The organism is Cryobacterium sp. AP23 (assembly GCF_054075385.1).
Genome location: NZ_CM133415.1, coordinates 854724 through 911579, shown reverse-complemented (window position 1 = coordinate 911579; position 56856 = coordinate 854724). Strand labels below are relative to the sequence as shown.

At 68.4% G+C, this 56856-nt stretch carries 52 protein-coding genes and 2 tRNA genes (1 of these 54 cut by a window edge); 36 read left to right on the top strand and 18 right to left on the bottom strand.

Translation table 11 applies throughout. The features are described 5' to 3' along the window. Positions 1-537: the 5' end (the start) of an aminopeptidase N gene (pepN, locus tag ACU5E9_RS04215; RefSeq protein ID WP_456812370.1), read on the bottom strand. It extends 2007 nt beyond the left edge of the window; only the first 537 of its 2544 coding nucleotides appear in the window; its start codon is at positions 535-537; the stop codon falls past the left edge of the window. Between the two features lie 150 nt (positions 538-687). Here pepN and ACU5E9_RS04210 point away from each other — a divergent pair, with 150 nt between their 5' ends. After that, positions 688-1092: a DUF2332 family protein gene (locus tag ACU5E9_RS04210; protein WP_456812369.1), complete on the top strand. Its 405-nt coding sequence runs from the start codon at positions 688-690 to the stop codon at positions 1090-1092. Between the two features lie 22 nt (positions 1093-1114). On the opposite strand, the gene ACU5E9_RS04205 is transcribed toward ACU5E9_RS04210, so the two are convergent. The 3 genes from ACU5E9_RS04205 to ACU5E9_RS04195 all read right to left on the bottom strand — a co-directional run bounded on the left by ACU5E9_RS04205 (position 1115) and on the right by ACU5E9_RS04195 (position 5243). Continuing rightward, on the bottom strand, positions 1115-1882 hold the full coding sequence (locus tag ACU5E9_RS04205; RefSeq protein ID WP_456812368.1) for an exonuclease domain-containing protein: 768 nt from the start codon (positions 1880-1882) through the stop codon (positions 1115-1117). A gap of 117 nt (positions 1883-1999) precedes the next feature. Further along, a complete protein-coding gene (locus ACU5E9_RS04200) occupies positions 2000-3478 on the bottom strand; it encodes an SDR family NAD(P)-dependent oxidoreductase (protein WP_456813497.1) in 1479 nt (492 codons plus the stop codon). A 190-nt stretch (positions 3479-3668) separates the two neighbouring features. Then, positions 3669-5243, bottom strand: a complete 1575-nt coding sequence (locus ACU5E9_RS04195; protein ID WP_456812367.1) for an MFS transporter — start codon at positions 5241-5243, stop codon at positions 3669-3671. Positions 5244-5526: 283 nt separating this feature from the next. Between ACU5E9_RS04195 and ACU5E9_RS04190 the strand changes: the two genes are divergently transcribed. The 7 genes from ACU5E9_RS04190 (at position 5527) to ACU5E9_RS04160 (ending at position 12252) form a co-directional block, all read left to right on the top strand. Continuing rightward, complete coding sequence (locus ACU5E9_RS04190; RefSeq protein WP_456812366.1) at positions 5527-6153, top strand: mycothiol-dependent nitroreductase Rv2466c family protein; 627 nt, start codon at positions 5527-5529, stop codon at positions 6151-6153. Between the two features lie 78 nt (positions 6154-6231). Beyond that, on the top strand, positions 6232-6720 hold the full coding sequence (locus tag ACU5E9_RS04185) for a ribose-5-phosphate isomerase (protein ID WP_456812365.1): 489 nt from the start codon (positions 6232-6234) through the stop codon (positions 6718-6720). 11 nt (positions 6721-6731) lie between these two features. Continuing rightward, a complete protein-coding gene (locus tag ACU5E9_RS04180) occupies positions 6732-7718 on the top strand; it encodes an Fpg/Nei family DNA glycosylase (protein WP_456812364.1) in 987 nt (328 codons plus the stop codon). 91 nt (positions 7719-7809) lie between these two features. Next, positions 7810-8451 carry an FMN-binding negative transcriptional regulator gene (locus tag ACU5E9_RS04175; protein ID WP_456812363.1) on the top strand — a complete coding sequence of 214 codons (642 nt, stop codon included), beginning with the start codon at positions 7810-7812 and terminating at the stop codon, positions 8449-8451. Beyond that, complete coding sequence (locus ACU5E9_RS04170; protein WP_456812362.1) at positions 8448-9935, top strand: amidohydrolase; 1488 nt, start codon at positions 8448-8450, stop codon at positions 9933-9935. Before ACU5E9_RS04175 ends, ACU5E9_RS04170 begins: the two co-directional genes overlap by 4 nt. Before the next feature lie 86 nt (positions 9936-10021). After that, a complete protein-coding gene (locus ACU5E9_RS04165; protein WP_456812361.1) occupies positions 10022-11557 on the top strand; it encodes a sensor histidine kinase in 1536 nt (511 codons plus the stop codon). 20 nt (positions 11558-11577) lie between these two features. Further along, entirely contained in the window at positions 11578-12252 is a 675-nt protein-coding gene (locus tag ACU5E9_RS04160; protein ID WP_456812360.1) for a response regulator, read from the top strand. Here ACU5E9_RS04160 and ACU5E9_RS04155 read toward each other — a convergent pair. Further along, positions 12249-12959 carry a hypothetical protein gene (locus ACU5E9_RS04155; protein WP_456812359.1) on the bottom strand — a complete coding sequence of 237 codons (711 nt, stop codon included), beginning with the start codon at positions 12957-12959 and terminating at the stop codon, positions 12249-12251. The two genes, ACU5E9_RS04160 and ACU5E9_RS04155, sit on opposite strands and share 4 nt — an antisense overlap. 73 nt (positions 12960-13032) lie before the next feature. On the opposite strand from ACU5E9_RS04155, the gene ACU5E9_RS04150 reads away from it, so the two are divergent. The 3 genes from ACU5E9_RS04150 to ACU5E9_RS04140 all read left to right on the top strand — a co-directional run bounded on the left by ACU5E9_RS04150 (position 13033) and on the right by ACU5E9_RS04140 (position 15781). After that, complete coding sequence (locus ACU5E9_RS04150) at positions 13033-14019, top strand: L-lactate dehydrogenase (RefSeq protein WP_456812358.1); 987 nt, start codon at positions 13033-13035, stop codon at positions 14017-14019. A gap of 2 nt (positions 14020-14021) precedes the next feature. Continuing rightward, complete coding sequence (locus ACU5E9_RS04145; protein ID WP_456812357.1) at positions 14022-14975, top strand: oxidoreductase; 954 nt, start codon at positions 14022-14024, stop codon at positions 14973-14975. Positions 14976-15349: 374 nt separating this feature from the next. Beyond that, entirely contained in the window at positions 15350-15781 is a 432-nt protein-coding gene (locus ACU5E9_RS04140; protein ID WP_456813496.1) for a tyrosine-type recombinase/integrase, read from the top strand. 3 nt (positions 15782-15784) lie between these two features. Here the strand turns inward: ACU5E9_RS04140 and ACU5E9_RS04135 are convergent, their stop codons facing one another. Then, positions 15785-16579 (bottom strand): hypothetical protein, encoded by a 795-nt coding sequence (locus ACU5E9_RS04135; protein WP_456812356.1) that lies wholly within the window; start codon positions 16577-16579, stop codon positions 15785-15787. 205 nt (positions 16580-16784) lie between these two features. Here ACU5E9_RS04135 and ACU5E9_RS04130 point away from each other — a divergent pair, with 205 nt between their 5' ends. Further along, entirely contained in the window at positions 16785-17555 is a 771-nt protein-coding gene (locus ACU5E9_RS04130; protein WP_456812355.1) for a hypothetical protein, read from the top strand. A gap of 73 nt (positions 17556-17628) precedes the next feature. On the opposite strand, the gene ACU5E9_RS04125 is transcribed toward ACU5E9_RS04130, so the two are convergent. Beyond that, positions 17629-17699, bottom strand: a tRNA-Gly gene (locus ACU5E9_RS04125). A gap of 217 nt (positions 17700-17916) precedes the next feature. Here ACU5E9_RS04125 and ACU5E9_RS04120 point away from each other — a divergent pair. The 7 genes from ACU5E9_RS04120 to ACU5E9_RS04090 all read left to right on the top strand — a co-directional run bounded on the left by ACU5E9_RS04120 (position 17917) and on the right by ACU5E9_RS04090 (position 24367). Further along, positions 17917-17993 (top strand) — tRNA-Pro (locus ACU5E9_RS04120). Positions 17994-18047: 54 nt separating this feature from the next. Beyond that, entirely contained in the window at positions 18048-19448 is a 1401-nt protein-coding gene (tig, locus tag ACU5E9_RS04115; RefSeq protein WP_456812354.1) for a trigger factor, read from the top strand. Between the two features lie 182 nt (positions 19449-19630). Beyond that, entirely contained in the window at positions 19631-20230 is a 600-nt protein-coding gene (locus ACU5E9_RS04110) for an ATP-dependent Clp protease proteolytic subunit (RefSeq protein ID WP_297367333.1), read from the top strand. A gap of 12 nt (positions 20231-20242) precedes the next feature. Next, a complete protein-coding gene (locus tag ACU5E9_RS04105) occupies positions 20243-20929 on the top strand; it encodes an ATP-dependent Clp protease proteolytic subunit (protein ID WP_456812353.1) in 687 nt (228 codons plus the stop codon). 155 nt (positions 20930-21084) lie between these two features. After that, complete coding sequence (clpX, locus tag ACU5E9_RS04100; protein WP_456812352.1) at positions 21085-22365, top strand: ATP-dependent Clp protease ATP-binding subunit ClpX; 1281 nt, start codon at positions 21085-21087, stop codon at positions 22363-22365. A 181-nt stretch (positions 22366-22546) separates the two neighbouring features. After that, complete coding sequence (locus tag ACU5E9_RS04095; RefSeq protein ID WP_456812351.1) at positions 22547-23269, top strand: GntR family transcriptional regulator; 723 nt, start codon at positions 22547-22549, stop codon at positions 23267-23269. A gap of 75 nt (positions 23270-23344) precedes the next feature. Then, positions 23345-24367: a 1-aminocyclopropane-1-carboxylate deaminase gene (locus ACU5E9_RS04090; protein ID WP_456812350.1), complete on the top strand. Its 1023-nt coding sequence runs from the start codon at positions 23345-23347 to the stop codon at positions 24365-24367. A 106-nt stretch (positions 24368-24473) separates the two neighbouring features. Here the strand turns inward: ACU5E9_RS04090 and ACU5E9_RS04085 are convergent, their stop codons facing one another. Further along, positions 24474-26519: a M3 family metallopeptidase gene (locus ACU5E9_RS04085; protein ID WP_456812349.1), complete on the bottom strand. Its 2046-nt coding sequence runs from the start codon at positions 26517-26519 to the stop codon at positions 24474-24476. A 72-nt stretch (positions 26520-26591) separates the two neighbouring features. Here ACU5E9_RS04085 and ACU5E9_RS04080 point away from each other — a divergent pair, with 72 nt between their 5' ends. Further along, the gene (locus ACU5E9_RS04080; RefSeq protein WP_456812348.1) at positions 26592-27422 is read left to right on the top strand and encodes a methyltransferase domain-containing protein; all 831 of its coding nucleotides are present in this window, start codon (positions 26592-26594) and stop codon (positions 27420-27422) included. 53 nt (positions 27423-27475) lie between these two features. Here ACU5E9_RS04080 and ACU5E9_RS04075 read toward each other — a convergent pair whose 3' ends face one another. Genes ACU5E9_RS04075 through valS form a run of 3 tightly spaced genes read right to left on the bottom strand, consistent with a single transcriptional unit; the run spans position 27476 to position 30784 of the window. After that, positions 27476-27742 (bottom strand): hypothetical protein, encoded by a 267-nt coding sequence (locus ACU5E9_RS04075; RefSeq protein WP_456812347.1) that lies wholly within the window; start codon positions 27740-27742, stop codon positions 27476-27478. Between the two features lie 2 nt (positions 27743-27744). After that, positions 27745-28191, bottom strand: coding sequence for an N-acetyltransferase family protein (locus tag ACU5E9_RS04070; RefSeq protein WP_456812346.1), 447 nt, complete (start codon positions 28189-28191; stop codon positions 27745-27747). 10 nt (positions 28192-28201) lie between these two features. Then, positions 28202-30784 (bottom strand): valine--tRNA ligase, encoded by a 2583-nt coding sequence (gene valS, locus ACU5E9_RS04065; RefSeq protein ID WP_456812345.1) that lies wholly within the window; start codon positions 30782-30784, stop codon positions 28202-28204. Positions 30785-31069: 285 nt separating this feature from the next. Here valS and ACU5E9_RS04060 point away from each other — a divergent pair, with 285 nt between their 5' ends. Genes ACU5E9_RS04060 through ACU5E9_RS04050 form a run of 3 tightly spaced genes read left to right on the top strand, consistent with a single transcriptional unit; the run spans position 31070 to position 32918 of the window. Then, on the top strand, positions 31070-31747 hold the full coding sequence (locus ACU5E9_RS04060; protein ID WP_456812344.1) for a hypothetical protein: 678 nt from the start codon (positions 31070-31072) through the stop codon (positions 31745-31747). Continuing rightward, complete coding sequence (locus ACU5E9_RS04055) at positions 31744-32337, top strand: hypothetical protein (RefSeq protein ID WP_456812343.1); 594 nt, start codon at positions 31744-31746, stop codon at positions 32335-32337. Before ACU5E9_RS04060 ends, ACU5E9_RS04055 begins: the two co-directional genes overlap by 4 nt. Continuing rightward, complete coding sequence (locus ACU5E9_RS04050; RefSeq protein WP_456812342.1) at positions 32334-32918, top strand: hypothetical protein; 585 nt, start codon at positions 32334-32336, stop codon at positions 32916-32918. The genes ACU5E9_RS04055 and ACU5E9_RS04050 overlap by 4 nt, the downstream gene beginning before the upstream one ends. 15 nt (positions 32919-32933) lie before the next feature. Here the strand turns inward: ACU5E9_RS04050 and ACU5E9_RS04045 are convergent, their stop codons facing one another. The 5 genes from ACU5E9_RS04045 to ACU5E9_RS04025 all read right to left on the bottom strand — a co-directional run bounded on the left by ACU5E9_RS04045 (position 32934) and on the right by ACU5E9_RS04025 (position 39557). After that, the gene (locus tag ACU5E9_RS04045; protein WP_456812341.1) at positions 32934-34211 is read right to left on the bottom strand and encodes a hypothetical protein; all 1278 of its coding nucleotides are present in this window, start codon (positions 34209-34211) and stop codon (positions 32934-32936) included. Positions 34212-34286: 75 nt separating this feature from the next. Further along, on the bottom strand, positions 34287-36074 hold the full coding sequence (locus ACU5E9_RS04040; RefSeq protein ID WP_456812340.1) for a dipeptide ABC transporter ATP-binding protein: 1788 nt from the start codon (positions 36072-36074) through the stop codon (positions 34287-34289). Beyond that, positions 36071-36940, bottom strand: a complete 870-nt coding sequence (locus tag ACU5E9_RS04035; protein WP_456812339.1) for an ABC transporter permease — start codon at positions 36938-36940, stop codon at positions 36071-36073. The genes ACU5E9_RS04040 and ACU5E9_RS04035 overlap by 4 nt, the downstream gene beginning before the upstream one ends. Next, a complete protein-coding gene (locus ACU5E9_RS04030; RefSeq protein WP_456812338.1) occupies positions 36937-37905 on the bottom strand; it encodes an ABC transporter permease in 969 nt (322 codons plus the stop codon). The genes ACU5E9_RS04035 and ACU5E9_RS04030 overlap by 4 nt, the downstream gene beginning before the upstream one ends. Further along, a complete protein-coding gene (locus ACU5E9_RS04025) occupies positions 37890-39557 on the bottom strand; it encodes an ABC transporter substrate-binding protein (protein WP_456812337.1) in 1668 nt (555 codons plus the stop codon). Before ACU5E9_RS04025 ends, ACU5E9_RS04030 begins: the two co-directional genes overlap by 16 nt. 154 nt (positions 39558-39711) lie before the next feature. On the opposite strand from ACU5E9_RS04025, the gene ACU5E9_RS04020 reads away from it, so the two are divergent. The 5 genes from ACU5E9_RS04020 to ndk all read left to right on the top strand — a co-directional run bounded on the left by ACU5E9_RS04020 (position 39712) and on the right by ndk (position 46193). After that, entirely contained in the window at positions 39712-40326 is a 615-nt protein-coding gene (locus ACU5E9_RS04020; protein ID WP_456812336.1) for a TetR/AcrR family transcriptional regulator, read from the top strand. A 300-nt stretch (positions 40327-40626) separates the two neighbouring features. After that, on the top strand, positions 40627-44058 hold the full coding sequence (gene ileS, locus ACU5E9_RS04015; protein ID WP_456812335.1) for an isoleucine--tRNA ligase: 3432 nt from the start codon (positions 40627-40629) through the stop codon (positions 44056-44058). After that, positions 44051-45421, top strand: a complete 1371-nt coding sequence (locus tag ACU5E9_RS04010; RefSeq protein WP_456812334.1) for a bifunctional folylpolyglutamate synthase/dihydrofolate synthase — start codon at positions 44051-44053, stop codon at positions 45419-45421. The genes ileS and ACU5E9_RS04010 overlap by 8 nt, the downstream gene beginning before the upstream one ends. Further along, entirely contained in the window at positions 45418-45756 is a 339-nt protein-coding gene (locus ACU5E9_RS04005) for a DUF4233 domain-containing protein (protein ID WP_456812333.1), read from the top strand. Before ACU5E9_RS04010 ends, ACU5E9_RS04005 begins: the two co-directional genes overlap by 4 nt. Positions 45757-45770: 14 nt before the next feature. Next, a complete protein-coding gene (gene ndk, locus ACU5E9_RS04000; protein ID WP_456812332.1) occupies positions 45771-46193 on the top strand; it encodes a nucleoside-diphosphate kinase in 423 nt (140 codons plus the stop codon). A 92-nt stretch (positions 46194-46285) separates the two neighbouring features. Here ndk and ACU5E9_RS03995 read toward each other — a convergent pair whose 3' ends face one another. After that, positions 46286-46885, bottom strand: coding sequence for a vitamin K epoxide reductase family protein (locus ACU5E9_RS03995; RefSeq protein WP_456812331.1), 600 nt, complete (start codon positions 46883-46885; stop codon positions 46286-46288). A 278-nt stretch (positions 46886-47163) separates the two neighbouring features. Here ACU5E9_RS03995 and ACU5E9_RS03990 point away from each other — a divergent pair, with 278 nt between their 5' ends. The 4 genes from ACU5E9_RS03990 (at position 47164) to ACU5E9_RS03975 (ending at position 53264) form a co-directional block, all read left to right on the top strand. Next, positions 47164-49875: an Rne/Rng family ribonuclease gene (locus ACU5E9_RS03990; RefSeq protein WP_456813495.1), complete on the top strand. Its 2712-nt coding sequence runs from the start codon at positions 47164-47166 to the stop codon at positions 49873-49875. A gap of 132 nt (positions 49876-50007) precedes the next feature. Beyond that, the gene (locus ACU5E9_RS03985; protein WP_456812330.1) at positions 50008-51057 is read left to right on the top strand and encodes a permease; all 1050 of its coding nucleotides are present in this window, start codon (positions 50008-50010) and stop codon (positions 51055-51057) included. Between the two features lie 34 nt (positions 51058-51091). Beyond that, a complete protein-coding gene (locus tag ACU5E9_RS03980) occupies positions 51092-51832 on the top strand; it encodes a TIGR03943 family putative permease subunit (RefSeq protein ID WP_456812329.1) in 741 nt (246 codons plus the stop codon). A gap of 7 nt (positions 51833-51839) precedes the next feature. Further along, the gene (locus ACU5E9_RS03975) at positions 51840-53264 is read left to right on the top strand and encodes a hypothetical protein (protein ID WP_456812328.1); all 1425 of its coding nucleotides are present in this window, start codon (positions 51840-51842) and stop codon (positions 53262-53264) included. A 9-nt stretch (positions 53265-53273) separates the two neighbouring features. On the opposite strand, the gene ACU5E9_RS03970 is transcribed toward ACU5E9_RS03975, so the two are convergent. Beyond that, positions 53274-53561, bottom strand: coding sequence for a DUF4031 domain-containing protein (locus ACU5E9_RS03970; RefSeq protein WP_456812327.1), 288 nt, complete (start codon positions 53559-53561; stop codon positions 53274-53276). Between the two features lie 220 nt (positions 53562-53781). Between ACU5E9_RS03970 and rplU the strand changes: the two genes are divergently transcribed. The 4 genes from rplU (at position 53782) to proB (ending at position 56837) form a co-directional block, all read left to right on the top strand. Next, positions 53782-54090, top strand: a complete 309-nt coding sequence (rplU, locus tag ACU5E9_RS03965; protein WP_110127466.1) for a 50S ribosomal protein L21 — start codon at positions 53782-53784, stop codon at positions 54088-54090. Positions 54091-54108: 18 nt separating this feature from the next. Continuing rightward, entirely contained in the window at positions 54109-54366 is a 258-nt protein-coding gene (rpmA, locus tag ACU5E9_RS03960) for a 50S ribosomal protein L27 (protein ID WP_066595878.1), read from the top strand. An 84-nt stretch (positions 54367-54450) separates the two neighbouring features. Further along, the gene (gene obgE, locus ACU5E9_RS03955) at positions 54451-56034 is read left to right on the top strand and encodes a GTPase ObgE (RefSeq protein WP_456812326.1); all 1584 of its coding nucleotides are present in this window, start codon (positions 54451-54453) and stop codon (positions 56032-56034) included. Continuing rightward, complete coding sequence (proB, locus tag ACU5E9_RS03950) at positions 56031-56837, top strand: glutamate 5-kinase (protein ID WP_456812325.1); 807 nt, start codon at positions 56031-56033, stop codon at positions 56835-56837. The genes obgE and proB overlap by 4 nt, the downstream gene beginning before the upstream one ends. Positions 56838-56856: the final 19 nt, after the last annotated feature.

Below are 56856 nucleotides of genomic sequence, written 5' to 3'. Positions count from 1 at the left end.
GAACGCCCAGGTCTTGGTGCCGTTGCCGGCGTCGGTGGGCTCGGGCGTGGCCGAGTTGGAAATGACCTCCCAGGCGCCGGGCGCGGTGACCGTGAAACGGAAGGTGGCCTTGAGGTCGGGCTGCTCGAACACGGCGAAGACGCGGCGCGAGTCGGGCACCTCGAACTGGCTGTAGAGGTAGACCTCGTTGTCGACGGGGTCGACGAAGCGGTGCAGGCCCTCGCCCGTGTTGGTGTACGCGGCGTCGGCGACGACGGTGAGTACGTTCTCCGCGGCGAGGTCGGCCAGCTGGATGCGGACACCGTCGCTGACGGCGGCGGGGTCGAGCTCGGTGCCGTTGAGGGTGACGCTGTGTACGTTTTCGGTGATCGCGTCGATGAAGGTCGAGCTGCCGGCCACGGCGCTGAACGCGACGGTGGTGGTGCTGCCGAAGGTCGTGGGACCGGTCGAAAGGTCAAGGGTGACGTCGTAACTGGTCACGGTGACGAGCGCTGCACGCTCCTGGGCTTCGATCCTGGTGAGGTTTTCTCCGGGCAACGGTCATCTCCATCTGATTTCGTGGGCGCTTCTGGCGCCTCCGCACGAAGAACAAGCCTAACCAAGATTCCGCTGGTGGCGGCGGCGAGCCTGATTAGGCTGTTGGCATGAGAACGAGCGCGGATGCCGGCGCCGAGACGAGCCTGCGTCATGCCCGAGGTGGTGTGGCGGGCCGGTGTCGACCTCAACCCGTTGGGCGTGGCCGATGATGGCGATGTCGCCTGGCTGGTGCGCGGTGACCTCAACGACGAGATCGAGGCGGTCGTGGCGGCGGCTCCAGGCGACGCGACGGTGGTGGTGTTCCACACCGCGGTGCTCGCCTACCTGGAGGAGGCCGGGCGGGCACGATTCGCCGCGACCATGGGCCGGTTGACGACCGGACACGGGGTGCGCTGGCTGGGCAGCGAGGGCCGCACTGTGCTGCCTGGCGTGGCGACCACGCTGCCGGCGACACTGCCGGCCGCCTCGGGCTCAGCGGACTTCGCGCTGGCGCTGGACAGTCAGGCGATCGCGCTGGCGCATCCGCACGGGCGGGCCCTGCACTGGCTCGGCTGAAAGCTTCCCCGGGTGATGCTGGCTACGCCGGCGGATAGGCGAGGACCGGGGCGACCCGAGCGGGCATCGCGGCGCGGTCGGCTCCGGCGCGGATCGGCCAAGCTCCGTCGATGACGATCAGGTCGTCACCCTTGGACTTGCGCAGGTAGGACTGGAAGCTCTCCGCCTGTTCCAGCGCCCAACTGACCTGGCGGTCGTGCAGGGCGTGCAGGTGGGTCTCCTCGGTCTTGGCCAGCAGCGCCCAGGCCACCCGGCCGGTCGCGACCGCGTCCGCCTCGGCGTCGTGGGCGCCCTCGAGCACCACGCCGTAGTATTCGGCGGTGACCACCAGGGTGCGCTTGCCCTTGCGGTATTTGTCGATGGCCTTGTCGATGACGTAGGGGTCGAGCACCGGGCCGAAGTCCTCGATCGGTTCGAGGCCGTAGCGGCGGGCCTCGGCGTTGAGCATCGAGAGGTCAAAGCTGGCGTTGTAGGCCACGATCGGGCGGCCGCCGGCGATGCTGCGCCGCAGCACGGTGAGCATTTCGGCGATGGCTGTGGCCGGGTCGACGCCGTCGCGCTGGGCGACCTCGTCGGTGATGCCGTGGATGGCGGAGGCGCCCTCCGGGATGGGAATGCCCGGGTTCACGAGCCAGCTGTACGACCCGTTGACCTGGCCGTCGCGCATGACGCGGCCGATGAAGCACGTCACGATGCGGTCCTCGTCGGTGTTGACCCCGGTGGTCTCCAGGTCGAAAACACAGAGCGACGGAATGTCAGCGATGGCGATGTGCACGGTTGATGTCTCCACGCTCAAAACCCTAACCGCGACCACCGACACCGCCCGGTAGGCGCCCGGAGCGCCGCGCATCCCGCACCCAAACATCTCGCCGGAGCGGGTTGAGCGTTTGAGTGACCTGGGGGATCGCTACCAGGTGCCGGGCTTGTAGTCCTTGAGGAAGACGCCGTGGAGGTCTTCGCCCAGCTCGCCACGCACGATCGGATCGTAGACGCGGGCGGCGCCGTCGACGAGGTCGAGCGGGGCGTGGAAGCCCTCCTCGGCGAGGCGGATCTTGGTGGGGTGCGGGCGCTCGTCGGTGATCCAGCCGGTGTCGACGCTGGTCATCAGGATGCCGTCGGAGAGCATCTCCTTGGCGCTGGTGCGGGTGAGCATGTTCAGTGCGGCCTTGGCCATATTGGTGTGCGGGTGGCCGGGGCCCTTGTAGCCGCGACCGAAGACACCCTCCATCGCCGAGACGTTCACAATGTAGGTACGGCGGGCCGAGGAGCTGGCCATCGAGGCGCGCAGTCGGCTCACCAGCAGGAACGGGGCCGTGGTGTTGCAGAGCTGCACCTCGAGCATCTCCAGGGGGTCCACGTCTTCGACGTTGGCGGTCCAGCTGTTCTCCTCGTGCAGGTCGGGCACCAGGCCGCCGGCATCGATCGCGGTGCCCGCGGCGAGGCGGGCGAGCGAGGAGGACCCGGGGGCCAGGGCCAGCGCGGTGAGGTCCTGTGCGGTGAGCGCGGCGCCGGTGGCCGCGGCGGCGAGGATCGGGTGGCTGGCCACGGAGGCGGCCAGCGCGGTGGGGTGGGCGTCGTTGGTGTGCCCGAACGAGACGATCTCGGGCAGGTCGCCGTCCGGTAACGGGGAAGACTCGGCCTCCACCAACGGCGAGTACGAGCCGGGGGAGCGGCGCACGGTCTGGGCCGCGTTGTTGATCAGGATGTCGAGCGGCCCCTGCGCGGCGACGGAGTCGGCCAGGCCGATCACCTGGGCCGGGTCGCGCAGGTCGATGCCGACCACGCGCAGGCGGTGCAGCCAGTCCGTGGAGTCGGGCATGGCGCTGAACCGGCGCACGGCGTCGCGGGGGAACCGGGTGGTGATGGTGGTGTGCGCGCCATCGCGCAGCAGCCGCAGCGCGATGTACATGCCGATCTTGGCGCGGCCGCCGGTGAGGAGGGCGCGTTTGCCGGTGAGGTCAGTGCGGGCATCGCGCTTGGCGTGGCTCATCATCGCGCAACTCGGACAGAGCTGGTGGTAGAACGCGTCGACCAGGGTGTACTTCTGCTTGCAGATGTAGCAGGCGCGGGGCACGAGCAGTTCACCGGCACTGGGCCGATCGGTCCCGAGCCGCAGCTGGGCGCCGATGGTCTCGTCGTCGATGCGGGTGGGGGCGCCGGTGGCGGTGGCCGCGATGACGTCACGGTCGGCATCCGCGATGAGCTGGCGTTTCTCGTGCCGGCGGACGGTCTTCACCGACTTGAACATCTTGGCGGTGGCCTGGCGCACGGTGACGAAGTCGGGGTCGTCCGGGTCGATCGTGGCGAGCGACGCAAGCACACGCAGGGCCACCTCGAGGTCGTGCGGGTCGATCGCGGGTGCGGCCGAGTGGGTCGCTGAGGGCATAGCGGTGTCGGCGGGCACGTCGTGCGGGTGTTGCTCGGTGGTCATCAGAGAATTCTACGACGACCCATCCGCCCTCGTTCTCAGAAACGAGCCACTCGTAGGTCGAGCCTGTCGAGACCTCGCGACATGCCGTGCGGCGTGCGGGGTCTCGACAGGCTCGGCCAGCGGTTCTGGGTCGTTGCCGAGAGGGCTAGACCTTGGCCGGCTCGGCGTCGTCAGCGGCCTTCAGCTCGGTGAGGTCCATCGACGAGGTCGGCGGTTCGAACGTGGCGTCGAACGGCATCTCGTCGTGGTCCAGCAGCGGGTTCTCGAACTGGCCGGCGACGAGCTCGTGGGCCTCTTCGACCGATTCCACGCTCGGCATGGAGCCGGGCAGCGGGCGGTTAGCGGATTCCTTGAGCCAGAAGATGCTGATTCCACCGATGAAGGAGGTGGCCATCAGGTAGTAGGCCGGCATCATGTCGTTGCCGGTGCCCGCAATCAGCGCCGCGATGATGAACGGCGTGGTGCCACCGAAGATGGCGACGGCGAAGTTGTAGGCGATGCCCATCGCACCGTAACGGCTGGCCGTGGGGAACAGGGCCGGCAGTGCCGAGGCGAGGTTGGCGACGTAGAACGTGACCGGGAGGGCGATCAGGGCCAGGCCGGCGAGGGTGGTGAAGACCGAGCCCATACCGATGAGCAGGAAGGCCGGGATCGCGAAGACGACGGCGCTGATGGAACCCATCCAGAGCACCGGGCGACGGCCGATCTTGTCGCTCAGGCGGCCGGTGAGCGGGATGCAGCAGGCCATGATCACGAGGACCGGGATGGTCAGCAGCGTGCCGTGCAGCTCGTCATACCCCATGGTGCTGGTGAGGTAGGTGGGCATGTATGAGGTGAGGGCGTAGCCGACGGTGTTGGCTGCGGCGACGAGGATCATCGCGAGCAGGATGCCGCGCCAATAGTTCTTGAAGATGGCGAGCGGTCCCTTGGGGATGCTGTCGTCCTCGACGAAGCTGGGGTCCTTCAGTGCGGCTTCCTGGGCGTCCAGGCTGGCCTGGAAGGCGGGGGACTCTTCGATCTTCATCCGGAAGTAGATGGCGATCAGGCCCAGCGGACCGGCGAGCAGGAACGGCAGACGCCAGCCCCACTCTTCCATGGCCGCCTGGCCGAGGGTGACCTGCAGGATCGACACGAGTGCGGCACCCATGGCGAAGCCCAGGTAGCTGCCCATGTCGAGGAAGCTGGCGAGGAAGCCGCGGTTCTTGTCCGGGGCGTGCTCACTGACGAAGGTGGTGGCGCCGGCGTACTCGCCACCGGTGGAGAAGCCCTGCACGAGCTTGGTCAGCACGAGCAGCACCGCTGCCCAGATGCCGAGCTGCGCGTAGCCGGGCAGGATGCCGACCACGAAGGTGGAGGCGGCCATGAGCATCAGCGTCATGGCGAGCACCTTCTGGCGGCCGACCTTGTCGCCGAGCCAGCCGAAGAACACGCCGCCGAGCGGGCGGGCGATGAAGGTGGCGGCGAAGGTGCCCAGGAGGAACAGCGTCTGCACGGTCGGGTCGGCCTCGGGAAGGAAGACCGGACCCATGGTGGTGATGAGGTATCCGAAGACACCGACGTCGTACCATTCCATGGTGTTACCGACGATGGTGCCGCCGAGGGCCTTGCGCAGCATGGGGCGGTCGACGACGTTCACGTCGGACACCTTCAGCCGGCGCCGCAGCAGCGGCTTCTTGATCTTCTTCACGGTGCGATCCGCACCGTTCGTAACGTTGGACATGTGTAACTTCCTGAAAATAGAGATGCCTCTTGTGGAGGTCATGACATGACTCTTGCGCAGGCATGCCAGGCCCCGATTGGAGGTCATGAGATGCCTCAGATGGAGGTCATGTGCCCCGGATGCGGGGCCGCCCCTCAGTGGGCATAAGAAGCAATTTTAGCGCAATTTGCCGCAGAATCAGGCATTTCTCTTTCGATAGTTGCTCTGGACAGGGTTTTAGCCGGATTTTTGGAACCTCAGATTGTGTACATTTTGGGACCTTCGACTCGCTTAGGCTGGACCGATGAGCGACTCTGTGACCTTCTGGTTCGACCCCTCCTGCCCCTGGGCCTGGATGACTTCCCGCTGGGTGGACGAGGTGAGTGACCTGCGCGGCTTTGAGGTGAGCTGGCAGGTGATGAGCCTGGCCGTGCTGAACGAGAACACGGACGTCTCCGACGAGTACCGCGCGTTCTTCCCCCGGGCACTCAAGTACACCCGCCTGGTGCAGGCCGCGCAGGAGCTGCACGGCCAGGAGACCGTGAAGGCGTTGTATGACGCCCTCGGCACCCGCATCCACCACGACGGCAATTCGGATGCCGATTCCGTCATCCCCGCGGCGCTGGCCGAGGTGGGCCTGCCGGCCGACTTCGCCCGCTACGCCGTCAGCGAGGAGTTCGATGTGCAGATGCGCGCGAGCCACTTCGAGGGCATCAACCGGGTTGGCCAGGATGTCGGCACCCCCGTCATCGCCGTGAACGACGTGGCCTTCTTCGGCCCGGTCATCTCACCGGCGCCGACCGGTGATGAGGCCCTGGCCCTCTGGGACGGCGTGGTGGCAGTGGCCAGCTACGACGGCTTCTTCGAGATCAAGCGCAGCCGCACCCGCGACCCGATCTTCGCGCCGGCCCTCGTCGCCGCCGCGGAGTAGCCCGGCAGGCGGGCTGCCCCGACCGCGTCGCAGGCCCACCTGACGCAGCATCGCGCCGGACTAAATAGACTGCTCCTCATGCGCATTCACATCGCCACCGACCACGCCGGCCTCGATTTCAGTCAGCACCTGATCAGCCACCTGGGCGCGGCCGGCCACGACGTCATCGACCATGGACCGACCAGCTACGAGCCCCTCGACGACTACCCGGCGTTCTGCATCAGCGCGGCCGCCGCGGTCGTCGCCGACCAGGCGGCCGGCGTCGAGGCGCTCGGTGTGGTGTTCGGCGGCTCCGGCAACGGTGAGCAGATCGCGGCCAACAAGGTCACCGGCGCCCGTGCCGCACTGGTCTGGAACCCGGCGACGGCCACGCTCGCCCGCGAGCACAACAACGCCAACCTGATCGCGATCGGTGCCCGCCAGCACCCGATCGAGGACGTCATCTCGTTCATCGACACCTTCATCGCGACCCCGTTTCCCGGCGAGGAGCGCCACCAGCGCCGCATCCAGCAGCTGGCCGAATACGAGGCCACCGGCACCATCGCCGGCACCGTCCTCGGCGTCTGACGCAGGCGACCATGCCAGAGGGTCATTCCGTCCATCGCATCACCCGGCAGTTCGCGCGGAACTTCGTGGGCCGCACGGTCGCGCTGTCGAGCCCGCAGGGCCGCTTCGCGGCCGGCGCCGCCCAGCTCGACGGTCATGTGATGACGGATGCCCGCGCCGTCGGCAAGCAGATGTTCCTCGAGTTCGACAACGGGCTCTGGTTGCGGGTGCACCTGGGCATGTACGGCGCCTGGGACTTCGCCGGCGACATCATCATGGACGCCACCATCGCGGCCAGCAACGGGCGGATGGGCCAGACCAACCAACGCGGCACCGACCTCGACGCCGTGCTCGACTCGGCCGGCGAGAACTCGATGCACAGCATCGGGGCGCCGCGGCGCACACGGGTGCGGATGGCCGAGCAGGAGAAGGAGATCGACCAGCAGGGCACCTTCCCGCCCGAGCCCGTCGGCCAGGTGCGGGTGCGCCTGCTCACCGACACGGTCTCGGCCGACCTGCGCGGCCCCACCGCCTGCGAGGTGCTCGATCCGGCCCAGGTGGACGCCGTGATGCAGCGGCTCGGCCCCGACCCGCAGCTCGACGACACCCCGGAGGCCGAGCAGCGCTTCGTCGACGCCGTGCGGAAGAAACCGACCCGGATCGGACTGCTCCTGATGGACCAGTCCGTGGTCAGCGGCATCGGTAACGTCTACCGCGCCGAGCTGCTCTTCCGGGCGAAGATCAACCCGCACGCCCCGGGCAAGTCCCTCAGCGAGGAGAGCCTGCGCGCCCTCTGGCACGACTGGGCCCACCTGCTGGACATCGGCGTGAACACCGGGCAGATGATGACGATGGATGACCTGGGCGATGACGCGTACCGGCTCGCCATGAAGAACCGGGCCGACCGGCACTGGGTCTACAAACGCGAGGGGCTGCCCTGCCGGGTCTGCGGCACGCACATCACCCTCGAGGAGATGGGCGCCCGCAAGCTCTACTGGTGCCCGTCCTGCCAGGCCTGACCGGCCGCATCCACACCCGGCTGTCCCGAACCCTGCCGTCCCACACCCCGCCGTCCCACACCCCGCCGTCCCACACCCTGGAGCCAGCCCGATGAGAGACAACCCCAGCTTTGCGCTCGACGAGGTCGACGAGGTGCGCCGCCTTGTGCGGGAGCACCCGTGGGTCACCCTGGTCAGCCACACCACTGCCGGCGACCTGGTCGCCTCGCACTACCCGGTGATCCTCGACCCGACTGCCGCGGCGGGCGAGATCGTGCTGCTCAGCCACGTGGGTCGGCCCGACGAACAACTGCACGAACTCGGCGCCCATGAGCTCCTCGTCATCGTGCAGGGTCCGCACGGCTACATCTCGCCCGGCTGGTACGACGCGAAACCGGCCGTGCCCACCTGGAACTTCGTCACCGCACACCTCCACGGCACCCCGGAGCTGCTCGGCGACGCCGAGAACCTGCGCGTCCTGGCCGACCTCGTCGACCACTTCGAGGACCGGATGGAGCAGCCGCGCCGGATGAACGGCACCCTGGAGAACGCCGCCTACGCGGAACGCATCGTGGCCGGCACCGTCGGCTTCCGGCTGCGGGTGACCCGGTTCACGGCCAAGAACAAGATGAGCCAGAACAAGCCGGCGGAAACCGTCGAGCGCATCATCGCCGAGCTGGAGGGCGACGGCCCGTACGCCAGCGTGCCGCTCGCCGCGGAGATGCGGCGCAACCGGGACGGACGCGGCGAGTGAACCTCGTGCTGCGGAACGGCCGGCTGCCCGGCAGCGACGACCTGGTCGACGTCCGGGTGGTCGACGGCCGGATCGAGTCGATCGGCTACCTGTCCGCGGACGCCGCCGGGAACGCGCCGAGCGTGGATCTCGGCGAGCGCTGGATCATCCCCGGGCTCTGGGACAACCACGTGCACTTCAGCCAGTGGGCCCAAACGGCCCGCCGCCTGGACGTTTCGGCCGCCGGCAGCGCCGCCGAGGCCGCCGCGCTCGTGGCCGCCCGGATCGATGCGGCCCGGCTCACCGCGGTGCCGGCCCAGCCGGCGGTGCGACTCGTCGGGTTCGGCTTCCGGGACGGGCTGTGGCCGGACACCCCCACCAGCGCCCTGCTCGACGCGGCATCCGGCGCCGTGCCCGTGGTCCTGGTCAGCGGTGACCTGCACAGCTGCTGGCTGAACTCGGCCGCGCTGGCCGTCTACGGCTTCGCCGGCCACCAGACCGGGCTGCTGCGCGAGGATGACGCCTTCGCGGTGGAGCACGCCATCGACAACGTCCCCGACGCCGACCTCGACGCCTGGGCCGACGAGGCCGCCCGGGCCGCCGCTGCCCGCGGGGTGGTGGGCATCGTCGACCTGGAGATGAACTGGAACCTCGACGTCTGGCGGCGCCGGATCGCCGCGGGAAGCACCCACCTGCGGGTGGACGTCGGCCTGTACCCGCAGCACCTCGACGAGGCTATCGCCCTGGGCCTCTCCAGCGGCCAGGTCATCGAGCACACCCAGGGGCTGCTCACCGTCGGGCCGTTCAAGGTGATCACCGACGGCTCGCTGAACACCCGCACCGCCTACTGCTTCGACGACTACCCCGGCCTCACCGGTGAGCACGCCCGCGGCATGCTCACGGTGCCCGTCGACGAGCTGGTGGCGCAGATGCGCCGGGCGCACGCCGCCGGCATCCGCCCGGCCGTGCACGCGATCGGCGACAACGCGAACAGCCTTGCCCTGGACGCCTTCGAGGCGGTGGGCTGCACGGGCAGCATCGAGCACGCCCAACTGCTCACCGCCGCCGACGTGGCCCGGTTCGCCCGGCTGGGCGTCACGGCCAGCGTGCAACCCGAGCACGCCCTCGACGACCGCGACGTGGCCGACCGGTACTGGACCGGTCGCACCGACCGGGCCTTCCGCCTGGCCGACCTGCTCGCGGCGGGCGTGCCGCTCGCCCTGGGCTCCGACGCGCCGGTGGCCCCGCTGGACCCCTGGGTGTCCCTCTCGGCCGCGGTCGGCCGCACCCGCGGCGATCGGGCCGCGTGGCACCCCGGCCAGGCGATCTCCCGCCAGGCGGCGCTGGCGGCATCCGCCCGCGGCCGCCACGCCATCGCCGTCGGCCAGGTCGCCGACCTCGCCGTCTGCGAGACCGACCCGTTCGTCGCCTCCGTCGCCGACCTCCGGCGGATGCCCATTGCCGCGACCGTGCTGGGCGGCCGGTTCACCCACAACACGCTCTAACCGCAGTGGGTGCGGGGGATAACCCCCGGGCGGATCCGGCGGCTGGGGGGATGGGCCGGTCGGGCGGCTCGGAGGACGCTGGAAGCATGACGAACGACACCCTCGACCCCATCGCGGCCGGCACCGGCGACACTCCTGGCGGCAACACCCCTGGCCGCAACATCGACGACCCGAACTCTGCCACGCTGGGCTTCGTGCAGCCCGCCGACACCTCTCCCGAGAATCCCGGCGCCAGTCCGTCTGGCGAGGGGCCCGCCGAGGCCCCACCGCGCGGCGGGTACCTCGGCCTGTGGGCGCGAACGCCCCGGGAACTCGGCTTCCTGCTGCCCACCCTTCCCGTCGTCCTCGCGGCGTTCGTCGTGCTGGTGACGTTGTTCTCCACCGGGGTGAGCCTGGTCGCCCTGTTCGTCGGCCTGTTCATCGTCGTGGCGGCCCTGTACGCGGCCCGCGGGTTCGGCGTCGTCGAACTCACCCGGCTGCGCTGGGCCGGCCAGCCGGCGATCGCGGCCCCGCAGTGGATCCCGCGGGGCGAAGCCGCGACCCCGCTGCGCACCATCCTCGGGCCGCTGGTGTCGGTGCGGTATTGGCTCTACCTGCTGCACGGCATGGTCGTGAACTTCATCGTCGGCGTGGTGACCTGGTCGATCACCATCGTCTGGGTCTCCGGGGCGCTCGGCGGGCTCACCTACTGGCTGTGGAGCTGGTCGCTACCGGTCGACAACGATTCGGTGGGGCTGTACGGCCTGCTGTCCGGCGCATACGGGTCGGGGGTCAGTCAGAACCTGGCCGCCGAGAACGCGGTGAACGCCGCCCTGGGCCTGGCCTTCCTGGCCACCCTGCCGTTCGTCACCCGCGGCCTCGTGCTCGCGCACCAGGGCATCGCCCGCGGCATGCTCGGCGCCTGGTCGTCCGAGGCCCTGCAGCGCGAGGTCGCCGATCTCAGCGCCTCCCGGGGCGCGGCGGTGTCCGCTGAGGACCAGTCGCTTCGGCGACTGGAGCGCGACATCCACGACGGCCCGCAGCAGCGCCTCGTGCGCCTGCAGATGGACCTGGCCAGCGCCGAACGTCGGCTCGACGACGATCCCGCCGCCGCCCGCCGCCTGCTGACCGAAGCCAGGGCGCAGGCCCACGACACCCTGGAGGAGCTGCGGGCGCTGTCCCGCGGGCTCGTTCCACCCATCCTGCAGGACCGCGGCCTCATCGTGGCCCTTGAGTCGCTGGCGGCCCGCAGCACGGTGCCCGTGCAGCTGGAACTCATGGTCGACCGGGAGCTGCGGCTGCCCTCCGAGATCGAGCGGAGCACCTACTTCACCGCGGCCGAACTGGTCACGAACGTGGCCAAGCACGCCGGGGCCACCGGCATCCGCCTGCACCTGGAACTACGCCGGGTACCGGAAGACGACTCCACCTGGCTGGACCTGTGGGTGATCGACAACGGCCGCGGCGGTGCCGTGCTGCGGGACGGCCACGGTCTGGCCGGCCTCGACGAACGCCTCAGGGGCCTCCGCGGCATCCTCTCGGTGCGGAGCCCGGCCGGCGGCCCCACCGCCATCGGCGCCCACATCCCGCTGGTCACCGTGCTGGGCAGCTCGGTCACGGGCAGCTCCGTCGCGCCGGTGTGATCGGGACCTATCCTGAACGGGTGAGCACACTTCCCGCGCCCGTCCCGACCCGCCCGCTCCGGCTGGTGCTCGCCGAGGACTCCGTGCTGCTGCGCGAAGGCCTCGTGCGGCTCTTCGCCGAGGCGGGCTTCGACACCGTCGCCGCATACGGCGACGCGGATGCGCTGCTGGCCGAAGTCGACACCGTGCGCCCGGACCTTGCGGTGCTCGACGTGCGGATGCCGCCGAGCTTCCGCGACGAAGGGGTGCGGGCGGCCATCGAGCTGCGCCGCCGGCTGCCGGGCATCGGCATCCTGCTGCTCAGCCAATACGTCGAGGGCACCTACGTGCAGGAACTGCTGGCGTCGGGCGAGGGCGGCCTCGGCTACCTGCTCAAGGACCGGGTCGCGTCGCTCGACGAGCTGCAGGATGCCGTGGCCCGGGTCAGTGCCGGCGGCACAGTGCTCGACCCCCAGGTGGTGCGGGAGCTGCTCGCCCGGCGCACCAACCCGCTCGCCGCCCTCACCCCGCGGGAGCGCGACGTGCTCGGCCTCATGGCCGAGGGCCGCACCAACGTGGGCATCGCCGAACGCCTCGTGATCGGGGTGGGCGCGGTGGAGAAGAACGTCACGTCGATCTTCGTCAAGCTCGGCCTGGACGACACCGGCTCCGACCACCGCCGGGTGCTCGCGGTCCTTGCATTCCTGCAGGCCTAACCGGCCGGCCGGTCGGAGCCGCCACCCGGGACCGGGGGAGACGGGAACCGGGGCGTGTGCTGGTGCCAGAGGTTGAGGTAGCGGGCGTATCCCAGGCGCAGCGAGCCGACCAGGAAACCCAGCCCGCCGAGGACGGCCACGGTGACGGAGAGCCAGGCCGGCCAGGCGACGGTCAGGGCGATGCCGGCCAGGAGGAGCCCGAGCAGCGCCGAGTTGACGACGATGATGAATACCATGCTGCTGCCGAGCACCTGGCTGCGGTTGCGCGCGCCGAGGAAGTAGTACGTCGTCTGCGACCCCGGCATGTCGTCGAACCGGGACGCCATGAAGTACTCGCCTATTCCGGGATCCAATTCTGCGTACGCCCCGCGCAGCCGGTTCATTGCCAGCACGTAGGCGAGGTCCTCCAGGCTCACGTTGATCACCCGCACCTGGGTCAGCACTCCCACCAGGAGGATGATACCGAGCAGCGTCAGGGCGATGCCGGGGAAGCCCTCGTCGAAGTCGGTGGCCTGCCCGGCCAACGCCAGGCTCACCAGGCCGGCCGAGACCAGGTAGAGGAACATGCTGATCCGGGTGAGCACCTCACCCTGGGTGGTGCTGCGGGAGGCGAGCAGGCTCCAGTGCTCCGTGGCGAGCAGTTGCGCGCGCACCGCGGGGGAAACGTCGGGTTGCGGCTCCGTTCCGGCCGGCTCCTCGTCGGGCATGCAGCCATAGTGGACCGCATCCGCCTGCTCGCCCAGTGCCGGGGGTCAGGGCCGGATAGAGGACACTGGGACCATGAGCGTGATTGAGAACTCCAAACTGGCCATCGTCGGCGCAGGCGCCGTCGGCACCTCGCTGGCCTACGCGGCACTGATCCGCGAGTCCGCCCGTGAGGTGGCCCTGTACGACATCAACTCCGCGAAGGTCGCCGCGGAAGTGCTCGACCTCGCCCATGGAACCCAGTTCACCGGCGCCTCCCGGGTGACCGGCGGGGACGACCTCGACGTGGTCAGCGGTGCCAACGTCGTGGTGATCACCGCCGGCGCCCGCCAGCATCCCGGCCAGTCCCGCCTGGAGATGGCCGGTGTGAACGTGGAAATCCTCCGCGACCTGATGCCCAAGCTGGTGCAGCGCGCGCCGGACGCGATCTTCGTGCTCGTCACCAACCCCGTCGACGTGCTCGCGGTGGCCGCCCAGCAGTTCAGCGGCCTACCGCCGGCGCGGGTGTTCGGCTCCGGCACCGTGCTCGACTCGTCCCGGCTGCGCTGGATGCTCTCCGAACGGGTCGGCGTCGCGATCTCCAACGTGCACGCGCTCATCGTCGGCGAGCACGGCGACTCCGAGTTCCCGCTCTGGTCGCAGGCGCGCATCGGCCCGATCTCGCTGGCCGACTGGCTGCTCGCCCGCGGCGCAGACGGCCCAGAGGTGACTCCCGGCTCGGTGCCGTTCACCGAGGCCGAATTCGAGTCGATCGCGGAGGACGTGAAGAACGCCGCCTATCGGGTGATCGAGGGCAAGGGCGCCACCAACTACGCGATCGGGCTCTCCGGTGCCCGTATCGTCGAGGCCATCCTGCGCGACGAGGGCGCCGTCTTGCCGGTCAGCTCGGTGCTCACCGACTACCGCGGCGTCAGCCGGGTGGCGCTCTCGGTACCCAGCGTCATCGATGCCAGCGGCATCGCCCGGGTCATCGACGTGCCGTTCTCCGCGAAGGAGCAAGCCCTGTTCGAACACTCCGCCGCGACCCTGCGCGCGTCCCTCGACACCCTCGGGCTGGCCTGATCATGGAACCGAAGCTGGGCTACGGCTGGACCGAGGACAAGATCCCCGACCTCACCGGCACCACCGCGATCGTGACGGGGGCGAACTCCGGGCTCGGCTTCGTGACCGCCGCGCAACTCGCCGCCCACGGCGCCGCAGTGACGCTGGCCGTGCGCGACGCCGCCAGGGGAGCGGCAGCGGTCGAGCGGATGCGCAGCCGCCTGCCCGACGCCGAGCTGAGCGTTCGGGTGCTCGACCTGGCCAGCCTGGACTCCATCGCCCAGTTCGCCGTGGAGTTCTCGGCAGAGGCGGGACGGGTCGACCTGCTGGTGAACAACGCCGGTGTGATGAACCTGCCCCAGCGGAAGACGGCGGATGGGTTCGAGATGCAGTTCGGCACCAACCACCTGGGGCATTTCGCGCTCACCGGGCGCCTGCTGCCGCTGCTGCTGGCCAGCCCGGACGCTCGGGTGGTCACGCTGTCGTCGACCGTGCACCGCATCGGCAAGATGAACTTCGACGACCTGATGGGCACGAGGCGATACCGCCCCTGGCCGGCGTACGGGCAGAGCAAGCTCGCGAACCTGCTGTTCACCGGCGAGCTGCAACGCCGTGCGGTGGCCGCGAAGGCTCCACTGCGGGCGATGGCGGCGCATCCGGGGTTCGCCCTCACCAACCTGCAGACCGCCGGCCCCGCCATGCGCGGGGCGAAGACCACGACCAGGCGCGCCCGGCTGATGGCCACCCTCACCCGGGAGTTCGCCCAGCCGGCGGTGTGGGGCGCGTTGCCCACTCTGTATGCCGCGACCGTACCCGGCCTGGCCGGCAATTCGTTCGTGGGGCCGGAGGGGTTCGGCCAGCAGCACGGGCACCCGGTTCCGGTGAACCGCTCCAAGCGCGCCCAGAACTCCGACGATGCCCGTCGACTCTGGACCGAGAGCGAGCGCCTCACCGGCGTCAGCTACGCCTTCGCCTGACGCGACGGACAACTGTTCCCCGTGCGGACAAATGGGCCCGGCACACCGGGACCAGTTGTCCGGAGGGGGAACACTTGCGAGATATGGAGGGGATGACGGGAATCGAACCCGCGCCATCAGTTTGGAAAACTGGCCCGGAGTTACGCATCCCCGGTTGGCCTCGTACCCCGGCGGAGCGCGGTCGGACGGGTTTTACGCCGGGTTGCGCCGGGACGAATGTCTGCGCCTTCAGTTTGGGCGCCGGGGTTGCAGGTCACCGCTCGCCAACCTTCAGCGAAGTGGAACTGACCGCTAGCTGAGGCGAACAGTCAGAACTTCCAGATCCTCTAGTAGCACGAAGCAATTACACATGGCGTTCTCGCCCTGCGACGACCCTGCGCCGTTCGACCAGACGTGCCCTCGGAACGATTCGCATTCCGCTTCTGAATCGCGAACTCATCGCGGCCCTGAAGGTGCACCTTCTTACACACCCGAACTCCGGCGACCCCGACGCGCTGTTCTGGCCGGGGCGCTCCAACGGCTCGCGGCGCCTGGACTGGACGCGACCCATCGACCTCGGGGGAGTGCTGAAGTACTACAGGCGCCCCGCCGCCTCAAGGGCAGGCATTTTCAAAAGCATCTGCTTTCACGACCTATGCCACACGTGCACTTCCCTGATGTTTGCAGCCGGGTTCAAGCCCTACGAGGTCAGCCGCTGGATGGGGCACGCATCAGTTGCCACGACGGATGGTGTCTACGCCCGTCTGTACCCCAGCGACTACAACGAGCAGATCGCCCGATTCGAGGCGTTCGTCGCGGAGGGGTGACGCTTACATGGGCTGGTCAATGTCGTCTGCGGGCGAAGGCTCTGACGGAACTCTGAGCAAGGCCTCGTAAATGGGTCGAAGCTCCGCCTTGGATATTTTCGTTAGATCCATCGCGGTCACCATTAGGTGCCCGCGAGATGAGAGCTTCAGGGCGCACATGCGGAGGTCCATGCGGTCGTCCTTGTGTCCGTACAAAAGCAAACGGCGCGACTCGTCGTCGCGGAGCGTCGAGGCTGCTTGGAACACTGTCCAGTCCGCCAGCGTCGATCCGTAATTGGGCAGGCTCGCGTCTGGCAGCGGGAACTCCTCACCCCGAGCCACGATCGCGGTGATTCGCATATCGAGCCACGTCATACGGTCAGCCTCTTGGACCATACGGTTGGCGGTATTGACGTCAATAAGTGGATTGAAGGCGATGTCCGCGAGCATGTTCGCCACGTACGGTATCTTCTGCTCCTGGTGGTCGTCCTTGACGGCGAGCAGAATACCTTCGATGATCTCCTGCGCGTCCGACCTGTCGCCCTCGAAGAACCCGTCGTCGCGCAGCTGTTCGCCTAACGTCTCCTTTGCGATGACGGCGCTAGCTGCCAGCTCGATTACGGTTCCGACGCGCGCTTCCTGCCGAGGGCTGAGCATCCGCCGAGCGATGTCGTTCCCGACCTCTGCGAGTGCTTGCCCGGCCATCGCCCCGGTTACCGGGTCCGCCAGCAGGACGGACATCGCTGCACCTGTGCCAGCACCGAGGATCGCAATGGATGAGCCCGCAAGCCGAAGCCAGCCGGTGTCTTCAATAGGCATGCGTTCAAAGTACCGGCCCGGCCACCCCAGCGATTACAACGCGCAGATCGCCCGCTTCCAGGCCTTCGTCGCAGAGGGGTAGATGGCACCGATAGTGTGACTCCTAAACGCAGCGGATGGGGAAGCCGAATTGGGCGACAGGTCAGATAATCAAGGTCATCTTCGGAATCCCGCTGGGCGTCTGTATCTGTTGCTGGAGTATTGCATGGTGCATGGACAGCCCAATGGCCCGATTCTCAAGACTTTGACTAAGTACCTAGAGATTCCAAACGAGTATTCCTCCACACTCTTTCGCGCTCTCGCGGAGTGGAAAGAGCAGCCTCAGCTCATGCGAAACGAAGTGGGAACGCTAACGACCCCTGCGCTGTCCCACGAGGAGCTGCTCGAGGACCTCCCCCAAGTCGAGGCTGCTCTCTCCGATCTCACGACCAATCTTGGAACTAGCCTGGATCACGTGCTTCGGCATTACGACAGGGGGACGCTGAAGGGCCTTCGGCACACGAGCATGATTCTCGCCGGAGCATCTGGATTCAAGGTGCCCGTCCCCGATGACAAACTGGATGAAGTCAAGGATCTTGCAGACGCTCTGATTGAGTGCTTGACGTCCGATTCCACGCTTGAGTCTGAACTCAAGCGCATGCTGTACGAGCACGCTGATGCAATCCGCAGGTCAGTCGATCTATACAGGGTGGGCGGCCTCGATGCGGTACTCGGAGAGTTCGACCGGCTCATGGGCTTCTTGAACCGTCGACCGGAGCTGCGCGTTGCGGTGGTGAAGGAGCCCAAGCTGAAGAAGGCTGTCGGAGGGCTCTTGATCGCGATGAACCTTCTGGCCGCAATCGGCAATGCGGCAGTGGCGTTGGAGAGCGGCGTTGGTAGCTTCCTGGAGCTGACCTCGGCGACCTCCGTAACCGAGACGGTCGCGCCCGCCGGGGTGTCCGTCTCGGCGGAATCGCATGAAGGCGAACAGGCCTAGGCCGACGAGTCTTGGACGGGATTTCCGTCTCGGATCAAGGGAAGATGCCCTTGCGATCCTTGCGATAACTGGGAGGGGATGACGGGAATCGAACCCGCGCCATCAGTTTGGAAAACTGAGGCTCTACCATTGAGCTACATCCCCATGTGCCACGCGTAGCGGCACTCGAATATCGTAGTACAGGTTTCGTGGCCCGTTTTCCCGCTCCGCCGAGACGGCCCCGGAAAAGCCCCGGAACGCGCCCTGAATCCGCTCAGGGACGCCCCGGCCTGCGGGTCGTGCACTAGACTGACGGAGGTCAATCCGCCTGTCGCGTGAGTCTGCGCGCCAAGTTGGTGGCCCCAACGGGTGAGATGACATCCGGGGCGTAGCTCAGCTTGGTAGAGCGCTCGGTTTGGGACCGAGAGGTCGCAGGTTCGAATCCTGTCGCCCCGACCATCACCCCCCTGCACATCTGTCGAACATAATCTGTCGAACACAGGAGATTTAAACGTGAAGTCCACGGTAGAAAAGCTGAGCCCCACGCGCGCCAAGGTCACCATCTCGGTGACTCCGGAAGAGCTGAAGCCCAGCATCACCCACGCCTACGGGCACATCGCCGAGGACATCAACATCCCCGGCTTCCGCAAGGGCAAGGTTCCGCCGCCCATCATCGACCAGCGCGTCGGTAAGTCTGCTGTCCTCGAGCACGCCGTCAACGAGAGCCTCGACGGTTTCTACCGCAAGGCCGTCGACGAGCACAAGCTCCGCCCGCTCGGTCGCCCCGAGGCTGACATCGTCGAGTGGCCCAGCGACAAGGACTTCTCCGGAGACCTGCTGCTGGCCATCGAGGTCGACGTGCGTCCCGAGATCGACCTGCCCGCCTACGAGGGCCTCAAGCTCACGGTTGACGCCGTTGACATCTCCGATGACGAGGTCACCGAAGAACTCAACACCCTGCGCAGCCGCTTCGGCACCCTGATCACGGTCGACCGTCCGGCCACCACCGGCGACTTCGCCCAGATCGACCTGGTCGCATCCGTCAACGGTGTCGAGGTCGACAACGCCAGCGGCATCTCCTACGAGGTCGGCTCCGGCGACCTGATCGAGGGCATCGACGAGGCCCTCGAGTCCCTCACCGCCGGTGAGACCACGACCTTCGCGTCGAAGCTGCTCGGTGGCGACCACGAGGGCGAGACCGCTGAGATCACCGTCACCGTCATCGCCGTCAAGGAGCGCGAGCTCCCCACCGCCGACGACGACTTCGCGCAGATCGCCAGCGAGTTCGACACCATCGACGAGCTCACGGAGAGCCTCAAGGTCCAGGTCGGCCGCTCCAAGGTCTTCGGCCAGGGCAACCAGGCCCGCGAGCTGCTCATCGAGCAGCTGCTCTCCTCCGTCGAGGTCCCCATCCCCGAAGCGATCATCGCCGACGAGGTGCACCGTCACCTCGAGGGCGAGAACCGCCTCGAGGACGAGACCCACCGCGCCGAGGTCACCGAGGCCAGCGAGAAGACCTTCCGTCAGCAGATCCTGCTCGACACCATCGCCGAGGCCGAGCAGGTCAAGGTCAGCCAGGACGAGCTCACCCAGTACCTGATCCAGGGTGCCTCGCAGTACGGCATGGACCCGAGCGAGTTCGTTCAGGCCCTGTCCGGCAACGGCCAGATCCCCTCCATGGTCGCCGAGGTTGCTCGTAACAAGGCCCTCGCGATCGCGCTGGGCAAGGCCGAGGTCACCGACTCCAACGGTGCCACCGTCGACCTGTCCGAGTTCACGGCCGTCGTCGACGACGAGCCCGCCGCGGATGAGGCCACCGCTGACGCCACCGACGAGGCTGCTTCTGACGAAGCCGCTGAGGAGGCACCGGCCGCCGAGGCCAAGCCGAAGAAGAAGGCTGCAGCAAAGAAGTAACACCGCTCGCCCGCACGGGCGTTGCAGAAACGGGTCGGATGCCTTCGGGCATCCGGCCCGTTTCGTATCTGCCGTTTCACGCGTGCCCGGCCCGGTGAATCTGCCGAGGGCGAACAGAGCCTTTTGCGAGCGTTGGACCCTATAGATTCATTCCTGAAGCGACAAGCGAAACGGAGCGCGACATGGCCGAAATGGTACCTACACCCGGTGTTTTTGACCGACTTCTCAGCGACCGCATCATCTGGCTCGGCTCAGAGGTGCGCGATGACAACGCCAACGAGATCTGCGCCAAGATCCTGCTGCTGGCAGCAGAGGACTCGCAGCGGGACATCTTCCTCTACATCAACTCACCCGGTGGCTCGATCACGGCCGGCATGGCGATCTACGACACCATGAAGTTCGTGCCGAACGACGTCGTCACCGTGGGTATCGGCCTGGCCGCGTCGATGGGGCAGTTCCTGCTCTCCTCCGGCACCAAGGGCAAGCGCTACATCACCCCGAACGCCCGGGTGCTGCTGCACCAGCCGTCCGGTGGCTTCGGTGGCACCGCCGCCGACATCCAGACGCAGGCCAAGGTCATCCTCGACATGAAGAAGCGGATGGCCGAGCTCACGGCAGAGCAGACCGGCAAGTCGGTCGAGCAGATCCTCATCGACAACGACCGCGACAACTGGTTCACCGCCCAAGAGGCGCTGGCCTACGGATTCGTCGACCACCTGCGCGAATTCGCGTCGGACGTGGTCGGCGGCGGCGGTACCGACGACTCAGTGAACAAGAAGTAGGACGGGCAGAACATGGAATTCACGAATTTTGGCCTCCAGGCCGGCGGCATGGCCCCGGGTGGAATGGCTCCGCAGGCGCCGCAGTCGCGCTACATCCTCCCCACCTTCGAGGAGCGCACGGCTTACGGCTACAAGCGCCAGGACCCGTACGCCAAGCTGTTCGAGGACCGCATCATCTTCCTCGGCGTTCAGGTTGACGACGCATCCGCCGACGACGTCATGGCCCAGCTGCTCGTGCTCGAGAGCCAGGACCCCGATCGCGACATCGTGATGTACATCAACTCGCCCGGTGGCTCGTTCACCGCGATGACGGCCATCTACGACACGATGCAGTACATCCGTCCCCACATCCAGACGGTCTGCCTCGGCCAGGCGGCCTCCGCCGCAGCCGTGCTGCTCGCCGGCGGCACCCCCGGCAAGCGCCTCGCGCTGCCGAACGCCCGCATCCTCATCCACCAGCCCTCCGCCGGTGGCCAGGGCGGCGGCCAGGCCTCCGACATCGAGATCCAGGCTGCGGAAATCCAGCGGATGCGCGAATGGCTCGAAGAGACCCTCGCGCACCACTCCAACCGCACCAAGGAGCAGGTCCACAAGGACATCGACCGCGACAAGATCCTCGGCGCACCCGAGGCCCTGGACTACGGTCTGATCGACCAGATCCTGACCAGCCGCAAGAGCATTCCGACGCTCGTCAAGTAGCCCGACCCACGGGTTCGGCCGCTGGCCAGCCTGTTCGCCAAACGGCGTGCCGCCTCCCCGGCGGCGCGCCGTTTCGCTTTGTTCCGCGGGTGCACGCATCTGTCACACGCACCAGCTAGGCTCGAATCAGCGTCATTGATGGAGGAGGCTCACGGATGGCACGAATAGGCGAGAGCGCCGACCTGTTGAAGTGTTCTTTCTGCGGAAAGAGCCAGAAGCAGGTGCAGCAGCTCATTGCCGGACCCGGTGTGTACATCTGTGATGAATGCGTCGAGCTCTGCAACGAGATCATTGAGGAACGCCTGGCCGAGGCCGGAGCCGAAGAGGCCGGCAGCGAGTTCGAGCTGCCGAAGCCGCGGGAGATCTTCGGATTCCTCGAGGAGTACGTCATCGGGCAGGAAGCCGCCAAGCGGTCCCTCGCCGTTGCCGTCTACAACCACTACAAGCGCGTGCGCAGCAGGGCCACCCTCACCGCCGCGGACGCGATCCACGACGACGTCGAGATCGCCAAATCCAACATCCTGTTGATCGGCCCCACCGGTTGTGGCAAGACCTACCTCGCTCAGACCCTCGCGAAACGGCTCAACGTGCCGTTCGCGGTGGCGGATGCGACGGCGCTCACCGAGGCCGGCTACGTGGGCGAAGACGTGGAGAACATCCTCCTCAAGCTCATCCAGGCCGCCGACTACGACGTCAAGCGTGCTGAGACCGGCATCATCTACATCGACGAGATCGACAAGATCGCCCGCAAGGCCGAGAACCCGTCGATCACCCGCGACGTGTCCGGGGAGGGCGTGCAGCAGGCTCTGCTCAAGATCCTGGAGGGAACGGTCGCCTCGGTTCCGCCGCAAGGCGGGCGTAAGCATCCGCACCAGGAATTCATCCAGATCGACACCACCAACGTGCTGTTCATCGTGGCCGGTGCCTTCGCCGGACTCGACGACATCATCTCCCAGCGTGCCGGCAAGAAGGGCATCGGCTTCGGCGCCCCGCTGCACAGCAAGGGCGACGACATCAACCTCTTCAGTGAGGTGCTGCCGGAGGACCTGCACAAGTTCGGGCTCATCCCCGAGTTCATCGGCCGACTGCCCGTGGTGACCACCGTCACCCAGCTCGACCAGGTGGCGCTGATGCAGATCCTCACCGTGCCCAAGAACGCCCTAGTGCGCCAGTACCAGCGCATGTTCGAGCTCGACGGGGTGGAGCTCGACTTCGAGCAGCCCGCCCTCGAGGCCATTGCCGACCTCGCGGTGCTCCGTAAGACCGGCGCCCGCGGTCTCCGCGCCATCATGGAAGAGGTGCTCGGCCCGATCATGTTCGAGGTGCCGTCCACCACGGATGTCGCCCGCGTCGTGGTCACCCGCGAATCGGTGCTCGAGAACGCAGCGCCCACCATCGTGCTGCACTCCTCCCGCCGCGAAGAGAAGTCGGCCTAACCCGCCCGCGCGATCCGCTCCGCCAGAACCGCCCCCGACCACCGGTCCGGGGCGGTTCTGCGTTCCCCGCCGCATCCGGAGTAGACGCGGAGACCGTCGTCCCGTCCGCGGATCCGCCCGTGCTGCTGATGCTGTGGTTGCCGAGTTGACAGGAGGCCGGTGAGGATATGCAATATATTGCATGCCGGTTCCCGTTCCTGACGCCTCTCATCGCCCCGTCTCGTTGCGCGACTACGCCTACGACGCCCTGCGCACCGCCATCGTGGACGGAACCCTGGCACCGGGGGAGAAGCTGCGCGACGCCGAGCTCGAGTCGTGGCTCGGCGTGAGCCGTACGCCCATCCGGGAGGCCATCGCTCGGCTGGAGACGGCCGGGCTGGTGCGCACCGAACGGGCCAGGCAGACGATCGTGGCGCCGCTGGACGAACGGGCCGCGTTGAACGCGCAGGCAATCGCCGCGGCGCTGCACGAGCTCGCGGCGCGGGAGGCCGTCGCCCAGCTCACCGCCGCCGACCTTGCGCTGATGGAGGCGGCCAACGAGCGCTTCCGGGCCGCACTGGCCGCCAACGATGTGGATGCCGCCATCACGGCCGACGACGATTTCCACGCCGTCGCGGTGCGGGCCAGCGCCAACGAGCTGCTGCCGGCGTTGCTGGAGCAGGTGACGCCAACGCTCAGACGCCTCGAACGGGCGCGTTTCTCGTCTCTCGCCGGCCGGGCATCCGTGGCCGACCACGACCGCATAATCCGCCTGTGTGCCGCCGGGCAGGCCGAGGAGGCGGGGGCTGCGGTGCGGGAGAACTGGCTCACGCTGGGCCGGATGCTGGCTGTGGCCACAGCGACGGATACGGACACGGACACGGATACGGGCACGGACACGAACACCGAGAATGACGCGGGCTGAACCGCCCCGTCGACGCGACCCACAGCCCCACCAACCCCCACCACCCACCCCATCACCCAGACTCCAAAGGACCCCATGGCACTGCGCGATTTCCCCCGTCACCCGCTCACCTTCGGGCCGAGCCCGATCCACCCGCTGGACCGGCTGAGCGCCCACCTTGGCGGTGCCCGCATCTGGGCCAAGCGCGAGGACGTGAACAGTGGCCTCGCCTTCGGCGGCAACAAGACCCGCAAGCTCGAGTACCTCATTCCGGAGGCGCTCGCGCAGGGCGCCGACACCCTGGTGTCGATCGGCGGCATCCAGTCCAACCACACCCGGCAGGTCGCCGCCGTGGCCGCCCACCTCGGCCTCAAGGCCGTGCTCGTCCAGGAACAGTGGGTCGACTGGCCCGACAGCGTGAACGACCGGGTCGGCAACATCCTGCTCTCCCGGCTCACCGGTGCGGATGTGCGGATCTCCTCCGATGGCTTCGGCATCGGCTTCAAGGACTCCTGGACGCAAGCGATCGCCGATGTCGAGGCCGCGGGCGGCACGCCCTACCCGATCCCGGCCGGCGCCTCCGACCACCGCCTGGGCGGCCTGGGCTTCGCCAACTGGGCGCACGAGGTGGCCGCGCAGGAAGCCGAGCTCGGGGTCTTCTTCGACACCATCGTGGTGTGCAGCGTCACCGGCTCCACCCACGCCGGCATGATCGCCGGGTTCGCCGACCTCGAGGCCAATTTCGGCGGCGCCAAGCGCCGCGTGATCGGTATCGACGCATCCGCCAAGATCGACGCGACCCGCGACCAGGTCGCCCGCATCGCCCGGAACACCGCCGAGCTGATCGGAGTTGGCCGGCCCATCGCGGACGACGAGATCACGGTGCTCGAGGGCTGGGCCGGCGACTACTACGGCATCCCGGTGGAGTCGACCAACAACGCCATCCGGCTCACCGCGAGCCTGGAGGGCGTGATCATCGACCCCGTCTACGAAGGCAAGTCCATGGCCGGCCTGATCGACCTCGTCAGCACCGGGGACATCGCCCCGGGCAGCAACGTGCTCTACGCCCACCTCGGCGGACAGCCCGCCATCAACGCCTACAGCGCCCTGTACCACTGACCCGGTGCCCGCCCGCGGGGTCGCTCCTGCCGCGCCAACTGTTCCCCATGCCGACAAATGCACCCGGTGTGCCGGGACCATTTGTCCGCACGGGGAACAGTTTTGGTCAGTTGAGGCCGCGGCGGTCGAGCAGGGGCTGGATGTCGGCGTCACGGCCGCGGAAGTCGCGGTACGCGGCCAACGGGTCGCCACTGCCACCCACGCCGAGCAGCCGGGCGCGGAACCTGTCGCCGTTGGTGCGGGTGAGGCCGCCGTTCTCGGTGAACCAGGCCACGGTGTCGGCGTCGAGGACCTCGCTCCAGATGTAGGAGTAGTAGCCGGCGTCGTACCCGCCGGAGAAGGTGTGCGCGAAGTAGGTGCTCGCGTACCGGGTGGGCACAGCCGGGTTGTCCAGGCCCACTTCCGCCAGTGCGGCCGCCTCGAAAGCGGCCACGTCCGTGACGGTGTCGTCGGCTCCGATGCGGTGCCAGGCCTGGTCGAGCAGGGCCGCCGCGAGGTATTCGCTGGTGGAGAAGCCCTCGTTGAAGGTCGCCGATTCACGGATGCGGTCGACGAGTTCCTGCGGCATCGCCTCGTCGGTGCGGAAGTGCCTGGCGTAGTTCGACAGGACCTCGGGCCACAGCATCCACATCTCGTTGACCTGGCTGGGGAACTCGACGAAGTCCCGGTACACATTGGTGCCGGAGAAGCGCGGGTACGTGACTTGGGCGAACAGGCCGTGCAGGGCATGACCGAACTCGTGGAAGAGGGTGTTCACCTCGTCGAAGCTGAGCAGGGTGGGGGAGCCGGCGGCGGGCTTGGGCACGTTGAGGTTGTTCGTGACGATGGTGGGCGTGCCCAGCAGGGTTGACTGCGAGACCAGCGAATTCATCCACGCGCCGCCGCGCTTGGAGTCGCGGGTGTAGAAATCGGCGATGTACAGGCCGACGGGCGAGCCGTCGTCGTCCGTGACCTCGAACACCCGCGCTTCGGGGTTCCACGCGGTCAGGTCGGGCCGCTCGGTGAACGTGACCCCATAGAGCAGGGTGGCGGCGTAGAAGACGCCATCGTGCAGCACCCGCTCCAGCTCGAAGTACGGCCGCATGGCGCTCGTGTCCACGTTGAAGGTGGCCTGGCGCACCTTCTCGGTGTAGAACGCCCAGTCCCAGGCGGCGAGCTCGAAGTCGCCGCCAGCATCCCGCACCGCGGCCTGCAGCGCCTGCTGCTCGGCGTGCGCGTTCCGGGCGGCGGCCGGAGCCAGCCGGCCCAGCATGCCGGCCACGGCCTCCGGGGTTTTCGCGGTCTCGTCCGCCGTGACATAGGCGGCATGGCTGGCGAAGCCGAGCAGCTTGGCCCGCTGGGCGCGCAGCCGGGTGATCTCCAGCACCAGCTCGCGGTTGTCGTGCGCCCCGCCCCGGATGCCGCGGGCCCGTGACGCGGTCAGCAGCCGTTCCCGAACGCTCCGGTCGGTGAGCGACGCGAGGTACGGATGGCTTGTCGGCAGTACCAGGGTGATGACGTACTTGCCGTCCAGCCCACGCTCCTTCGCGGCCTCGGCCGCTGCGGAGATCTCTCCCTCGCTCAGCCCGTCGAGCTCGGCGACGTCGTCGATCACGACGGCGAGGTCGTTGGTGTCGGCCAGCAGGTTCTTCTCGAACCGGGTGGTGAGGGTGGACAGACGCATGTTGAACTCGCGCAGGTTCAGCTTGTCGCCCTCGGACAGCGCCGCCCCGGCGAGGGTGTTCTCGGTGTAGTACCGCTCGAGCAGGTACGCCGTCTCCGGGTCAAGGTCCAGTTCGGCACGCTGGGCGTACAGGGTGCTGATCCGCGCGTACAGCGCCGGATCGAGCCGGATGGCGTCCGCGTGCGCCGAGAGCAGGGGAGCGAGCTCCTCCTCGAGTGCGCTGGAGAAGTCGGACGAGTCGGACGAGCTCAGCGAGAAGAACACCGTCGCCACCCGGGTGAGCACCTGCCCGCTCTGCTCGAGGGTGACGAGAGTGTTCTCGATCGTGGGCGCCGCCGGGTCCGCCGTGATGGCCTGCACCTCGGCGAGCTGCTCGGCCATGCCGGCGACGAAGGCCGGGCGGAAGTGTTCGTCCCGGATCTCCGCGAACGGCGGCAGCTGGTACGGCAGAGTGCTGGGGGTCAGGAAGGGATTCGAGGAGTCGGCCATCGCCCCAGCCTAGTGTTGGCCGTGTCCTGGCCACCGGTGCGCGCCGCGGCACACCGTCGTAGGCTCTGCGCCATGAACGACACCCCGGAACGCCAAGAGACAGCACCGCGAGACGAGCACGCACCCGGCCAGGAACACCTGCCGCGGGTGCTCACCTGGCGTACCGCGGCGAACTCCGCCGCGTACCTGCTGCCGCACCTGAATGCCGGCCTCAGCCTGGTCGACGTGATGTGCGGGCCGGGCACGATCACCGTCGACCTGGCACGCCGGCTCCTGCCGGGCGAGGTCGTGGGGGTCGACAGCTCGCCGGCGCGGGTGGAGCAGGCGGCCGGACTCGCCTTCGATGAGGGGGTGCGGAACGCGCGCTTTCTTGTCGGGGACGTCTACGCGCTGCCGCTGCCGGACGCATCCGTGGATATCGTGCACGCACACCAGGTGTTGCAGCACCTGGCCAACCCAGTGGCGGCATTGCGGGAGATGCGCCGAGTGCTCAAGCCGGGCGGCATCCTCGCGGCCCGCGACGCCTGTTACGCCGGCGTGACCTGGCATCCCCGGCTGCCGGGTCTGGCGGCGTGGCTGGGGGTGTACCGCTCGGTGCACCGGTTCAGCGGCGGCAACCCGGATGCCGGGGCCGCCCTGAAGGCGTGGGCGCGTGAGGCGGGGTTCACCGACGTGACCTGCACCGCCTCGATCTGGTGCTTCGCGTCGGACGCCGAACGGGAGTGGTGGGGCCAGTCCTGGGCCCAACGGGTGACGGAGCCGGACTTCGCCGCGCACGCAATCGAGGCCGGGGCGGCGCACCTGGCGGACCTACACGAGATCAGTGCCGACTGGCGGCGCTGGGCGGCTGACCCCGACGGTTGGTTCGGCATGCCGCACGGCGAGATCATCGCCGTGCGCTGATCAGCCGGCCGGCGGATGCCCCGTCGGCCGACTGCCTCGAAGCCTGAGACCGGCTAGATCCAGTCCTCGTCGTCTTCCGACGCCACGACGGGCTGGGTGATGGTGGCGCTGTCTTCCTTCGGGTCGAACCGGATGACAGTGCCGTCGTCGAGTTCGATGACCGGGTTGCCCTCGAGCCAGGTGAGCGTCCAGCGCCAGCCACTGGTGTCGTCCGGCAGTCCCGCGAGGTCACCCTCAACGGCTTGCAGGGCGATCACGACGACCTCGGGCAGGCCCGCCGGAGGCGTGGCTCCGAGCGACCAGCGGGTACCGAGCTGCATGATTAGACCTCGGCCTCGTAGGTCACCCAGGTGGTGCGGGACCCGACCTCGTCGTAGAGCTTCCGGGTGGCCTTGTCGTCAGTGGTGTTCAGCCACTGCAGCGTGCGGTAGTTGTGCGCCTTGGCGTAGTCGCGGGCGAAGTCCAGCAGGGACTTGCTGACGCCGCTGTCGCGCACGGCGGCGGTGACGAACAGGTCGTCGATGAACAGTCCGACGTCACCGCTGAGGGTGCGCGGGAACGCCCGGTACAGGGTGAAGCCGACGAAGTCACCGTTGTCGTCGACCGCGACAGCACCGTCGAGGTCATGGTTCTTGTCGATGAGCCAGCTCCACACACGCAGGGCCTTCTCGTCGGTCAGGTCGCTCTTGTTGAACTCGCTGTACCCTTCGAACAGTCCGAGCCACGGGAAGAAGTCCTTGTCACCCAGCGGGCGGACCTGTACAGACATGCGGTTCTCCTTAAATTTCCGACACCGTGGCGAGCACGATGTTAGTAACGACCAGTTCGTCGGATTCGACAAACGTCAAATCCGCGATGCGGCCTACTGCTTGCAAATCGGCGGCCACCTGCGCGAGCAGGGCCACCTCCGATGTCGATCCACCGATTGTGGCAGAGATGACAGCGGACTTCTGTGAAGCCTTCGCGTCGGTCTTGGCGCGTCGGATGCCGGTGAGGGCCCGGCTGGCCAGGTCGAGCAGGGCCAGGGTGCCGTCGTCTGCGGGCGTTGAACCCGCGATGGGCCACTCCGCGCGGTGCACCGAGTCGTCGTTGGACCACGACCAGGCTTCCTCGGTGGCGAACGGTACGAACGGTGCGAACAGGCGCAGCAGGGTCGACAGCGCCTGGCGCAGCGCGGCGACGGCGGATGCCTGCTCCGGGCCGACGTCGCCGTAGGCGCGTTCCTTGACCAGCTCGAGGTAGTCGTCGCAGAACGTCCAGAAGAAGCTTTCGGTGAGCTCCAGGGCGCGGGCGTGATCGAAGTTCTCGAACGCCGCGGTGGCCTGGCCGACCACCACGTCGAGCCGGGCGAGCATGCTCGTGTCGATCGGTTCGGTCACCGGGGCGGCGTCGTCACCGGCGAACCCGAGGATGAACTTGCTGGCGTTGAGGATCTTGATCGCCAGGCGTCGGCCGATCTTGATCTGGGTGGGGTTCTTGGGGTCGAACGCCGCATCCGTGCCCAGGCGCGACGACGCCGCCCAGTAGCGCACGGCGTCGGAGCCGTGCTGCGTGAGCACATCGGCGGGCGTGACGACGTTGCCCTTGGACTTGGACATCTTCTTACGGTCCGGGTCCACGATGAAGCCCGACAGCGCGGCGTGCTGCCACGGGGATTCGCCGTGTTCGAGCTCGGCGCGCAGCAGCGTGGAGAACAGCCAGGTGCGAATGATGTCCTGGCCCTGCGGGCGCAGCGAGTACGGATAGACCAGGTCGAAGAGTTCGGGGTCGCGTTCCCAACCGCCGGCGAGCTGCGGGGTGAGGGAGGAGGTGGCCCAGGTGTCCATCACGTCGACCTCGCCGACGAAGCCGTTGGCCACGCCACGCTGGTCAGCGGTGTAACCGGGGGCAACGTCGGAGGACGGATCCACGGGCAGCAGGTCGGCCGTGGCGATGATGGGCTGGTCGAAGACCGGGTTGGCGTCGGCATCCAGCGGATACCAGACGGGCAGGGGAACGCCGAAGAAGCGCTGTCGGGAGACCAGCCAGTCACCGGTGAGGCCGTTGACCCAGTTCTCGTAGCGCACGCGCATGAACTCAGGATGCCACTGCAGCGCGGTTCCGTGTTCGATCAGACGGGCGCGCAGCTTCTCGTCGCGGGCGCCGTTGCGGATGTACCACTGGCGGGTGGAGACGATCTCGAGCGGCTTGTCTCCCTTTTCGAAGAACTTGACCGGGTGCACGATCGGCTTGGGTTCGCCGATCAGGTCGCCGGAGGCGCGCAGCAGGTCGACCATGGCCTGCTTGGCGGAGAAGACGGTCTTGCCGGCGAGCTGGGCGTAGGCGGCCTGGGCTTCGGGCGTGACGATCACGTCGGGTGCCTCGGCGATGATGCGGCCGTCGAAGCCCATGATCGCGCGGTTGGGCAGGTCGAGTTCGCGCCACCAGACCACGTCGGTCACGTCACCGAAGGTGCAGATCATGGCGATGCCCGAGCCCTTGTCCTTCTGGGCGAGGTGGTGGGCGAGGATCGGGATCTCCACGTCGAAGACCGGGGTGCGCACTGTCGTGCCGAAGAACGGCTTGTAGCGGTCGTCGTCCGGATGCGCCACGAGGGCGACGCACGCGGCGAGCAGCTCGGGGCGGGTGGTCTCGATCTCGATGGTGGAGCCATCCGGCTTGTGGAAGGAGACCCGGTGGTACGCGGCGGGCATCTCCTTGTCCTCGAGCTCGGCCTGGGCTACGGCGGTACGGAACGTGACATCCCAGAGGGTGGGTGCCATGGCCTGGTAGGCCTCGCCGCGGGTGACGTTTCCGATGAAGGCGCGCTGGGAGGCGGTGATCGACTCCGGGGCGATGGTGCGGTAGCTCTGCGTCCAGTCGACGGAGAGGCCGAGGGTGCGCCAGAGTTCCTCGAACTGCTTCTCGTCCTCGACGGTGAGGCGTTCGCACAGTTCGATGAAGTTGCGTCGGCTCACCGGCAGCTGGTCCGCAGCCTTGGTGCTCTTGCCGTCGCCGCCCTCGAAGGGCGGAACGAAGTCAGGCGTGTACGGCAGCGACGGGTCGCAGCGCACGCCGTAGAAGTTCTGCACCCGGCGTTCGGTGGGCAGGCCGTTGTCGTCCCAACCCATCGGGTAGAAGACGCTCTTGCCGCGCATGCGCTGGAAGCGGGCGACGACGTCGGTGTGGGTGTAGCTGAAAACGTGGCCGATGTGCAGCGACCCGGATGCGGTGGGCGGGGGAGTATCGATCGAGAAGATCGACGCCTTCGTGGCACCGGCCCGGTCGAATCGGTAGGTTCCCTGAGCTTCCCAGCTGGTTTCCCATTTCGCTTCCAGCCCTTCGAGGGCGGGCTTTTCGGGAACGCGGTCAGCGTTGGTCATGACACTCCGATTCGTTTCAGCGGCACCGTGTCGTTGGTGAGGTGCCTTCAGTACTGCTGAACCAATCTAGTCGATGTGGCGCCCCCGGCAGCACTCGGACCCTCCGAACGGGCTGATCCGGGCCTTGTTTGGGAGTCTTCTCAGACGACGGCCCGCGTGAGAACGGCGGCTCTTCGGGCAGGTTGCTGGATCTGACGGGGCCCGTTTGCCCTGGCGCGACAGTCTGGAGGATCCCGCTCGGTACTATGGCCCCATGACCACCCTTTTGAGCAGCGGCCCCGTCAGGTGACGGCGACCCCGCCACGGGAGCGCCGCTCCTGGCGCCAGGGTGCGCGGCACCTGTACGACCGCCTGCCGACCGCGTGGCTCCTCACCGGCATCGCCGGCGTGTTCCTCGCCGTCTCTGCGGTGTTCGGCGGCCTCGATGACGCCCCGGTGCAGGCCGCGCCGGTACTCGAGGTGGGTGACACCCACGTCGGCGCCGAACTCACGATCGCCGTCAGCCAGGCGCTGCTGATCGATGCCTTCCCCGAGCAGCTTCTCACTCCCGAAGACGGCTTCCGGCTGCTCGTGGTGCGCGCCGTCGTGGAGAACACCACTACAGCCCCCCTCCGGCTGAGCAGCGTGCCGACCGGCCCGGTCAAGCTGAGCGGCATCCAGGCAGACACCATCCGGGTCGCCGGCATCGACGGTTTGCCGGTGGCGACCCCGCCCGCCAGCATCCTGGTGATCGACGATGGCAGCGACGAGGCCGTCGTACAACCCGGGGTGCCCGTCGAGCTCGCGTTCGTCTGGGAGGTCGCCGACACCGTCGCGGAAGGGGACCCGATCGAAGTGCAGCTGCTGGACCGCGTCAAGATCAGCGAGGGGGAGCTCACCTACGGAGGGCTGTACGACGACCCGGTCGTACGAGCAACCCTCGACATGACCCTCGACGACGTGGGCGCGGGGGTGTCGGAATGAGCCTGAGGACTTCTCGCTGGCGCCATGCCGCGAATGGGGCCGTGCTCGTGGCCATCCTGTCCGTCGCGGCGCTCGTTCTGCACACCGCGCCGGATCGCGACCTGCAGCAGTCGCCGATCACCGTGCCGGCCACCCTCGGTGAGCCCGCCACGGGCCGCAACATCCGGGCCACCGTGCACTCGGTCGCCGTGACCGAGTCCGTGACCGCCGGAAACGGCTGGGCGGGCGGCACCCCCGGGGTCTGGGTCGTCGTCGACCTCAGCGTCGAGGCGGTGGCGACCGATGAGGGTGCCGTGTTCGGCACGGCGGTCCTGCGAGTGGGCGACACCCGCTTCAGCGCCTCGACCCGACCGGGCAACGCCACCGTGGTGAGCGTCAGACTCGCCACCGGCATCCCCCTGACCGGTCCGCTCTTCTTCGAACTTCCCGCAGACGTGGCCTCGAGCGACGCGGCCGCGACGGCCACCCTCGAACTCGCCCTCAACTCGGACCCGCGGGTGGATTCCCTGCTCGTGATGCCGGTCGACCTGGGCGAGCTCGCCGTGCAGGAGAGTCTCGACGCCGACTTCCCGGAGTGGGGTGACCGGTGACCACCACCGAACAGGTCAAGCGCAAGCCGGCTGGGTGGCTCAGGCGCAACAGCCGGGCACTCGTGGCGATTGTCATACTTCTCCCGGCGACCCTGGGAATCATGTTCGCGAACCAGTGGATCGGCTACTTCGAGCAGTGGCCCAGCCGGCCGGTGGACGTCGCAGCCGGTCAAACGCTCGAGTACGGCAACGCCCGCTGGAGCGTCGTGGCCACCGACCGCGTGCCGGGCACCAGTGCTGCCGGGCGGGAACGCGACCTGCCCGCCGGGACCGACCTCGTCGTGGTCACCGTGCGCGTGGAGCCGACGGGCTTCGGACCGGATGGCGTGCCCGACCTGTGCACGGTGCGGCTGGAGGAGGCCGGCGGGAACACCCCGACGCGCAGCTGGGCCAACGGGGGAGCAATCTCCCTCGATGGCTCAGGACCGGACCTGGTCTCCTGCAGCTCGGAGCTGACAACGCCGTACACCTTCGACGCGCAATTCGTCGTTCCCACCGACGCGGGGGAGTCATCGGAGTTCACCGTCGGCATTTCCGTCGTCACCGAGCTGCCCGAATACGCCAGGTTCGCCCTCGAGTGAGCCGCGAAGCTCTCGCTAGGCGGGAGCGGGAGCCGGCGCGGAATCGGGCCGGGTTTCGGTGACGGCGGCGGCGTCCCTGCGCTCGCTCAGCCGACGCAGGCAGTAGTCGTAGCCGGCGGCGATGAGGCAGATGCGCAGCGGCTCGAGCAGAACATCGATACCGAAGATGAGCGACCCGTCCACGTTCATCCACCACGACTCCAGGTCGTGGGCGCCGATCAGCCGGATGGCACCGAAGCCCAGCCAGGAGCCGGCCGCATCGATCACGGTATAGGCCAGCACGAAGATGCCCATCGGCACCACCCCGGCCCGCCAGACCAGGGTCAGGGCGTTGGCGAGCGGCTTCCACCGGCCGACGAAGCCGCCACCGACATCCGCGAACCGGCGGGAAATCGCCTTGGGCACGCGGGAGTAGCGAGTGCGCACCCGGTCTGCGTAGCGATTCTGCGGAACCTTGATGAGGAACGGGCCCGCGGTCAGTGCCCGCCCGTAAACGATGCCCGCCAAGGCGAGCCAGGCGACGGGGAGCAGCACCAGGGCGCCGGCCTCGCCGATGGCCCAGGCGATGACGTCCCAAGCGACACCGATCGGTGCGAACAGGTCGCCGAGAGTGCCCCGCAGGTCCGCGATCCAGTGCATCGCGGTACGGTTCGCCACCCAGGCGTCGAATTGGGAGAGGTAGGTGCTGATGAGGAACACGGTGAGATACACCCAGACGGCCTCGAGGTACACCGTCAGCACCGCGGTCCAGCGCGGCAGCTTGTCGCTGTAGCGCCGAAGCAGGTACCGGCCGGTGAATGCGACCACGATGGCCGCCCCGGACGCCCAGGTGAGTTGGAGGTTGAGCACGCCCGCCGAGTTGTCGGTGTCCGCGAAGGGGTTGATCTTCTCCAGCGCCGCCGCCGCGTACTGCAGGGTGTCATCGCGCAGGAATTGCCATGCTGCATAGAACGCGAAGAACGGCAGGATGCTCGCCAGGAACAGCTCCTGCACGCTGGGCCCGGCGGCGGCGGTGTCCTCGGTGCGATCGATGGAGTCTTCCCCACTGGCAGCGAGATCCGCGAACGCGGGCATGCCCGGGCGCAGCACCAGGAACATCCCGATGAAGCTCGCCAGGCGGGCGAGGATCGCGATGGGCATGATGAGGAACGCGGAGAGAGCATCCGTGGTGCCCACAAAGGCGGCGACCTCGATCACCAGGTAGCGGGCAAGCCAGCCGGCGATGTACAACGCCAGCAGGACCGGCCACTTGGAGGCGGCCAGCCGGAGCGTCGAGGTCACAATGGAGAACACAAGGCTCAGCGTAGGGTACCGGCCGACCGGAGAGAGTGCCCGAATGGGCCGGATTTCCAGCAGACCGGCCCTGGTTCAGACCAGGCGGGGCACAGCGGCCAGCAGCGCGCGGGTATACGGATGCGCCGGAGCCATGAAGATCTCCGCGGCGGTGCCGGCCTCGACGATGCGGCCGTCGTGCATCACGGCAACCTGGTCGCTGACGTGCTGGATGACGCCGAGGTCGTGGGAGATGAAGAGCAGGCTCAGCGAGAGCTCGCTCTGCAACTCGTCGAGCAGGTCGAGCACCTGCGCCTGCACGCTCACATCCAGCGCTGAGACCGGCTCGTCACAGATGAGCACCTGCGGCCGCGAGGCCAGGGCGCGGGCGATGCCGACCCGCTGGCGTTGGCCGCCGGACAGGTCGGCGGGCCGCCGTTCCAGCAAGGCCGACGCCAGGCCGACCTCGTCCAGGAGTTCGAGGACCCGGGCGGCGTCGCTGCGGCGGGCGGCAGAGGCGCCGATGCCGCGTGTGCGACCAGCGGGTGCCGGCCCGGCAACGGCATGCTGCAGGATCTCCCGCACGTTCAAGCGGGGGTCGAACGACGCGAGCACGTCCTGGTACACGGCGCCCATCAGCGGGCGTCGGGCCCGCCGGTCGCGTTCGGGCAGCGCACTCCACGGCTCGCCCTGCAGGCGCACCTCTCCGGCATCCGCCTCGGTGAGCGCCAGCACGAGCCGCGCGGTGGTGGTCTTGCCCGAACCCGACTCGCCGACGATGCCCAGGGTTCTGCCGCGCGGCAACTGGAAGGAAACGTTGTCGACCGCCTGGTGGACGGTGCCGTGCGGGCCACGGAAGACCTTGGCGAGGCCGATGGCCTCCAGCGCCAGACCGGCGCCGGGCGTGGCCGCAGGAGCGGCAGGAGCGACGAGGGGCGCGGCCGGGGTGGCCTGGTCGATCGGGGTCATCGGATCGGCCGGCCGGTCGGTGACCAGTGCCGGCCGGGCCGGCCGTGGTTCCGCGACGGGCGAGAGGCTGGTGCCCCGCGGCTTGTCCACGGGAACGGCGGCCAGCATCCGCCGGGTTTCGGCGTGCCGGCCGGAGCCCAGAACCTCCGCGGTGGTTCCCGTCTCCACGATGCGACCCTCGTGCATGACCACGATCCGGTCGGCGACGCGGCTCACGACGGCGAGGTCGTGGCTGATCAGCACGATGGCGGTGCCCTGGGACCGCACCCGCTCGAGCAGCGCCAGCACCTGGGCCTGCACGGTCACGTCGAGGGCCGTCGTGGGTTCGTCGGCGACCAGCAGTGGGGGATCCAGGGCCAGGGCCGCGGCGATCAGCGCCCGCTGACGCTGGCCGCCCGAGAGTTCGCCGGAGCGCCGGCCCGCATAGAGGTGTGGGTCGGGCAGGCCGACGGCGTCGAGCACCTCGAGTACCCGGCGGCTGCGTCCTGCCGCGTCGAGGCGGGTGTGCAGGCGCAGCGAGTCGCCGATCTCCCGGTGGATGGGGCGCAGCGGGTCAAGGGACGCCAGGGCGTCCTGCAGCACGAGGCCCACATCCCGGCCCCGGCGGCGCCGCCAGGCCGGCTCGCTCAGACCGAGCACCGATTCGCCGGCGAGGGTGAGCTCATCGGCTCGCACCCGGGCACCGGCGCCGGCCAGACCGAGGATGCTGCGAGCCGTGACGCTCTTGCCCGACCCAGACTCGCCGACGATGGCCAGGCACTCACCCGCGCGCACCTCGAACGAGACGCCCCGCACGGCGTCCTCGGCCGCGGGATCACCGAAACCGACCCGGAGGTTCTGCACCGTCAGGGCAACCTCTGGCCGGGGCCGGCGGGCGGCGGGCTGCTCTGCGGCGGAGTGGTCTGCGGGACTCATGCGTGCCTCATCCGTCGTTCGATCGAGCGGCCAAGCGCGGTCGCGCACACTGCCGTGAGCACGATGAGGAGACCCGGGAAGAAGCTCATCCACCAGGCCGAGGTGATGTAGGTACGCCCGGCCGAGAGCATTGCGCCCCACTCGGCGGCCGGCGGTTGCGCGCCCAGGCCGAGGTAGCTCAGCGCGGCCGCCCAGACGATGGCCTGCCCCACCCCGAGGGTGCCCAGCACCAGCAGTGGCGCCAGGGTGTTGGGCAGGATGTGCCGGGTCAGGATGCGGCGGCGGGACAGGCCCTGCACGGTGGCCGCCTCGACGAACGCCGACGAGCGCACGCGGATGAGCTGGGCGCGGATGATGCGGGCGTAGCCGGGTGCCGTGGACAGCCCGACCGCGACGATGGCGCTGCCGGGGCCCGGGCCGAAGACCAGGATGAAGAGGAGAGCGAGCAGCAAACCCGGGAACGCGAACAACACCTCGAGGAACCGGTTGACGGTGAAGTCGACCGCGGCGCCCAGCGTGCCGGCGATGACGCCGAGGATCGTGCCGAGGCCCAGGCCGATCACGGTCGCCGTGAGCCCGATCAACAAGGAATCGCGGGCGCCGTCGACCACCCGGGTGTAGATGTCCCGCCCGGACTCGTCCGTGCCGAACCAGTGCGCCCAGGAGGGTGAGCCGAACGCGGCGAGCGGATCGATGGCGAGCGGGTCGCCCGGGGCCAGGAGCCGTGGCGCGATGGCGGCGGTGATCAGCAGCGCGGCCAGCAGCCCGGCGATCAGCTCGGCGGCGGTGACCCGGCCCCGCCGGGCGGTTCTCGCACCATTGGCGGTGTCGACCCCGGCCGCGACCTGGATCTCGAGTTCGCTCATGCGCCGGCTCCGGTCCCCGTGCTGGTGGGGCGGGGGTCGGCGAGGCGGGAGGCCAGGTCGGTCAGGACGGTCATCAGGATGTACGCCAGCGCGACGATCATCACGACGCCGATCACCACCGGCACGTCCCGCACGGTGACGGCATTGAGCAGGGTGCGGCCGAGGCCCGGCCGGGCGAAGATGGTTTCCACGACGACGGCACCACTGATCAGCGAGCCGAAGGCCCAGCCGGACAGGCCGATCGCGGGCAGGGCGGCATGCCGCAGCGCGTGCCGCCAGAGCACGCCGCGCTCGCTTTCGCCGCGGGCACGGGCCGAGAGCACGAACGGGGACTCCAGCGCCGTGGTCAGGCTCTCCCGCATGACCTGGCCGAGGAATCCGGCCAGGGGGATTGCCAGGGTGACGACGGGTAGAACGATGCCGCGCGCATCCGCCGTGCTGATCGGGGGCAGAACGCCCCACCAGACGCTGAACACCACGATGAGAGTGGTCGCCAGCCAGAAGTGCGGCAGGGCCGCGGCCACGATCTCCAGGCCCGACCCGATCTGCCGGGCCAACCGGCCCCGCCCGGTGGACCAGGTGGCCAGCAGCAGCGCGATCAGCCAGGCCACCGCCAGCGACAGCAGGGCCAGCACCAGGGTGCCGCCGAGCTGGCTGAGCACGAGCGGCCCGACATCCATGTTCAGGGCGTAGGACCGGCCCAGGTCACCGGTGGCCAGGCGGCCCAGCTGGTGCAGGTATTGCAGCAGCAGGGGCTGGTCGAGGCCGTATTCCGCCCGCACGGCGGCGAGGGCCTCCGATGATGTCTGCGAGCCCGGTCCGCCGAGGATGGCCTCGGCGGGGTCGCCAGGGATCAGGCGGACGGCGAAGAAGGTGACGGTGGCCACGGCCCAGAGCACGAAGACCGCGCCGGCCAGGCGCCGGCCGAGGCCGCCCAGTCGCGCCCGCGTCAGCTGGTCAGCCACGCGTCGTAGAACGCCGGCGTGGAGACCGTGGGCATGGCCCTGGCGCCCTCGACGGCCGAGCTGAGGAGGAAGTGGTTCTGCTGGTCGTAGAGCGGCAGGATGTAGAACCCTTCGAGCACGATGTCCTGCGCGTCGGCGTACAGCTCGGCGCGGGTGTCGGCATCGTTGGTCGCGTTCGCCTGGGCGAGCAGCGAATCCAGCTCGGGGTCGTTCAGCTGGGCGTGGTTGGCGAAGTAACCGCTGGGCGCGGGCGTGATGCCGGCGGAGTCGAACAGGATCCGCAGCACGTCGGGCCCGACCTTGGTGTACGGCGCGCTCACGGCGTCGTAGGCGTTGGACCCGAGGGCGGTGTACCAGCTGGACAGGTCGAGCTTGGTCAGTTGAACGTCGAACCCGGTCTCCTTCGCGGTGGCCTGGATCTGCTCGAACAGGGACTGCTCGGCGGGGATGGACTGGTTGGTGCTCACCGGGAACACGACGGTCAACCGCACGCCGTCCTTGACCCGGTAGCCGTCCGAATCCTTTTCGGACCAGCCGGCGCCGTCGAGCAGGTCGGCGGCAGCGTCGGGGTCGTAGTCGAACAGGTCGGGGCGGGAGACGCCGAGCGGTTCGACGCTGGACAGGGCCGAGTAGGACCGCTCGGCGCTGCCCTGGAAGAGGGAGGCGACGGCGTCGTCGACGTTCGCCGAGCGGATGAATGCCTCGCGCACCGCGGCGTCGTTGAACGGTGCCTTGCCGGAGTTCAGTTCGATCCGGTTGGAGGCGCCGGGGCGCGGGGCATCGAGGTGCACGATGGAATCGCTGGACTCGGCCTGGCTGATCGTGTCCGGCTGGGCGTTGTCGATCACGTCGACCTCACCGGCCTGCAGGGCCGCGTAGCGCGACGCCGAGTCCGGAATGAACCGCCAGGTGAGGGTCTCCAGGTAGGCCGGGCCCTCGTGCTCGGCGTCGGCCGGCGGTGAGGTGTAGTCGTCGTTGCGCACCAGCGTGATGGCGTTCTGCTTCACCCAGGAGTCGACCACGAACGGCCCGGTGCCCACGGGGGCCGCGCAGTTCTCGTCCTGGCTGCGCTGCAACGCGGTGGGGGATTCGATCGCCAGCCACGGCTGGGAGAGCGATTCGAGCAGGGCGCCGTCGGGCGCGGAGAGGGTGAGCCGCACCACTGAGTCGGAGACGGCTTCTGTGCCGGTGACCTTGGCGAGGGCGAGGTAGCCGGTGGAGGAACCGGTGGCCGGGTCCTGCAGGTGGGCGATGTTGGCCTGCACGGCGGCGGCATCCATCGGGGTGCCGTCGGTGAAGCTCACGCCGTCCTTGAGGGTGAACTCCCAGGACAGGCCGTCGTCGCTGACGGTCCAGCTGTCCGCGAGCCAAGGGATCACCGTGCCGTCGCTGTCGAGGGAGACGAGGGACTCGAGGAACTGTCCGCTGACCAACGCCTGCGGGTAGTTCCCTCCGACGTGAGGGTCGAGGCAGGTGGGCTCCGCGTCGCCGGACGCATAGGTGAGAGTGCCGCCGCTGGCCGGCGTGCTCGTGTCGCCGGTCGGCGAGGCGCTCGTGCACCCGGTCAGGACCAGGCCGAGGGCGGCGGTGCCGGCCAGCAGGACACGGGTGAGGGGGCGCTGGGTTGAACGAACGGTTCCCGGACGGGGCATGCGGATGTCTCTTTTCACGGGGGATCACAGGTGCAGGGAGGGTGTGCGCGAAGCTGCGGTGCTCGAAACTGCTGTGCTCGAAACTGCTGTGCCATTATTGGACTCAGTCCAAAAATCTAACGCGTCGAGTCCCATCGTAGAACACAGGAGACCCATGTCTGATTCCCGTGCCGCCGGGCGCCCGCGTGGCTCGTCGCGGGCGATGCTCGAGGAGGCCGCCGCCGAGCTGTTCCTCGAGCGCACCTACGCCAAAACCACGGTCGGGGACATCGCCCGGCGGGCCGGGGTGAGCCGCAACACCTTCTTCAACTACTTCGCGGCCAAGAGCGACCTGCTGTGGGTCGATGTCGATGCGGGCCTGGCCGCGCTGCCCGGCGCGCTGGCGGCCTGTGATCGGTCCGCCCCGGTCACGGTGTCGGTACGGCAAGCGCTGCTCGTGGTGGCCGTGGGATTCGGCCCCGGCCGGGTGCCCTGGTCGGTCGCCCACGACGAGCTCATGGAAACGACCGGTGAGCTGCAGGCATCCGCCCTCGCCCGATTTCTCGTGCTGGCGGGCCTGGTGCACGAATTCGTCGGCGCCAGGCCGGGGCACGCCGTGGATGCCGACCCGCTGGGGCGGGCGTTCTCGAACGCGGTCGTCGCCGCCGCCGCGGCGGCCGCAGGGGACTGGGTCGCCGCCGGCGTCGGACGCGGCGAATTGGCGCCGTTTGTGGAGAGGGCGATCACGCCGGTGTGCGCCGGCTTCCGGCCGGTTCTCGACCCCGGCTGAGGCAACCCGGCGCCCCGAATACCCGGTATTTCGCCGGCCCGGGTATTTGTCTGGCAAGCTAGTATTAATCGACATTGATCCGGCTATCACCGGGGAGTTTTCGGAAGAACGTTGGTATCGTGCCCCGGCACGGTTCCGGCCAGTAGAGCCGAACGGGTCGGGCCCGTCACAGCCTTTGTTTGAGCGGTCGTTCGCTTCTCCAGGAACGGCAAGCGAGGTGGTACCGCGCATCGTCCTGTCGGGGCGAGCGTCCTCGTGGAATAGGCCAGCGGCTTTTCACCCGCCTCGTCCAGGAGAAGCATGACGTACCCGCAGCAGCCCACAGACAACGCATTCGGCCTGCCCGACCGCGATCTCACCCGCGACGCCGCCGTCGTCCCCTCGCCGAACTTCCCGCAGATCGAGACCGAGGTGCTCGCCTTCTGGGAGAAGGACGGTACCTTCCAGGCGTCGATCGACAACCGCGAGGGCGCCCCGGAGTGGGTCTTCTACGACGGCCCGCCCTTCGCCAACGGCCTGCCGCACTACGGCCACCTGCTTACCGGCTACGCCAAGGACCTCTTCCCGCGGTTCCAGACCATGCGCGGCAAGCAGGTGCACCGCCGGTTCGGCTGGGACACCCACGGCCTGCCCGCCGAGCTGGAGGCCGAGCGGAAGCTCGGCATCACCGACAAGAGCCAGATCGAGGAGATGGGCCTGGCCGCGTTCAACGCCGTCGCCCGCGAATCGGTGCTCGAGTACACCAAGGACTGGGAGACCTACGTCACCCGCCAGGCCCGCTGGGTGGACTTCGAGAACGATTACAAGACCCTCGACATCACCTACATGGAGTCGGTGATCTGGGCGTTCAAGGAACTGCACACCAAGGGCCTCGCCTACGAGGGCTACCGGGTGCTGCCGTACTGCTGGCGTGACCAGACCCCGCTGTCCAACCACGAACTGCGCATGGACGACGACGTCTACAAGATGCGCCAGGACCAGACCGTCACGGTCACTTTTCCGCTCGTCGGCGCCAAGGCCGAGACCCTCGGTCTCACCGCCGTGCGCGCGCTGGCCTGGACCACCACGCCGTGGACCCTGCCGACGAACCTGGCCCTGGCCGTCGGTCCCGACATCGTCTACGCCGTCGTCCCGGCCGGTCCGCACGGCACGCCGGATGCCGAGGTGTTGCGCGAGCAGGCCGGCGTCACGTCGGACCAGTCCGGTACCGAGGTGCTCGGCGCCGAGTACCTGCTCGCGATCGACCTGGTCGGCAGCTACGCCAAGGACCTCGGCTACGACAGCGCCGCCGACGCGACCGCCGCCGTGTCCTGCACCGTGATCGGCCGCGACCTCGAGGGCGTCTCCTACGACCGACTGTTCGACTACTACGCCGACGAGAGCGAATGGGGCACCCAGAACGCCTGGCGGTTCGTGCTCGCCGACTACGTCACCACCAGCGACGGCACCGGCATCGTGCACCAGGCCCCCGCCTACGGTGAGGAAGACCAGATCGTCTGCCGCGCCTACGACATCCCGGTGATCCTCTCCCTCGACGACGGCGGCAAATTCCTGCCCCACGTCACCGAGGTCGCCGGCCAGCTCTGGAGCGACGCGAACAAGCCGCTCACCCAGCTGATCAAATCGCAGGGCCGGCTGCTCCGCCAGGCCAGCTACGAGCACTCCTACCCGCACTGCTGGCGCTGCCGCAACCCGCTGATCTACAAGGCAGTGTCGAGCTGGTTCGTGCGCGTCACCGACTTCCGCGACCGGATGGTCGACCTCAACCAGGAAGTCACCTGGGTGCCGGAGAACGTCAAGGACGGCCAGTTCGGCAAGTGGATCGGCAACGCCCGCGACTGGTCGATCAGCCGCAACCGGTACTGGGGCTCCCCGATCCCGGTCTGGAAGAGCGACAACCCCGAGTACCCCCGCGTAGACGTCTACGGCTCGCTCGACGAGCTTGAGGCCGACTTCGGCGTGCGTCCCACCGACCTGCACCGCCCCTACATCGACGCCCTCACCAGGCCGAACCCCGACGACCCCACCGGGCAGTCCACGATGCGCCGCATCGAGGATGTGCTCGACGTCTGGTTCGACTCCGGCTCGATGCCGTTCGCCCAGGTGCACTACCCGTTCGAGAACCGGGACTGGTTCGACAGCCACAACCCGGCCGACTTCATCGTGGAATATATTGGACAGACCCGCGGCTGGTTCTACCTGCTGCACGTGCTCTCCACCGCGCTGTTCGACCGGCCCGCGTTCAAGAACGTGGTCAGCCACGGCATCGTGCTCGGCAGCGACGGGCAGAAGATGAGCAAGTCGCTGCGCAACTACCCGAACGTGAACGAGGTCTTCGACCGCGACGGCTCCGACGCCATGCGCTGGTTCCTGATGAGCTCTCCGGTACTGCGCGGCGGCAACCTCGTCGTCACCGAGGAGGGCATCCGCGAGGGCACCCGCCAGATGCTGCTGCCGCTGTGGAGCACGTGGTACTTCTTCTCGCTCTACGCCAACGCCACCGACTACACCGCAACCTGGCGCACCGACTCCACCGACGTGCTCGACCGGTACCTGCTGGCCAAGACCCGCGACCTCATCGAGGACGTCACCGGGGACCTCGACCGCCTCGACAGCACCAACGCCGCCGCCCGCCTGCGTGACTTCGCCGACGTGCTGACCAACTGGTACGTGCGCCGCTCCCGCGACAGGTTCTGGGCCGGCGTCACCGCCGATGGCACCGGGGCTGATGCCTTCGACACCCTGTACACCGTGCTCGAAACCGTGACCCGGGTGGCTGCTCCGCTGCTGCCGCTGGTCTCCGAGCGCATCTGGCAGGGCCTCACCGGCGGCCGCAGCGTGCACCTCACCGACTGGCCGGACGCAACGGCGTTCCCCGCTGAACCCGGCCTGGTCACGGCCATGGACCAGGTCCGCCTGATCAGTTCCACCGTGCTGTCACTGCGCAAGAAGGCGGGCCTGCGGGTGCGCCTGCCGCTCGCGAACCTCACCGTCGTCACCACCGACACCGCAGCCCTGGCCGGCTTCGAGGGCATCCTGCGCGACGAGTTGAACGTCAAGGCCGTCACCCTGGTCGAACAGGAACCGGGTTCCGCCGAGAGCTACGGCATCACCTCCAAGCTCACCGTCAACGCCCGCGCCGCCGGCCCGCGCCTGGGCAAGCAGGTGCAACAGGTCATCAAGGCCGCCCGCACGGGCGACTGGTCGGAGACCGACGGCGTCGTCACCGCCGGCGGCATCGTGCTGGCCGCGGGGGAGTACGACCTGGAACTTCAGGCCGCCTCCACCGCCGGCGACGCGGAGTCGGCGCTGAACACGTCGGCGCTGGCGCTGCTCTCCGGCGGCGGTTTCGTGCTGCTGGAGACCACGACCACGCCGGAGCTCGAGGCCGAGGGCCTGGCCCGCGACCTCATCCGCGCCGTGCAGGACACCCGCAAGTCGGCCGGTTTCGAGGTCAGTGACCGCATCCGCCTCGACCTGGTCTTCTCCGACGACGCGGATGCGGCCACGTTCGCCCTGGCGAGCGGGGTCGACGTCGCCGGCGAAACCCTCGCCACCCGTTTCCACACGCACGCCGCCCCGGCGGAGGCCGCCGGCACCCCCGCAGAATGGCTGCAGGGCCTGACCGGCTCTGTCGTGGAGCACTATGTGCGCTTCGAGGCCGACCACTACGCGAACCACGGACCGGTCATCGTTGCCGTCGCCCGCGAAAAAGGAACCATCAATGTCTGACGACTACTACCCCGACGAATTCCGTGACGCCGGCGACGCCGTGCTCGCGGCTCTGCTGGAGCGGGTGGGCGAGAGCGCACCCCAGCCGCGACTGCAGCCCACCCGGCGCGCGGTGGAACTGCTCGGCGACCCGCAGAACTCGTACCCGATCATCCACGTGACCGGCACCAACGGTAAGACCAGCACCAGCCGCATCATCGAGAGCATCCTGCGCGCCTACGGGCTGCGCACGGGCCTGCTGGTCAGCCCGCACCTGGTGCGGCTGAACGAACGCATCGTGATCGACGGGCAGTCGATCACCGATGAGGCCCTGGCCGCGAACTGGGCCGACATCCAGCCCTACCTGCAGATGGTCGACACCGAACTGGCCACCGCCGGCGACGAACCGCTCACCTTCTTCGAGGCCCTCACCGTGCTCGCCTTCGCCTGCTTCGCCGACGCCCCCGTCGACGTGGTCGTGCTCGAGGTCGGCATGGGCGGCGAATGGGACTCCACCAACGTCGCCGACGGCCAGGTGGCCGTGTTCACCCCCGTCGCCCTGGACCACACCAAGCGCCTCGGCAACACCATCGCCGAGATCGCCCGCACCAAATCGGGCATCATCAAGCCCGCCGCGGCCGTCGTGACGGCAGCCCAGGTGCCGGAGGCGCTGGCCGAGCTGACCCGGGCGGCCGAGCTCACCGAATCCACCCTTGCCGGTGAGGGCACCGACTTCGCCCTCCTCGCCAGCTCGGTCGCCGTCGGCGGCCAGCTGATCTCGGTGCGCGGCATCGCCGGCACCTACTCCGAACTGTTCCTGCCGCTCTACGGCACCCACCAGGCCCAGAACGCCGCCGTCGCGATCGCCGCCGTGGAGTCGTTCCTCGGCGGCGGCAGCCAGGCCCTCGTCGAGGACATCCTGGTTGAAGGCCTCGCCACCGCCACCTCGCCCGGGCGCCTGCAGCTTGTCGGCATCGAGCCGAGCGTCCTGGTCGACGCCGCGCACAACCCGCATGGGGCACTCGCCCTCACCGCGGCTCTGGAGAGCTACTTCAACTTCGACGAGATCGTCGTGGTGATCGGCATTCTCGCCGACAAGGACGCCGCCGGCATCATCGAAGCCCTCCGCCCGGTGGCCACCCGGTTCCACGTCACCCAGTCGCACTCCGAGCGCGCGATCCCGGCCGACGACCTCGCCGACCTCGTCGCCGAGCACGTCGGCGACGCGGCCACGTTCCGGTTCGACGACCTGTCCCAGGCGCTGGACGCCGCGCGCGGCTGGGCCCAGGACGAGCCCAAGCGCGCCGTGCTCGTCGCCGGGTCGATCACCCTCGTCGGCGACGCCGTGGCGTTGGCCGACGCGGGGGACTGGATGACCCCGTGAGAAGCGGGTCGGTCCGACGCTCCCTGGCGTCGATCGTCCTCGGCTTCGAACTGATCGTGGTGTTCCTGGCCACCCTGGTGATCTTCGGGCTCAGCGACCTGCCGCCGTGGGTGACCCTGGGCGGGGGAGCGTTGCTCTGCCTGATCATGGTTGCCACGCTCGGCTTGCTACGGTTTCCCTGGGCCTATGCGATCGGCTGGGCCATCCAGGTCATCATCGTCGCCACCGGATTCCTCAACCCGGCGATGTTCGTCGTCGGGGCATTGTTCGCCGGCATGTGGGTGTACTGCATGATCACCGGCTCCCGTATCGACAAACAGAACTCACAGAACTAGTAGAAGGAGAACACATGAGCACCCAGGTTCAGGAAACACTCGTATTGGTCAAGCCCGACGGCGTGGCCCGCAACCTGTCCGGCGAGATCCTCCGCCGGATCGAGGCGAAGGGATACTCCCTCGTCGACATCAAGCTGGTGCAGGCGGAGCGTTCGCTCCTCGCCGAGCACTACGCCGAGCACGCCGGCAAGCCGTTTTTCGAGCCGCTCGTCGAGTTCATGGAGAGCGGCCAGATCCTGGCCATCCGTGTCGCCGGTGACCGCGTGATCGAAGGTTTCCGAGCCCTCGCCGGCACGACAGACCCCACCACCGCGGCACCCGGAACCATCCGCGGCGACCTCGGCCGCGACTGGGGCCTGAAGGTGCAGCAGAACCTGGTGCACGGCTCGGACTCCCCGGAGTCCGCCGCCCGCGAGCTGGCCCTCTGGTTCGCCTAACCACGCAGCCACCCCCTCGCGAACCGTGAGAAGGGCCCCGAAAACGTCGAGTTTTCGGGGCCCTTCTCACGTCTCGCGGAGGCTGACGGGGGTTAGAGGCGGTGGAGGAAGTCCATCTGGAGTTGGGCGACCGTGGCCGCGACGATGTAGCAGGCGATCGTGATCACGAAGATCCAGGAGTACGCGCCGGCGGCCAGGCGGCGCATGCCGGCCGTGGCCGGGATGATGCCGGTCTTCAGGTTGTACAGCGTCACCGCCAGGAACACCGGGATCGTCACCGTCCAGGTGACCATGCACCACGGGCAGAGCACGTCGAGGACGAAGAAGCTCTGCCCCATCAGCCAGATCACGAAGACCAGCGCGCCGGTCACGCCGAGGTTCAGGCCCAGCCAGAACCAGCGGGCGAACCGGGCGCCGGAGAGGATCGCCGCTCCGATGGTGATCACGACGCTCCAGCCGGCCACGCCGATGAGCGGGTTCGGGAACCCGAACACGGCGCCCTGCCAGGAGCCCAGATTGGTGCTGCATCCCACCAGCACACTGAAGTTGCAGGACAGCTGGGCCGTCGGGTCTTCCAGCATCGTGAACTTGTCGAGAGTGAGGGCGAAAGCCGCCGCGAAACCGATCGCCCCGGCGATGATCAGGAAGACGGCAAGGCCGATGGGAGGCTTTTTCGAGGCGGTGAGTGGCACTTACGGATTATGTCATGTGGCGCGCACGCGACCCTGGGAATGCATGCGATAATCGAAACAGTCGTTTGAGCCGCGCTCAAACCGATGCCATAAGGCTTAATGGGCGGCATTCGCCCAGATTCATTGGTCGTAGACCAAAGGTATTAGCAACCAGAGCCAAGAGCCGGTTGCAGGACGCAATAGGATTCGCGGGGTTTTCGCGCAAGCGGAATCGTCGCACGAGAGAGTAGCCAAGTGGGTGGCGCGGTCACCCACAGCGGTCAAGGAGCGCACCAGTGATGGTGGAAGACAACGACAACAAGAAGCGCAAGGGCCTGTTCGGCACTCGCAAAACAACCAGGAAGGTTCCCGTACAGCAGGCCGCACCGGCCGTCGAGACGCCAAGCGCCTCCACGCCGCTTGCCCCTCCCGTGCTGGATGTGGAAGCGCTCGACGTGGACGCGATCGACCAGCCCGTCGCGTTCCCCGCGCTGCCGACCCCGTTCGACGAGAGCGTCGAAGTGGTTCGCCGCCCGACGACATCCCTGATCTTCCAGGCGCCGGCGATCCTGCCGGCACCGGTTCGAACCGGCGGACGTGTACTCGACGACGAGGACGACGATTCCGAAGAAGCCTCGACCGTTCGCCGCCGCGCGCGTCGACGCACCGGCGACGAGAGCCGCAGCGACGACCCCGCCAACACCGTGGTCCGGGTGCGCACCACCCGCGAACCCGAGCTCATCACCGAGCCGCAGCGCATCAAGGGTTCCACCCGCCTTGAAGCCAAGAAGCAGCGCCGCCGCGACGGCCGCGACGCCGGCCGCCGGCGCCCGGTCATCACCGAGGCCGAGTTCCTCGCCCGCCGCGAGTCCGTCGACCGGGCCATGGTCGTGCGGGCCAAGCACAACAAGATCCAGATCGGCGTGCTCGAAGACGGCGTGCTCGTCGAGCACTACGTGGCCAAGAACCAGGATGCGTCCCTGATCGGGAACGTCTACCTCGGCCGGGTGCAGAACGTGCTGCCCAGCATGGAAGCCGCCTTCGTCGACATCGGCCGTGGCCGCAACGCCGTGCTGTACTCCGGTGAGGTCGACTGGGACGCCGCAGCGGTGAACTCCCCGGGCGGCAACCAGGCCCGCCGCATCGAACTGGCGCTCAAGCCCGGCGACAAGGTCCTCGTGCAGGTCACCAAGGACCCGATCGGCCACAAGGGCGCCCGGCTCACCAGCCAGGTCTCCCTGCCGGGCCGCTACCTCGTCTACGTGCCCAACGGCTCCATGAACGGCATCAGCCGCAAGCTGCCCGACACCGAGCGCGCCCGCCTGAAGAAGATCCTCAAGGAGGTGCTGCCCGACAACGTCGGCGTCATCGTGCGCACCGCCGCGGAGGGCGCCACCGACGAACAGCTCACCCTGGACGTCAACCGCCTCACCGCGCAGTGGGCATCCATCGCCAAGCAGGTCGACACGGTCTCCGGTCCGGCCCTGCTGCACAGCGAGCCCGACCTGCTGATCAAGATCGTCCGTGACGTCTTCAACGAGGACTTCCACAAGATGGTCATCTCCGGCGACGACTCGCAGGAGATCATCGAGTCCTACCTGCGCCAGGTCGCGCCCGACCTCGTCGAGCGCGTGCAGCGCTACGAGGGCGAACGGGACGCGTTCGACGAGTACCGCATCTCCGAGCAGATCGAGAAGGCGCTGGACCGCAAGGTCTGGCTGCCGTCGGGCGGTTCGCTCGTGATCGACCGCACCGAGGCGATGACCGTCGTCGACGTGAACACCGGCAAGTTCGTCGGCTCCGGCGGCAACCTCGAGGAAACCGTCACCAAGAACAACCTCGAAGCGGCCGATGAGATCGTGCGTCAGCTGCGCCTGCGCGACATCGGCGGCATCATCGTCGTCGACTTCATCGACATGGTCCTCGAGTCCAACCGCGACCTGGTGCTGCGCCGCCTCGTCGAATGCCTCAGCCGGGACCGCACCAAGCACCAGGTCGCCGAGGTCACCTCGCTCGGCCTCGTGCAGATGACGCGCAAAAAGCTCGGCCTCGGCCTGCTGGAGTCGTTCAGCGAGAACTGCGAGGCCTGCGCCGGCCGTGGAATCGTCATCCACCACGACCCCGTCGTCAAGCACCGCCAGACTGCCCAGCCGGCGCAGGAACGTCGCCCGCGCAGCAAGTCGACCGGCAACGGGCACGACAACGGCCAGTCCGGCTCACGGAACAACGGCCAGTCCGGCAGCGGACACGCGGCACCGGCCGCGACCGACGCTGCCAAGGCCGGTCACGGCACGCACGGCATCACCGAGGACGCTAAGCACGCCCTCGCCCTGATCGCCGCGCGCACCATCACCCGCTCGCTCACCGGTTCCATCCCGGTGATCGCGCCGACCGAGGCCGACGCGACACCGGGGACCGACGCGGCAGCAGACGCTCCCGTTGCGGCGGAGGCGCCGGCCGGCTCAGCACCTGTGGCAGAATCGGCCGCTGTCGATTCCTCCGCCGGGTTCGGGTCTGCCGCCACTGATGGCATTGCGACGGCGGATGTCGCGCCCGCGGCCACCGAGAACGCCTCGTCCGGACGCTCCAACGGCCGCAACCGTGGCCGCTCCGGCAACCGGGCCAGCCGCCCGGCTGACGACTCCGCACCCACGGATGACTCCTCCCGCACCGCCGGCACGAGCATCACCGCCCCGCCGGAGGGCGTCGAGGCCGTCACCGCCGAGTCGGCGGACACAAACGTCGGCGCAGGCCAGGACGGTGGAGCGCAGACCGGTGAAGCGCGGACCGGTGCCGTTGAGATTCTCGACATCCCGGTGCAGAAGTCACCGCGCAGTCGCCGCCCGGTCAGCAAGCAGGTCACCGACCAGCTGCTCGACTCGGTCCTGGACGCCCTGCCCGAGCCCAAGCAGCCCGGCCAGGGTCGCTCCCGCAGCCGTCGGGTCACCACCGCAGGCGGTCCCACCGCCTCGGTGCAGCCGATCGTGATTCCCACGGACGACGCCCGCTAGACCCGGACCGTTCCAGCTGCGGCTGGGCGAGCGGTGCCACCCGGACGGGGCGGCACCGCTCGCTGCATTCCCGGGCCGGCATGTATCGGTGTGCGGGCGCGACGGCTACTTTCCGATTGTTAGGCTGGCCTCATGCACAGGGATCGGGGGACGGTGCGCCGCGTGCCCACCGGCCTGATCCTCGGCATCGTCCTGGTGGCGCTGGCATTCCTGGTGCGGGCCGTGAGCCCGGCCTTCGACGGCTGGGGGCTGCCGGACCGCACCCAGGACACCGTCACCCTGGCGCTCAGCGTCATCATCGAATCGGCGCCGTTCGTCTTCCTCGGCATCCTGCTCTCCACCGTGGTGCAGGTGTGGTTGCCGCACGGTTTCCTCCTCCGCTTCCTGCCCCGGACGCCGCTGCTGCGCCGGGCGGCCATTTCGCTGCTGGGCATGTTCTTCCCGGTCTGCGAGTGCGGAAACGTGCCGCTCGCCCGGGGGTTCATGGTCGGTGGCTTCACGATTCCTGAATCGATCACGTTCCTCCTCGCCGCCCCGATCCTCAACCCGATCACGATCATCACCACCCACCAGGCGTTCGGCTTCGGCGACGGCATCCTGATCACCCGGATCGTGGCCGGGTTCGTTATCGCGAACGTGATCGGCTGGCTGTACAGCCGGCACCCGGACCCCGACAGCCTGCTGACGCCCGCCTTCGCCGCCAGCTGCGCGCGACCGGCGCCGACCGGGCACGACGGGCACGAGGGGCACGACAACAATCACGAGCACGGCCGGCCGCCGAGCCGGATCCAGACCTCGGTGGACCTCTTCGCCCGGGAAACCGCCGTCATCATGCCGGCGCTGTTCATCGGGTCGCTCGTGGCCGCGCTCACCCAGGTCTTCGTGCCCCGGTCGGTGCTGCTCGCGCTCGGCAGCAACCCGGTCTGGTCGGTGCTGGCGATGATGGCGCTCGCCTTCATCGTGGCGGTCTGCTCCAATGTCGACGCCTTCTTCGTGCTGTCCTTCGGCAGCACGTTCATGCCCGGCGGCATCGCCGCCTTCCTCACCTTCGGAGCCATGATCGACGTCAAGATGCTGGCGCTGATGCGCACCACCTTCACCACTCGCACCCTGGTGCAGATCACCGCGCTTGTGGCCCTCATGAGCGCCGCTGCGGGATTGCTGCTGAACTATGTGGGCTAATAGACAGTGGGCTAGAAGACAGTGGGCTGGCCGGGTGGCCGAACGCTGGCGCGGCATCGGGCTGAGCCTGGTCGTGGTCGTGGCCACGGTCTGGCTCGGAGTCACCGGGCAGCTGGGGCTGTACATCCACCCCCGCTACTTCGGTTTCACCCTGGTGATGGCCGCGCTCGGCCTGGTGTTCGTGCTGGCATCCTTCTTCTTCCCCTCCGCAGCAGTGGCCGCGGAGCGCACCTCCCGGCGCCGCCTGGCCGTCACCGTGACCGGCAGCGGCCTCCTGCTCGTGATCGCGGCCGTGGCCGTCCTGGCGCTCCCGCCGGCGACACTCACCAGCGCCACCGCCACGCAACGGGAGATCAATTCCGGCGGCCTGGACAGCACCGACGCGGCCGAGCAGGCCGCCACGCTCGTGGGCACCGGGGACTACGAGCGGCTCAGTGTGAAGGAATGGGTCTCGCTGCTCGCCCAGTCCGAGGACCCAGCGCTCTTCGCGGACAAGACCGCCCGGCTCATCGGGTTCGTCCTCCCCGACGCCGACGACCCCGACAACGTCTTTTACGTCGCCCGCTTCGTCGTGACCTGCTGCGCCGTCGACGCCCAGCCCATCGGGGTTCCGGTGTACCTGCCGGGGTGGTCGAACACCTACAGCACCGACGAATGGGTCGAGGTGGAAGGCACGTTCAGGCCGAACCCGAGCGGCAGCGCCCAGGCGTCCCTCGCCGTGGAACCGACCGCGATCGACCCCGTCGAGCAGCCGAGCGACCCGTATGTCTACTGAGCGCCTTGTGTCTACGGAGGCCCGTGCCGGCCGGATGCCCGCCGACCGGCGGTTCCGGCGCACGCTCGGTGTCCTGCTGGTGGGGCTGGTCGTCCTGTGCCTGGTCCTCGTGGCCGTCAACATGCTCAACGGCCCTCGCCTCACCGGCACCAGCATCGACACCGCCGCCGTGGTCAGCCAGGCCAACCAACGCCTGGTGCTCGAGACCAACCAGCAGCTCGCCGAGGTCACCGCCGGCCAGGTGACGGTGACCCCGGCCAGTGCCGTGCAAGTGCAGACCACCAACGACACCATCGTCATCGTGTTCTCGCAGCCGCTCGACTATGACACGGCGTACACCGTGGGGGTCACCGGTGTCACCGGGCCCTTCGCCGACCGGGTGTCCACGCTGTCCACCTCCTTCCACACCGGTGAGTCTCCGCTCTACGTCCTCACCCGCGCGCCCGCCTTGCCCGGCGAGTCGACCAAGGATCCCGACCGGATCGTTCGCACGACCGTCGGGTCCGCCGAGACGACAGTCGTCTACACCGCGCCGTACATCCAGTCCTTCGTCCCCACCGGGGACGAACTGGTGGTCGTGACCCTCGCCGACGACCTGACCAGCCGGCTCAATCTGGTCGCGGCCGACGGAAGCTCGGCCGAGCTCACGCTGCCGGGCACCGGAACCGTGCAGGACCTCCAGGCGTCGTCCCTGTCGGCCACGGTGGGATTCCGGTTCAGCAGCGTCGCCGGTGCCGGCGGTGCCGTTTACGACAACACCCTCTTCCTCCTAGACCTCACCACGGGCACCTTGGCCACCATTCCCGGGCTTGATGGCGCTGCCGTGCAGGCCATCAGCTGGGGCTTCATGCCCCGTCGCGCCGAGATCGTCGCCCAACTGTTCGACACGACGCTCCTGCTGGTGGACCCCGCCGTGGCTGACGCGCCGATCCCGATCGGCCAGTTCCCCAACCTGAACGCCTTCGCCCCCGACGGGTTGCGCATCGCCGTCTCCGACCAGGACCGCCAGTACGTCCTCGACCTCTCCACGGGTTCGGAGGACGCCATCGTCCCCCAGGACGTGGCCGGCACCACCCCGTACACCGCGGAACTGCACTTCCTCACCGGGGGAGAGGGGTACGTGCAGCGGGTGGCGGAATTCGACCAGGCGACCGGCCGGGTCGTGCAGTACCTCACCCTGGTCACCGGTGAGCCCGGCCAGGAGTCCAGTCTTGTGGTCTACCGGCCGGCGCTCGTGAACGAGACCATCGTGGGATTCTCTCTCTCGCCCAACGACCAGTACCTTGCGATTCAAACCGTGCCCAACAGCGACACCCAGGTGAACGACGGGTACCCCGTCAATCCGCAGGCCACCACCACGACGACGGTCTTCGTGGACCTCGCCACCGGTGCCATGACCCGGAGCATAGTCGGGATGGATGCCACCTGGTGAGCAGCCGGGTCAGTGCCCTGGTGTCGGACTCGATCGTCGTTCCCTGGCGGTGACCCGCAGCCCGCTTGCCCGCAGCCGAGTGACGAGTCCACGGTAGTCGACGGGTTCGGCGCCCGCCGCTACCAGGCTCTCGTATCGGGCCAGGGGCACGTCGTAGTGGTCCCGATCGAAGCCGCGGCGCGGGATGCCCTGGGCCGCCGCGAACGCGTGCAGCTCTGCCAGAGAGGAGTCGCTCACCAGATGCGACCAGAGGGTTCCGTGCGCCGGCCACGCCGGCTGGTCGATCAGTATGCCCATCCTGTGAGTGTAGGCAGGAGCCCGGCGCGACACGCGGTACCGAGATGGTTTGACCGGGGCATTCCGATCCGCTAAAGTCGAGTGTTGGTGTGCGAAGGACTATGTCCACGCGAGCGCCAAGGTTTTCTGCGTGTGATGATCCGACTTGGATTATTCGCACCGGTAACTTTCCATCATAGGAATCGGAGCCCCCGGGGTTCCCCAGAGATAGGTACGTAAAGTGGTTTACGCAGTTGTGCGCGCCGGTGGGCGGCAGGAGAAGGTAGAGGTCGGGACCATCGTAACGATGGACCGTATCAAGGCTGACAAGGACGGCAACGTCGAGCTGGCCGCCGTGCTTCTCGTCGACGGCGACAAGATCACCTCCGACTCTTCGTCCCTGGCCAAGGTCAAGGTCACTGCCGAGGTCCTCAACGACCTCCGCGGCCCGAAGATCGTCATCCAGAAGTTCAAGAACAAGACCGGTTACAAGAAGCGTCAGGGGCACCGCCAGGAGCTCACTCGCGTTCAGGTCACCGGCATCGCCTAGGCCCGAGGAGAATAACTAATGGCACACAAAAAAGGTGCGAGTTCCACTCGCAACGGTCGTGACTCCAACGCGCAGCGCCTCGGCGTGAAGCGCTTCGGTGGTCAGGTTGTCGGCGCGGGCGAGATCATCGTCCGTCAGCGTGGCACCCACTTCCACCCCGGCGTGAACGTCGGACGCGGTGGAGATGACACTCTCTTCGCCCTCGAAGCCGGCTCGGTCGAGTTCGGTGCCAAGGGTGGCCGCAAGGTCGTCAACATCGTGGTGGCCGCCGCTTAGGCATCCACACAGCTTTTCAGCATGAGGGCGGGCTTCGGCTCGTCCTCATGTTTGTTTTTATCGCCACCTGAAAGGGGCATTTCCATGGCCACGTTCGTTGACCAAGTCACGCTGCACCTGCGAGCGGGCAACGGAGGAAACGGTTGTGTCTCGGTCAAACGCGAGAAGTTCAAGCCTCTCGCCGGCCCCGATGGCGGAAACGGCGGCAACGGTGGCGACATCGTCCTCGTCGCCGACCCGCAGGTAACCACCCTGCTCTCCTTCCACCGCTCACCCCACCGCAGCTCCGCCAACGGCGGCCCCGGCATGGGAGACCACCGCAACGGCTACGGCAGCGACATCATCGAGCTGTCCGTTCCGCTGGGCACCGTGGTCAAGGACACCGAGGGCAACCAGCTCGCCGACATGACCGAGGTCGGCGACCGCATCGTGGTGGCCCCCGGCGGCCAGGGCGGGCTCGGCAACGCCGCCCTCGCCTCCACCAAGCGCAAGGCCCCCGGCTTCGCCCTGCTCGGGACCTACGGCTGGGAAGGCGACGTCCTCCTCGAGCTCAAGACCGTCGCGGATGTCGCACTCGTCGGCTACCCGTCCGCGGGCAAGTCCAGCCTGATCGCGGCCATCTCCGCGGCTCGGCCCAAGATCGCCGACTACCCCTTCACCACCCTGCATCCCAACCTCGGCGTCGTCGACGCCGGCGAGGTGCGCTACACCGTCGCCGACGTGCCCGGCCTCATCGAGGGCGCCAGCGAGGGCAAGGGCCTCGGCCTGGAGTTCCTCCGCCACGTCGAGCGCTGCACCGCGCTGCTGCACGTGCTGGACTGCGCCACCCTCGACCCGGGCCGCGACCCGATCAGTGACCTGGACGTCATCCTCGGCGAACTCGCCGCGTACCCCGTCCCCGACGGCCAGACTCCGTTGCTCGAACGCCCGCAGCTGATCGCACTGAACAAGATCGACGTGCCGGAGGGCCGCGAGCTCGCCGCCTTCGTCAAGGCGGAGCTCGAAGAGCGCGGCTACCGCGTCTTCGAGATCTCCACGGTCAGCCACGAAGGACTGCGCCAGCTGAACTTCGCGCTGGCCGAAACCGTCGAGGCCGGCCGCATCACGAGTGCTGAGGCCGCAGCGCTCAAGCCCCGCATCGTCATCCGCCCCAAGGCCGTCGACGACAGCGGCTTCATCGTGCGCGTCGAAGGTGGCTCGTTCGGCAACATCTTCCGCATCCTCGGCGCCAAGCCGGAGCGCTGGGTGCAGCAGACCGACTTCAAGAACGACGAGGCCGTCGGCTTCCTCGCCGACCGGCTCGCCAAGCTCGGCACCGAAGACGAACTGTTCAAGGCCGGCGCCGTCGCCGGTTCGACCGTCGTCATCGGCCCCGGCGACGGCATGATCTTCGACTGGGAGCCCACCCTCACCTCTACCGCCGAGCTGATCACTGCCCCGCGCGGTACCGACAGCCGGATGGACGACTCCAAGCGCCGCACCAGCAACGAGCGCCGGGAAGAGTACCTGGGCCGGATGGACGCGAAGGCGGCCGCCCGTGCCGAGCTCATCCGTGAGCGCGAAGCCGGCATGTGGTCCACCGGCGAAGAGGAATACAACGGCACCGACGGCGAGGTCACCGAGAACAACGCGTCGCGCCGTCGCACCAAGGAGGGCGACTCCGAATGAGCGCCCACGAGCGCGCCCGCATCTCCACGGCACGGCGGATCGTCGTGAAGGTGGGGTCGTCCTCGATCAGCGGTGCCAACGCCGCCCAGATCGGCCCGCTCATCGAGACCCTGGCGAAAGCACACGACCGCGGCGCCGAGATCGTGCTCGTCTCCTCCGGCGCGGTGCCGACCGGGATGCAGCACCTCGGCCTGGAGGCGCGCCCGGCGGACCTGGCCACCCAGCAGGCCGCCGCATCGGTCGGGCAGAATCTGCTCGCCGCCATCTACCAGGAGACCCTCGACGGGCACGGCATCTCCGCCGGACAGGTGCTCCTCACCGAGGGCGACCTGCTCGACGAGCCGCACCGCAGCAACACCCGCCGCGCCGTGAACCGTCTTCTCGACCTGCGGATCCTTCCGATCGTGAACGAGAACGACACCGTGGCCACCCACGGCCTGAGATTCGGGGACAACGACCGCCTGGCCGCCATGCTGTCGGTGCTGATCCGGGCCGATCTCCTCGTGCTGCTCAGCGACGTCGACGCCCTGTACACCAAGCCGCCGCACCTGGCGGGCGCGGAGCGGATCGACGACATCGGTTTCGACCAGGAGCTCGCCGGCATGGAGTTCGGCGGAAGCAGCGGGCCCGGCGTCGGCACCGGCGGCGCGAACACCAAGGTCAAGGCGTCCCGGTTGGCCGCCGCGGCGGGCACTGCCGTGCTCGTCACCGCGACGGCACTGGCCGGACCGGCCCTCCGCGGCGAAAACGTCGGCACCTGGTTCGAACCGGCGCCGACCATCCCCGGGCGGGCACTGCTGTGACCCGGCCGGTCGTCGACAC

Coding starts and splice junctions, on each gene's coding strand:
- valS (WP_456812345.1), bottom strand. CDS start 30,784: ATGACCAACGCTGACCGCGTTCCCGAAAAGCCCGCCCTCGAAGGGCTG.
- ACU5E9_RS04200 (WP_456813497.1), bottom strand. CDS start 3,478: ATGCCCTCAGCGACCCACTCGGCCGCACCCGCGATCGACCCGCACGAC.
- ACU5E9_RS03985 (WP_456812330.1), top strand. CDS start 50,008: ATGCACAGGGATCGGGGGACGGTGCGCCGCGTGCCCACCGGCCTGATC.
- rpmA (WP_066595878.1), top strand. CDS start 54,109: ATGGCACACAAAAAAGGTGCGAGTTCCACTCGCAACGGTCGTGACTCC.
- ileS (WP_456812335.1), top strand. CDS start 40,627: ATGACGTACCCGCAGCAGCCCACAGACAACGCATTCGGCCTGCCCGAC.
- ACU5E9_RS04095 (WP_456812351.1), top strand. CDS start 22,547: ATGCCGGTTCCCGTTCCTGACGCCTCTCATCGCCCCGTCTCGTTGCGC.
- ACU5E9_RS04085 (WP_456812349.1), bottom strand. CDS start 26,519: ATGGCCGACTCCTCGAATCCCTTCCTGACCCCCAGCACTCTGCCGTAC.
- ACU5E9_RS04190 (WP_456812366.1), top strand. CDS start 5,527: ATGAGCGACTCTGTGACCTTCTGGTTCGACCCCTCCTGCCCCTGGGCC.
- ACU5E9_RS04020 (WP_456812336.1), top strand. CDS start 39,712: ATGTCTGATTCCCGTGCCGCCGGGCGCCCGCGTGGCTCGTCGCGGGCG.
- ACU5E9_RS04110 (WP_297367333.1), top strand. CDS start 19,631: ATGGCCGAAATGGTACCTACACCCGGTGTTTTTGACCGACTTCTCAGC.
- ACU5E9_RS04055 (WP_456812343.1), top strand. CDS start 31,744: ATGAGCCTGAGGACTTCTCGCTGGCGCCATGCCGCGAATGGGGCCGTG.
- ACU5E9_RS04135 (WP_456812356.1), bottom strand. CDS start 16,579: ATGCCTATTGAAGACACCGGCTGGCTTCGGCTTGCGGGCTCATCCATT.
- proB (WP_456812325.1), top strand. CDS start 56,031: ATGAGCGCCCACGAGCGCGCCCGCATCTCCACGGCACGGCGGATCGTC.
- ACU5E9_RS04155 (WP_456812359.1), bottom strand. CDS start 12,959: ATGCCCGACGAGGAGCCGGCCGGAACGGAGCCGCAACCCGACGTTTCC.
- ACU5E9_RS04105 (WP_456812353.1), top strand. CDS start 20,243: ATGGAATTCACGAATTTTGGCCTCCAGGCCGGCGGCATGGCCCCGGGT.
- ACU5E9_RS03990 (WP_456813495.1), top strand. CDS start 47,164: ATGGTGGAAGACAACGACAACAAGAAGCGCAAGGGCCTGTTCGGCACT.
- ACU5E9_RS04210 (WP_456812369.1), top strand. CDS start 688: ATGCCCGAGGTGGTGTGGCGGGCCGGTGTCGACCTCAACCCGTTGGGC.
- ACU5E9_RS04185 (WP_456812365.1), top strand. CDS start 6,232: ATGCGCATTCACATCGCCACCGACCACGCCGGCCTCGATTTCAGTCAG.
- ACU5E9_RS04180 (WP_456812364.1), top strand. CDS start 6,732: ATGCCAGAGGGTCATTCCGTCCATCGCATCACCCGGCAGTTCGCGCGG.
- ACU5E9_RS04010 (WP_456812334.1), top strand. CDS start 44,051: ATGTCTGACGACTACTACCCCGACGAATTCCGTGACGCCGGCGACGCC.
- ndk (WP_456812332.1), top strand. CDS start 45,771: ATGAGCACCCAGGTTCAGGAAACACTCGTATTGGTCAAGCCCGACGGC.
- ACU5E9_RS04145 (WP_456812357.1), top strand. CDS start 14,022: ATGGAACCGAAGCTGGGCTACGGCTGGACCGAGGACAAGATCCCCGAC.
- ACU5E9_RS04130 (WP_456812355.1), top strand. CDS start 16,785: ATGGTGCATGGACAGCCCAATGGCCCGATTCTCAAGACTTTGACTAAG.
- ACU5E9_RS04075 (WP_456812347.1), bottom strand. CDS start 27,742: ATGCAGCTCGGTACCCGCTGGTCGCTCGGAGCCACGCCTCCGGCGGGC.
- ACU5E9_RS03970 (WP_456812327.1), bottom strand. CDS start 53,561: ATGGGCATACTGATCGACCAGCCGGCGTGGCCGGCGCACGGAACCCTC.
- ACU5E9_RS04195 (WP_456812367.1), bottom strand. CDS start 5,243: ATGTCCAACGTTACGAACGGTGCGGATCGCACCGTGAAGAAGATCAAG.
- ACU5E9_RS04035 (WP_456812339.1), bottom strand. CDS start 36,940: ATGAGCGAACTCGAGATCCAGGTCGCGGCCGGGGTCGACACCGCCAAT.
- ACU5E9_RS04090 (WP_456812350.1), top strand. CDS start 23,345: ATGGCACTGCGCGATTTCCCCCGTCACCCGCTCACCTTCGGGCCGAGC.
- ACU5E9_RS04175 (WP_456812363.1), top strand. CDS start 7,810: ATGAGAGACAACCCCAGCTTTGCGCTCGACGAGGTCGACGAGGTGCGC.
- obgE (WP_456812326.1), top strand. CDS start 54,451: ATGGCCACGTTCGTTGACCAAGTCACGCTGCACCTGCGAGCGGGCAAC.
- ACU5E9_RS04025 (WP_456812337.1), bottom strand. CDS start 39,557: ATGCCCCGTCCGGGAACCGTTCGTTCAACCCAGCGCCCCCTCACCCGT.
- ACU5E9_RS04150 (WP_456812358.1), top strand. CDS start 13,033: ATGAGCGTGATTGAGAACTCCAAACTGGCCATCGTCGGCGCAGGCGCC.
- ACU5E9_RS04040 (WP_456812340.1), bottom strand. CDS start 36,074: ATGAGTCCCGCAGACCACTCCGCCGCAGAGCAGCCCGCCGCCCGCCGG.
- ACU5E9_RS04080 (WP_456812348.1), top strand. CDS start 26,592: ATGAACGACACCCCGGAACGCCAAGAGACAGCACCGCGAGACGAGCAC.
- ACU5E9_RS04070 (WP_456812346.1), bottom strand. CDS start 28,191: ATGTCTGTACAGGTCCGCCCGCTGGGTGACAAGGACTTCTTCCCGTGG.
- clpX (WP_456812352.1), top strand. CDS start 21,085: ATGGCACGAATAGGCGAGAGCGCCGACCTGTTGAAGTGTTCTTTCTGC.
- ACU5E9_RS04165 (WP_456812361.1), top strand. CDS start 10,022: ATGACGAACGACACCCTCGACCCCATCGCGGCCGGCACCGGCGACACT.